Source organism: Calothrix anomala FACHB-343, from assembly GCF_014696435.1.
GTDB classification, from domain to species: domain Bacteria; phylum Cyanobacteriota; class Cyanobacteriia; order Cyanobacteriales; family Nostocaceae; genus Aulosira; species Aulosira anomala_A.
This window is the reverse complement of sequence record NZ_JACJQG010000026.1, coordinates 57672-109146: the sequence shown is the minus strand read 5'-3', so window position 1 is coordinate 109146 and position 51475 is coordinate 57672. Positions and strand designations below refer to the sequence as shown.

38 protein-coding genes (1 of these 38 running past the window's edge) are annotated in these 51475 nt (G+C 39.5%); 18 read left to right on the top strand and 20 right to left on the bottom strand.

Annotated features, from left to right (window positions below; translation table 11 throughout):
• Both H6G08_RS16730 and bioB read left to right on the top strand, forming a co-directional pair.
• On the top strand, positions 1 to 366 hold a 366-nt coding region (locus H6G08_RS16730), incomplete at its 5' end, for an RNA-guided endonuclease InsQ/TnpB family protein (protein WP_190544855.1).
• A gap of 87 nt (positions 367 to 453) precedes the next feature.
• Positions 454 to 1467: a biotin synthase BioB gene (gene bioB / locus H6G08_RS16725; RefSeq protein WP_190544851.1), complete on the top strand. Its 1014-nt coding sequence runs from the start codon at positions 454 to 456 to the stop codon at positions 1465 to 1467.
• A 394-nt stretch (positions 1468 to 1861) separates the two neighbouring features.
• On the opposite strand, the gene petL is transcribed toward bioB, so the two are convergent.
• Positions 1862 to 1957, bottom strand: coding sequence for a cytochrome b6-f complex subunit PetL (gene petL, locus H6G08_RS16720; protein ID WP_096603832.1), 96 nt, complete (start codon positions 1955 to 1957; stop codon positions 1862 to 1864).
• Positions 1958 to 2145: 188 nt separating this feature from the next.
• Here petL and aroB point away from each other — a divergent pair, with 188 nt between their 5' ends.
• Both aroB and H6G08_RS16710 read left to right on the top strand, forming a co-directional pair.
• Complete coding sequence (gene aroB / locus H6G08_RS16715; RefSeq protein ID WP_190544848.1) at positions 2146 to 3237, top strand: 3-dehydroquinate synthase; 1092 nt, start codon at positions 2146 to 2148, stop codon at positions 3235 to 3237.
• Positions 3238 to 3261: 24 nt separating this feature from the next.
• Positions 3262 to 3837 carry a Uma2 family endonuclease gene (locus H6G08_RS16710; protein ID WP_190544845.1) on the top strand — a complete coding sequence of 192 codons (576 nt, stop codon included), beginning with the start codon at positions 3262 to 3264 and terminating at the stop codon, positions 3835 to 3837.
• Between the two features lie 453 nt (positions 3838 to 4290).
• Here H6G08_RS16710 and H6G08_RS16705 read toward each other — a convergent pair whose 3' ends face one another.
• Together H6G08_RS16705 and H6G08_RS16700 are read right to left on the bottom strand one after the other, a co-directional pair.
• Positions 4291 to 5493 carry an FtsW/RodA/SpoVE family cell cycle protein gene (locus H6G08_RS16705; protein ID WP_190544842.1) on the bottom strand — a complete coding sequence of 401 codons (1203 nt, stop codon included), beginning with the start codon at positions 5491 to 5493 and terminating at the stop codon, positions 4291 to 4293.
• A 668-nt stretch (positions 5494 to 6161) separates the two neighbouring features.
• Positions 6162 to 6881, bottom strand: a complete 720-nt coding sequence (locus H6G08_RS16700) for a hypothetical protein (protein WP_313941878.1) — start codon at positions 6879 to 6881, stop codon at positions 6162 to 6164.
• A 1381-nt stretch (positions 6882 to 8262) separates the two neighbouring features.
• Between H6G08_RS16700 and H6G08_RS16695 the strand changes: the two genes are divergently transcribed.
• Positions 8263 to 9633 (top strand): serine/threonine-protein kinase, encoded by a 1371-nt coding sequence (locus tag H6G08_RS16695; RefSeq protein ID WP_190544838.1) that lies wholly within the window; start codon positions 8263 to 8265, stop codon positions 9631 to 9633.
• A gap of 237 nt (positions 9634 to 9870) precedes the next feature.
• Here the strand turns inward: H6G08_RS16695 and H6G08_RS16690 are convergent, their stop codons facing one another.
• Positions 9871 to 10782 (bottom strand): c-type heme family protein, encoded by a 912-nt coding sequence (locus H6G08_RS16690; RefSeq protein WP_190544835.1) that lies wholly within the window; start codon positions 10780 to 10782, stop codon positions 9871 to 9873.
• 181 nt (positions 10783 to 10963) lie between these two features.
• Here H6G08_RS16690 and H6G08_RS16685 point away from each other — a divergent pair, with 181 nt between their 5' ends.
• Both H6G08_RS16685 and H6G08_RS16680 read left to right on the top strand, forming a co-directional pair.
• Positions 10964 to 11824: a phosphate/phosphite/phosphonate ABC transporter substrate-binding protein gene (locus H6G08_RS16685; RefSeq protein ID WP_190544832.1), complete on the top strand. Its 861-nt coding sequence runs from the start codon at positions 10964 to 10966 to the stop codon at positions 11822 to 11824.
• Between the two features lie 117 nt (positions 11825 to 11941).
• Positions 11942 to 13147 carry a glycosyltransferase family 4 protein gene (locus H6G08_RS16680; protein ID WP_190544829.1) on the top strand — a complete coding sequence of 402 codons (1206 nt, stop codon included), beginning with the start codon at positions 11942 to 11944 and terminating at the stop codon, positions 13145 to 13147.
• A gap of 99 nt (positions 13148 to 13246) precedes the next feature.
• Here the strand turns inward: H6G08_RS16680 and H6G08_RS16675 are convergent, their stop codons facing one another.
• The 4 genes from H6G08_RS16675 to ybiA form a co-directional block, all read right to left on the bottom strand.
• The gene (locus H6G08_RS16675; RefSeq protein ID WP_190544871.1) at positions 13247 to 14005 is read right to left on the bottom strand and encodes an MBL fold metallo-hydrolase; all 759 of its coding nucleotides are present in this window, start codon (positions 14003 to 14005) and stop codon (positions 13247 to 13249) included.
• A gap of 170 nt (positions 14006 to 14175) precedes the next feature.
• On the bottom strand, positions 14176 to 14946 hold the full coding sequence (locus H6G08_RS16670; protein ID WP_190544826.1) for a hypothetical protein: 771 nt from the start codon (positions 14944 to 14946) through the stop codon (positions 14176 to 14178).
• Between the two features lie 195 nt (positions 14947 to 15141).
• Positions 15142 to 17943 carry a GAF domain-containing sensor histidine kinase gene (locus tag H6G08_RS16665; protein WP_190544823.1) on the bottom strand — a complete coding sequence of 934 codons (2802 nt, stop codon included), beginning with the start codon at positions 17941 to 17943 and terminating at the stop codon, positions 15142 to 15144.
• A 478-nt stretch (positions 17944 to 18421) separates the two neighbouring features.
• Positions 18422 to 18907 carry a riboflavin biosynthesis intermediates N-glycosidase gene (ybiA, locus tag H6G08_RS16660; RefSeq protein WP_190544820.1) on the bottom strand — a complete coding sequence of 162 codons (486 nt, stop codon included), beginning with the start codon at positions 18905 to 18907 and terminating at the stop codon, positions 18422 to 18424.
• Positions 18908 to 19006: 99 nt separating this feature from the next.
• On the opposite strand from ybiA, the gene H6G08_RS16655 reads away from it, so the two are divergent.
• Positions 19007 to 19570: an NUDIX hydrolase gene (locus H6G08_RS16655; RefSeq protein ID WP_190544818.1), complete on the top strand. Its 564-nt coding sequence runs from the start codon at positions 19007 to 19009 to the stop codon at positions 19568 to 19570.
• Between the two features lie 23 nt (positions 19571 to 19593).
• Here the strand turns inward: H6G08_RS16655 and H6G08_RS16650 are convergent, their stop codons facing one another.
• Entirely contained in the window at positions 19594 to 21378 is a 1785-nt protein-coding gene (locus tag H6G08_RS16650; protein WP_190544815.1) for a ShlB/FhaC/HecB family hemolysin secretion/activation protein, read from the bottom strand.
• Between the two features lie 845 nt (positions 21379 to 22223).
• On the opposite strand from H6G08_RS16650, the gene H6G08_RS16645 reads away from it, so the two are divergent.
• Both H6G08_RS16645 and H6G08_RS38195 read left to right on the top strand, forming a co-directional pair.
• Positions 22224 to 23699 carry an MFS transporter gene (locus H6G08_RS16645; protein ID WP_190544813.1) on the top strand — a complete coding sequence of 492 codons (1476 nt, stop codon included), beginning with the start codon at positions 22224 to 22226 and terminating at the stop codon, positions 23697 to 23699.
• A gap of 59 nt (positions 23700 to 23758) precedes the next feature.
• On the top strand, positions 23759 to 23881 hold the full coding sequence (locus tag H6G08_RS38195; protein ID WP_277877834.1) for a hypothetical protein: 123 nt from the start codon (positions 23759 to 23761) through the stop codon (positions 23879 to 23881).
• Positions 23882 to 23916: 35 nt separating this feature from the next.
• On the opposite strand, the gene H6G08_RS16640 is transcribed toward H6G08_RS38195, so the two are convergent.
• Positions 23917 to 25416: a protein kinase domain-containing protein gene (locus tag H6G08_RS16640; protein ID WP_190544811.1), complete on the bottom strand. Its 1500-nt coding sequence runs from the start codon at positions 25414 to 25416 to the stop codon at positions 23917 to 23919.
• Positions 25417 to 26401: 985 nt separating this feature from the next.
• Here H6G08_RS16640 and H6G08_RS16635 point away from each other — a divergent pair.
• From H6G08_RS16635 to H6G08_RS16620, 4 genes are all read left to right on the top strand, one after another.
• The gene (locus H6G08_RS16635; protein WP_190544808.1) at positions 26402 to 27085 is read left to right on the top strand and encodes an MORN repeat-containing protein; all 684 of its coding nucleotides are present in this window, start codon (positions 26402 to 26404) and stop codon (positions 27083 to 27085) included.
• Between the two features lie 39 nt (positions 27086 to 27124).
• On the top strand, positions 27125 to 27583 hold the full coding sequence (locus H6G08_RS16630; RefSeq protein ID WP_190544806.1) for a hypothetical protein: 459 nt from the start codon (positions 27125 to 27127) through the stop codon (positions 27581 to 27583).
• Positions 27584 to 28031: 448 nt separating this feature from the next.
• Positions 28032 to 29243, top strand: coding sequence for an RNA-guided endonuclease InsQ/TnpB family protein (locus H6G08_RS16625; RefSeq protein ID WP_190544804.1), 1212 nt, complete (start codon positions 28032 to 28034; stop codon positions 29241 to 29243).
• Positions 29244 to 29315: 72 nt separating this feature from the next.
• The gene (locus tag H6G08_RS16620) at positions 29316 to 29903 is read left to right on the top strand and encodes a L,D-transpeptidase (RefSeq protein WP_190544800.1); all 588 of its coding nucleotides are present in this window, start codon (positions 29316 to 29318) and stop codon (positions 29901 to 29903) included.
• A 10-nt stretch (positions 29904 to 29913) separates the two neighbouring features.
• Here the strand turns inward: H6G08_RS16620 and H6G08_RS16615 are convergent, their stop codons facing one another.
• A complete protein-coding gene (locus H6G08_RS16615) occupies positions 29914 to 30609 on the bottom strand; it encodes a Crp/Fnr family transcriptional regulator (protein ID WP_190544797.1) in 696 nt (231 codons plus the stop codon).
• A 274-nt stretch (positions 30610 to 30883) separates the two neighbouring features.
• Between H6G08_RS16615 and hcp the strand changes: the two genes are divergently transcribed.
• A complete protein-coding gene (gene hcp / locus H6G08_RS16610) occupies positions 30884 to 32518 on the top strand; it encodes a hydroxylamine reductase (RefSeq protein WP_190544795.1) in 1635 nt (544 codons plus the stop codon).
• A 165-nt stretch (positions 32519 to 32683) separates the two neighbouring features.
• On the opposite strand, the gene H6G08_RS16605 is transcribed toward hcp, so the two are convergent.
• From H6G08_RS16605 to H6G08_RS16570, 8 genes are all read right to left on the bottom strand, one after another.
• On the bottom strand, positions 32684 to 32905 hold the full coding sequence (locus H6G08_RS16605; protein WP_190544791.1) for a DUF4327 family protein: 222 nt from the start codon (positions 32903 to 32905) through the stop codon (positions 32684 to 32686).
• Between the two features lie 225 nt (positions 32906 to 33130).
• On the bottom strand, positions 33131 to 33346 hold the full coding sequence (locus tag H6G08_RS16600) for a hypothetical protein (RefSeq protein WP_190544788.1): 216 nt from the start codon (positions 33344 to 33346) through the stop codon (positions 33131 to 33133).
• 72 nt (positions 33347 to 33418) lie between these two features.
• Positions 33419 to 33625: a hypothetical protein gene (locus H6G08_RS16595; RefSeq protein WP_190544785.1), complete on the bottom strand. Its 207-nt coding sequence runs from the start codon at positions 33623 to 33625 to the stop codon at positions 33419 to 33421.
• Positions 33626 to 33925: 300 nt separating this feature from the next.
• Complete coding sequence (locus H6G08_RS16590) at positions 33926 to 34450, bottom strand: DUF937 domain-containing protein (RefSeq protein WP_190544782.1); 525 nt, start codon at positions 34448 to 34450, stop codon at positions 33926 to 33928.
• A 325-nt stretch (positions 34451 to 34775) separates the two neighbouring features.
• Entirely contained in the window at positions 34776 to 37394 is a 2619-nt protein-coding gene (locus H6G08_RS16585) for a CHAT domain-containing protein (protein ID WP_190544779.1), read from the bottom strand.
• Between the two features lie 241 nt (positions 37395 to 37635).
• On the bottom strand, positions 37636 to 38958 hold the full coding sequence (locus H6G08_RS16580) for a hybrid sensor histidine kinase/response regulator (protein ID WP_190544776.1): 1323 nt from the start codon (positions 38956 to 38958) through the stop codon (positions 37636 to 37638).
• Positions 38959 to 38964: 6 nt separating this feature from the next.
• Positions 38965 to 41685, bottom strand: coding sequence for a CHASE2 domain-containing protein (locus H6G08_RS16575; protein WP_190544774.1), 2721 nt, complete (start codon positions 41683 to 41685; stop codon positions 38965 to 38967).
• Between the two features lie 77 nt (positions 41686 to 41762).
• Entirely contained in the window at positions 41763 to 42494 is a 732-nt protein-coding gene (locus H6G08_RS16570; protein ID WP_190544771.1) for a DUF928 domain-containing protein, read from the bottom strand.
• A gap of 1424 nt (positions 42495 to 43918) precedes the next feature.
• Here H6G08_RS16570 and modA point away from each other — a divergent pair.
• The 3 genes from modA to H6G08_RS16555 all read left to right on the top strand — a co-directional run bounded on the left by modA (position 43919) and on the right by H6G08_RS16555 (position 50910).
• Positions 43919 to 44716, top strand: coding sequence for a molybdate ABC transporter substrate-binding protein (gene modA / locus H6G08_RS16565; RefSeq protein ID WP_190544768.1), 798 nt, complete (start codon positions 43919 to 43921; stop codon positions 44714 to 44716).
• Between the two features lie 170 nt (positions 44717 to 44886).
• Positions 44887 to 46707 carry a molybdate ABC transporter permease subunit gene (gene modB, locus H6G08_RS16560; RefSeq protein WP_190544765.1) on the top strand — a complete coding sequence of 607 codons (1821 nt, stop codon included), beginning with the start codon at positions 44887 to 44889 and terminating at the stop codon, positions 46705 to 46707.
• 414 nt (positions 46708 to 47121) lie between these two features.
• Entirely contained in the window at positions 47122 to 50910 is a 3789-nt protein-coding gene (locus H6G08_RS16555) for a PAS domain S-box protein (RefSeq protein ID WP_190544762.1), read from the top strand.
• Positions 50911 to 51113: 203 nt separating this feature from the next.
• Here H6G08_RS16555 and H6G08_RS16550 read toward each other — a convergent pair whose 3' ends face one another.
• Positions 51114 to 51475 carry the 3' portion of a serine/threonine protein kinase gene (locus H6G08_RS16550; protein WP_190544759.1) on the bottom strand. 346 nt of this gene lie beyond the right edge of the window, so the window shows 362 of its 708 coding nt (coding positions 347-708); its start codon lies off the right edge, out of view — the gene reads right to left on this strand; its stop codon occupies positions 51114 to 51116.

Sequence of the window (51475 nt, the reverse complement as noted above, 5' to 3'; positions counted from 1 at the left end):
GTTGAGGATTTGAACCTAGTCGGGTTATCTCGCTCTATGTTGGGCAAGCATTGTTTAGATGCTGGTTTTGGTCAATTTTTCCACATCCTTGAGCAAACTTGTTTTCATCGTGGTGTTTACTTCCAGAAAGTAGACAGTCGCAAAACTAGTCAAATTTGCCCTAACTGTGGTGTTGAAACAGGTAAAAAAGAATTATCAGAACGTACTCATATTTGCTCGAATTGTGGCTATACCACTGATAGAGATGTGGCGGCCGCTCAAGTAGTTCTCAATCGGGGACTTGCAGCCGTAGGGCATACGGTCAAGATGCTTGCTGAGGGTAAATTCATTGGAATCCCCGCGAAGCAAGAATCACCGCACTTATAGGGCGGTGAGTGTCAACAAATGCAGTATCTTAAGATATTCAACAAAAAGACAGCTCTTGGTAAATCCAGACTATAAGAAGGATAAGTGATGTCGGTGGGAAGAATCCGCTACGATTGGCAAGAAGCAGAAATTCAGGCGATATACAATACGCCATTGCTAGAGTTGATTTATCAAGCTGCTAGCGTACATCGCCAATTTCACAACCCAAAACAAATTCAAGTTTGTAAGCTAATCTCCATTAAAACTGGAGGTTGTCCAGAAGATTGTAACTATTGCGCCCAATCTTCCCGCTACAAAACCGAGGTAAAACCCGAAGCCCTGTTAGAAAAAGAGGCAGTAGTTAGTATAGCCGAAAAAGCCAAACAAACAGGTGTCAGCCGCATTTGCATGGGTGCAGCTTGGCGGGAAGTACGGGATAATTCTCAATTTGAGACAGTGCTAGACATGGTAAAAGATGTCACAGCAATGGGTTTAGAAGTCTGCTGTACCTTAGGAATGTTAACCGCAGATCAAGCAAAACGCTTAGAAGATGCGGGACTTTACGCCTATAACCATAACTTAGATACATCGCGGGAACATTACAGCACCATCATCACCACGAGAACATATAGCGATCGCCTAAATACTATCGAAAATGTGCGTCAAACCAATGTTACCGTATGTTCTGGCGGAATTCTCGGCTTAGGTGAAACCCCTGAAGATAGAGTATCCATGTTACATACTCTCGCAAATCTCAGTCCCCATCCCGAATCTGTACCGATTAACATTCTCTCCCAAGTTCCAGGTACACCCTTAGAAAATCAGCCAGATGTCCCCATTTGGGATGTAGTACGGATGATTGCTACAGCCAGAATCATTATGCCAGCTTCCGATGTCCGTCTCAGCGCTGGTAGGGCGAGACTTTCGCAAGTTGAACAAGCCTTATGCTTTATGGCGGGAGCAAATTCTATCTTCTCCAGCGACGACAACAAAATGTTAACTGTGACAACACCCTGTCCAGATTACGATGCTGACAAAGAAATGTTGAACTTGCTTGGCTTAGAAATGCGTCCCCCAACCAAAAGAGAAGTCAAGGTAACAACACCTGCCATTGTCGGATAATTGAAAACAAATTATGCCAAATTGTAGGGCTACGATAACTCCAGCCCTACGAGGATACTGGCGAATGGTGGGTTAGACCCCTCAATATTGATCCAAACACTTTTCTCGCTTGCCCGACATATCGCCCGCAGGCTATAAGCCTGGGGCTAAAGCTACAAAGCCTGCTTTCGCAAGCTAAAGAAATTGAGCCTGCCTTTGCAGGCTTTGTTCGATTAGCCCCACCCTTCTAGGGTGAGGGCGATATTTCGGGATAAGCGAAGGGTTTTAGCCCTAATTCGCCAGATGTATCCTACGAGTTGTGCGCTTGGTAAGTTAACGATTGGGATGTTTTTTATTTGCAAGTCCCTAACAAAACCAAGCAAATAAATTACGAATTACGAATTAGTAATTACGATTACAGAATTTTAGCAGCACGCAGACCGAACAATAGACCGCTAGCAATGCCAATAAACAAAGCTAAGAAACCGATATAAGCTACAACTGCAAACATTTACCTTTCTCCACAATACTTCACTAAATCTATTGAATCATTAGTTAGTGGTCAATGGTCAGTTGTCAGTTGTCAGTCGTTAGAAGAAACAGTTAACAGTCAACAGTCAACCGTCAACCGTCAACCGTCCCCACACTCCCCAGATTGCGGTAAAATACAGCCCACGGGCGTGTTTTTAGGGCTGGGCAATGACTTCTGTAATTAGCGTGAATTTACCACAGCAATCGTATGATATAGCGATCGCACCTGGAAGCTTAGAACAACTGGGTGAAAAAATGAGCAGTTTGAAGTTAGGTAAAAAGGTACTGCTGGTTTCTAACCCGACGATTTTTAAACATTATGGCGAAAAAGCGATCGCATCTTTACAAAATGCCGGATTTACAGTCTCTACTTGTATTCTGCCACCTGGAGAACGCTACAAAAACCTCAACTCAATTCAAAAAATTTACGATGCAGCCTTAGAAAACCGCTTGGAACGTTCCGCCACCATTGTCGCCTTGGGTGGCGGTGTCATTGGCGATATGGCTGGTTTTGCAGCCGCAACTTGGCTGCGCGGAATTCATGTCGTCCAAGTTCCCACCACATTATTAGCAATGGTAGACTCCGCAATTGGTGGGAAAACAGGCGTTAACCATCCCCAAGGTAAAAACTTAATTGGCGCATTTCATCAACCACGCCTAGTATTAATCGATCCCACAGTCTTAAAAACCCTACCTGTGCGCGAATTTCGTGCCGGTATGGCAGAAGTAATTAAATACGGCGTCATCTGGGATGCAGAATTATTTGCTCAAATGGAAGCCAGCAAACACCTCAATCAACTACGCTACATTAAACCAGAACTTATTGAAAGCATATTAATTAAATCTTGTCAAGCCAAAGCCGATGTCGTCAGTAAAGATGAAAAAGAAGCCGGATTAAGGGCGATTTTAAATTACGGTCATACCATCGGTCATGCTGTAGAAAGCTTAACCGGTTACCGTGTAGTTAATCATGGCGAAGCTGTGGGAATTGGCATGGTAGCCGCCGGACAAATTGCGGTAGAACTAGGAATGTGGCAAACAGCAGAGACAGAACGTCAAAACGCCTTAATTCAAAAAGCAGGTTTACCTACACAGTTACCATCTGGGCTAGATATTGAAGGTATTATTGACGCATTGCAACTAGATAAAAAAGTCAAAGCAGGTAAAGTCAGATTTGTGCTACCCACACAAATAGGTGTAGTCACAGTTACCGATGAAGTTCCCGCAGATATTATTCGTCAAGTTTTGCAGAAAATGTAAATAATCCCAAATTTCCCAGCCAAAATGGTCAAACTTGAAGCTAATAATAAACTGACCTTGCAAGAGTTCTTAAATCTTCCTCCAGGTGAGGGAGATATCACCTACGAACTCGTTGATGGCCAAGCAATTCCGAAAATGTCACCAAAGTTTTTTCACTCTAAGCTTACCCACGCCTTTTTGAATCTAATTGAACAATCCTGTCAGGGAAAAGGCATAGTTTGTCCAGAATGGGCTATAGTATTAACCCGTCGAGGTAAAGATTGGCTACCAACCCCAGATATTTTGTATATCTCTAATGAACGTTTACCCGCAGACTGGAACGAAGATGAAGCTTGTCCTGTTCCTCCCGATTTAGTAATTGAGATTATTTCCCCCGGACAAACTTTCGGACAAATGACGGCTAAAGCTAAAGATTATTTAGATGCTCAAGTCTTGCGGGTGTGGGTGGTAGACAGTAAAGCCAGAAGTATCACTGTGTTTTACCCAGATGCGCCACCCAAGACATTTATGGGAGATGAATTACTCACCGATTCCTTATTTGAGGCGTGGGAATTTACCGTTGAGCAATTGTTTCAAAAAGCGAAAATTCCCTTAAAGTAGTGTGGGGATGAGCTAAAAGCTGAATTAAATATACACATAGCCTAATTTGATTAAATTAGCTGATTTATCAATCGTGAACTTAATATACGATTCGTATACTTGATTTACAATTCGTATACTTGATTTTGTAGTTACAAAACTTGATTTACGATTCGTATACTTGATTTTGTAGTTACAAAACTTGATTTACAACTCGTATATTTGATTTACGAAATAGAAAACTTGATTTACGATTCGTAAATTTGATTTACAACTTGCACTCACAGCAAATACAGCAAATTGCCAAAATTGACTTTCTACTCTGGGTAGGTGATAGAATTTTCGCGATCGCTCATCATTCACAAAGCATCTCATACCAATTTTAAAAAACGTGAATGAGACAGATTGTAGGGGCACTGGCACTGCCATGCCCCGAAGCGCGTACTGTATTGCACTCAACTAAGAAGCACTATATTAAACTTTCGTTTTCTTGAACATTTGACGCCGACGCTGAAATTCCTTTTGATTTGTACGCAAAGGTACTACATCAGCCTCGCTACTCTCTCTAGCTACGCGAATCAGTAACGCCGCACCGACAAGACTAGCAATCATCGAATTACCACCATAACTAAACATAGGTAAAGGTAAGCCCGTCGTCGGTAAAGCACCTGTCGCGACGCCAATATGCAGCAAAGATTGTCCTACCATCACAATCGTCACCCCAATCGCGACCAATCGAGACACAGGATTTTTCGCCTTTAGCGCCACCATTAAACCCAAAGTGGCGAATATAGCCAACATCAACAGCAAAACCATACTCCCAACAAAGCCAAATTCTTCAGCGAACACCGCAAAAATAAAATCAGTATCCTGAATAGGCAGATAAAACAGCTTTTGTTGAGATAGTCCAAACCCCGAACCCCAAGTTTGACCAGAACCAACAGCTAGCAAACTTTGCACCAATTGATAGCCATCCCCTGTAGCATCAGCCCAAGGATTCATAAACGACATCACCCGCTTGCGCTGGTACTCCTTGATACTAATACTCAATAAAGCTAACAAAACCCCACCTACAGCTGTTCCCCCCAAATACTTGTAAGGTAACCCGGCTGCTAAAGCAATTAACCAAATAGTTGTCCCGCACAGTGCTGTAGTACTCAAATTAGGTTGCGCAATAATTCCTAAAAGTACCAGCCCAAAAATACCCAACCAAGTAAAGCGAACCCGCCAACTTAATTTTTCCCACTGACCAAATAGTCGCGCACTTTGGAGTACCAAAAACGGCTTAATCAGTTCTGAAGGCTGAATAGGAATCGGGCCGATAGCAATCCAGCGTGCTGCATCAAAAGCTTTTCTGCCTAATCCTGGTATAAGCGTACAGAAAATTAACAGGAGAAACAATATTAAAAACCAATGGCTGACCCCTAAAATTTTTTTTAAGGGGAGATGGACAATTATATTGAATAAAATTAGCGAAACCAGCACCCAAAGCAGTTGACGCTTAAAGTAATACAGCCCATCATTCTGGCGGGCAGCAGCAACAGTATAAGATGCTGAAAATAAGATAATTAAACCGACAAACAGCCAAATCAATGTTAACCAGCGCAACAGGCGCGCCTCCAAAGCCCAGCTGGAAACGGAATTATCAAAAATCGGAATCAGGCGACTTAGATTCACAATCAGTATAGGTATAAGAACTTTTAGATTTTAGATTTGATATTTTAGATTTGGGAAGGGTAAAACAGTAATTAACTTGTATAATATATACCCTGAATAAATTACCAATACCCTAAGATAGATGTTTCTGATTTTACAGTTTTTGGGAGCCTGAGGATTTTCCCTCCCAAGCAAAGCATAGAAGCTAGATGAAATTAGGGTTTTAGGGAACTCCAAAAAATAAATTATGCCAAATTGTAGGGGCGGGGTTACCCATTGGTGTCAACTTAACGCAAAACCAGTCTACCGCAAGGAACTGAAGTTCCTTGCTAATAACCAAAGTCATCTCAAGATGACTAAATATTCTCAAAATCTTGAGTCTACTTCAGTAGACTTGGGCTATTAGCCTGAGAATTCATTCTCAGGCGGGTGACAAAGCTAACAGTGAGGCTATTTTTAGCTTAAGTTGACACCAATGGATTACCCCGCCCCTACAAGTTGCAGGTTTGGTAAGTTAATGATTGGAATATTCTTTATTTGGAAGTCCCTAACGCTAACTTGACATCTGGGAAGGATGGGACTTTACAAAAAAAAGTCCGCTTCTGCGGACTAGTTGAAACCCTATTGTATTGAGTTCGTATGAATTCAGGCTTAACCTGAAACCTGATTGAAGGATTTAGTTATTGGTTTTAAGGCTGACTCTGCAACTTTTTCATTTCATGCTGCACATCTAAGGCAATCTGCAATGCTTCATTGAGTATACGGCCATGTTCAGTAGCCTGTTCGGTAACCTGCATTGCTGTTAAAGTTGCCAAATTATCAGCAAAGAAATCACTATGATTAATAATAAAGTTTTTATTTTCTCGCAAAATTTTCTCAGTTTTGAGCGCCCTGACTAAATCATTTCGCGTCAGTCGCAGTGCTGCTAACACTCTCTCTCGTTCGCGAATGCTGACATCTGAATTACCAGCATCTTCTATTTGATCGTTAATATCGATAGCTTTAATAATTGCATTATATCTATCGACATCGTTTAATAAAATTTGCAAAGAATGTGTCATGTTTGCTTTTAGCTGTTTACTACGTTTTCTCCACATTACGTATAAACCTATTTGGGTAACTCCCCCCAGCCATAAGCCCAAAACCATCAATACTAACCAAGATGGAACTGTCAGCCACAAATCGAATAATTTGACGATGAAATCAAAAGCTATATAACAGCCAACTAATATAGAAAAGCTGATAAAAACTACTGTAGCGCCTTCAGTTCCTTTAATCTTTTCTAGAACTTGCTTTACAAATTGCCCTACCGGAACAATAATATTTATGAGTTCATCCTTAACAGGCAGATTAGTCAAATTTTGTAGTTCTTTGGCAGTAATCTCCAATCCTTGTAAATCATCTCGCACAGTTTTATCCACCTTGCCAGAATAGTTATTTAGTACAATATAGCAAGCTAATTTTTATAATGTTAAGTCAGAAGTTTTATTGATAAATAATCGGTAAAATAAATATTTACATTTAGCAAATAATAGTTTTTGTACAATCAGATACTCTTTTAAACAGACAACTGACTCTAGGTTAGCAACTTACATACAAACCTCTTGTACATATCATTAGTAGCTAGGTAATAAATATATGAGTTGTTCAAGTTACATTTAATCAGATTAATTTGTTTTTTCTTGGCTTACACTTGACGCTAGCGAAAATATCTAGTACGTTACGGCGGCAATTAACCTACTATGTAACATGGATAAAAAGCTTGAGTTATAAGTATTATTTCTTTTTACTTTTTACCTTTTACTTTTTACTTGTTCTACTAGGATGTTCTTCTAGGACAAAGTTTAGCTGAACAATTAGCTCCTTATCGACAGAGAAATGGTTATGCTTTACTATTGTATCTAGCAGACTGTCTAGGAGCAATGCTTACTTCCAACGACAAAGAACTGCTAGTGAATGTTTTTATTTGTTGACAATTCCTGGCTATGAAGCTGATTCGGCCAGTTCAGTCATTAAATCTGTAGATGCTCTTGGGTGGTATTTCCCAAGAGTAGTAACTGTCATCACAAGTTCCCGCTTTCCGGAAAAAGCTTTTTCCCATATCAGCATAAAAGAATTGCATAAATTCTGGATAACTGCTGTATATATAGTAGGAGTGCATCAGACTGATTAAATTAACTGACAATTTAACAAGTCAATTCGCCCTCAAACTAGCCAAGAATAATTTTTGAGCAAAATAAAATTGAGGGCAAAATGTTCGATTTATTTTTGATATTCTGTAAACTTGCATACTGACTATATGCTTCCCATCCCACAGGAAAAATGTTCAGTAGATATTTTGCTACCTTGTCTACTGTTTCTCTGAAGAGTTTCCTTATGCTATGAGTATTGTGTAAAATTAATAAAGATTACTATATTTAGTTTAATTACCAAAATTTACTTATAGAATAAGACTCATGAAATTAGCTATATATTTACAAATATAGAGGTAGGAATAAACTTACAATTATTGAGATGAAGATAATCGATGTAGTATGTAAGCGCTTATTGCACACTGTTTTTATAACATGGATACTCATCATGAATAAAATTAAAAATAGGCTAGTACTGCTACCGAGTAAGTCAAAAGCCTGATATTCTTGGCTTTTCCTTCATGGAAAATGGTATTTTTATTTCTGCTGTGCTGTACGATTTGGCAAGTGCAATTGATTGAATGATTCTTTGTCAAGATCAGTTACCCACAGGGGTATATATGTCAAGATTAAGATGAGGACTTAGACGAGTCATCATATGTTAGGAACTTTACTCGACGGGCGTTATCAAGTCCTCCAAGTCCTGGGAGGAGGGGGATTTGGGCAAACTTACATTGCACAAGACACACACCGGCCAGGTGCGCCCAGGTGTGTTGTTAAGCATTTAAAGCCTTGTACTCACAATCCAGAATTCCTGACAACAGCAAGACGTTTATTTAATAGTGAAGCAGAAACACTAGAAAAGTTAGGTCACCACGATCAGATTCCTCGGCTGTTAGCTTATTTTGAACAAGACCAGGAATTTTTTTTGGTGCAAGAGTTTATTCAAGGACATTCTCTGAAAACAGAATTTTTTCCAGGTCAACGCTGGACTGAAGAACAAGTTGTGCAGTTGCTACAACAAATTTTGGGAATTTTGGAGTTTGTCCACAGTCACAAAGTTATTCATCGAGATGTTAAGCCGGATAATATAATTAGGCGACCTCAAGATTGCAAATTAGTGCTAATTGACTTTGGCGCAGTTAAACAAATCCAAACCCAATTACTCACAGTTGCTGGGCATGGAGATACTACTATTGCCATAGGTACCCCTGGGTATATGGCTACAGAACAGGGACAAGGGAAACCTCGCCCTAATAGTGATATTTATTCTTTGGGTATTATTGCGATTCAGGCTTTAACAGGCTTACATCCTAAGCAACTGCAAGAAGATCCGAATACAGGCGAAATTCTTTGGCAGCACCACGCTCAAGTTAGTCCTTGGTTAGCCCCTATCATCTCAAAAATGGTGCTGTACCATTTTAAGGAGCGCTACCAGACTGCAACCGAGGTTTTACAAGTATTACAGCAGGTGATTAGCGATACTGAGGTTGATTATCAACTGACGCAACCGCCGTTATCTTTGATGCAGATTCCCCAGTCTGGAAATTCCCAACAGAATACAGTCAGACAGGAAGTAACTTCGATTTTAAATCCGGAGCAGCAGAAGTATCTGGAAAGTATACTTTTGCAGTATGTTGGCCCTTTAGCACCGACGTTAATTAGGCAGATTGCGGCATCAGCATCGAGTTATCAAGAAGTTGTAGACACTTTGTCAGTACATCTGGGAGAAAAACAAAAAAATGAGTTTAAGCAGAAGTCAATGATGTTTCTGCGGGAATCGACGACAAATTCTCAACCTAAGTCTAATACTGTACCCAGTCAGGCGGTTCCCGCAATTAGCGATCGCTTTGTGCGACAATGCGAACAGGAGTTAGTTCGCTTAATTGGCCCCATCGCTACTTTCTTAGTTCAAAAAGTAATTAAATCTGCGCCTCAAATTACAGAAGAGGAACTGGTGAATACTTTGAAATCACAAATTCCTGACCCCAAAAAGGCAGCAGAATTTCAGCAACGCCTACTTCCTTAAAAATCTTATTAGTCATTTGTCATTAGTCATTTGTCATTTGTCATTGGTAAGGGTTTCAAGTCTATTTACTTACAGCAGTTTTCACCTATTTGAACCACATCTGTCGTAGGGGCACGGCAACAGTAAAATTATTGTATGTACCAAAAGATTGTCGGTGCCGTGCCCCTACAGCGTGGTCTATTTACAGGAAGATGCTGTAACATTATTTTTGAATTTTGAATTTTGAATTTTGAATTGTTATTGACTTTGCTGATTTAGCATATCTATAGCTATTTGTAAACTATATTTCATCCGATTAAACGCAGAAGATAAACCACCAATTTCATCATCAGAATCTTCATCAAAGTTAGCAGTCATGTCTCCGGTACTTACTTTTTGAGCGGTTTTTTCAATTTTTCTAATCCGCTCAATTACTGTTTTCTTGATTAAGAAGTTAATTAAAATCACGACGATCGCAAAAATCACAATCAACAGCCCCATGATCCACAGCCAAGTTTGTTGGGCGCTATTAAAAACCTGCTCTGAAGGTACTGAGATGATTTGAGCCGCTACAATTTCATTGAGTTTCCAACCGAAACCATTATTGGAACCATAGGTGGTTAACTGACTTTTAGGAGCCTGATCTGGGGTAGAATGACAACGCAGACAACTTTGTTGGGTGATAGCTAAGGGACGGGCAATATAAAAGACTGTGCCTTCTGGAAAGTTACGAAAATCTGCAATTTCTTTGAGATTGGGGTTTTTGCGGAATCGCTCGACAACTTGCGCTTCAAAACTATCAGCTTTATCCCTTAAATTAGTCGGATTCAGTGTTGCTTCTTTATACAGAAAGTTTTTATATTCTTCATTTTTCCGTAAATTTTCAAATACTTCTGTAGCTGAAAAAGCTGGGACTGTTTCGGGAATAAATACTGGCTCGGTTTCTAGCCTGGGTGCAAGTAAGGGATTTATGCGGTCTTGTGTATATTGTCTGACTGAGTTCATGGTTTTACTCAAAATCAGAGCTTTGGTAGCAACTTCATTTTGCGCTCTGCGTTGGAGTAAACTTGATAAGGCTGTACCACTGATGACAATGCTAATGATAAAAACTACGATTAACAGTAAGTTAAATTTAGTACCAATATTAAAATTTTTGAATTTTATAAACATAATTATTATCTCTATACAAAACTTTACATATATTGCAGAAATATAATCTTATATTACTTATAGCTAGTTTATAACAGATACTACAAAAGTAAACAAATATTAATTAAATTATTGTTGATTATTAGGCTGCATAACTTCTTAATCTCAAAGCTATTATAGTTTTTGCTCGCATAAATTACTCATGTCTTGGAAATTATCTCGTCGTGTTTTTCTTTTCCAAATGCTGTTTTTGGCGATGCATGGGTGTAAATCAAAATCGCCGTTTGAAGGTGCATTAACCATTGGGAGCATCAGCTATGGTGGTGGAGAAGAAATAATTACCCAGTACGCGAAATTCAATCGCCACTTAGCAGAAAAAACGAAATCACATATTAAGTTAGAGCCTGCTTTTAACGAAAATAAAGCAGCTGAACGCTTAGAAGCACGGGCGTGGGATTTGGTATTTGCACCACCGGGTTTAGCTGCAATTGCGATCGCGCGTTATCAATACGTACCCATTTTTCCTTTAGTCGGTGTAAGTAATTTGCGATCGGTGTTTGTCGTGCGTAAAGATAGCCCCATCGCGGAATTAAAACAGCTACAAAATCAAATAGTAGCCTTAGGTCAAGTTGGGTCAGCAACCGGATATTATTTTCCCCTGTTCAACTTGTATGGGATGACACTCAGTGAAATAATTTTTGCACCCACACCGCAAACAGTAATGGAATGGGTAGCTGTAGGTAAAGCCGCAGCTGGTGCTGTTTCTATTGCTGAGTATAATCTTTACAGCTCTCAGTTACAAAAAACTCAGTTTCGCATTTTGCATACCGATGTACATTATGTCCCATCAGGCGTAGTGTTGATCGGCCCTAATGTGGAACGAAATCGTCAAGAGTACATCCGCAAAGTTATGAATGAGTTTCCTTCGTCTTTAGCGCAAGAAGTTGGGTATGTACCCAACGGAACAATACCCGATTACCAATACATGATTTCTGTAGTTGAGCGAGTCAAATTAATTACACCGCAACTGCAAAATAAACCCGTGCGATTGTTTGTGGGTTAGTCATTGGTCATTTGTTAGAGACGCGATTAATCGCGTCTGTACAATAGTCATTGGTCAATCTTTCTCCTTGTCTTCCTTCTAGCCCCTAGTCCCTAGTCCCTAACCCCTAAATCCTCTATGCGAATTTTATTTCTTCATAACAACTTTCCGGCTCAATATCGTCATGTAGCTTTAACTTTGGCGCAAGATCCCAAGAATGTGGTGGTATTTGGCACAAAAAATCGCGAAGTTAATTTAGCTGGGATTAATAAGGTGCTTTTTGCACCAAATCGCGATCCTCATCCTTCCACTCATCATTATGTTCGCCCATTAGAAGGTGCAGTATTACACGGTCAAGCTGTATATAAAATGGCGGAACAAATGAAAGCACAAGGCTTTGTACCGGATGTAATCTGCGGTCATTCTGGCTGGGGCCCGACTTTGTTTGTTAAGGATGCATTTCCTAATACACCGCTAATTTGTTATTTTGAATGGTTTTATCATGCGGTGGGTACAGATGCAGATTTCGACCCAGCAGAACCATTAACTGTTGATGATGTTGCCCGTATCCGGGTAAAAAATGCACCGATATTAATTGATTTATATACTTGCGATCGCGGTTTGTCACCAACCAATTGGCAAAAATCTCAGTTCCCGAAAGAATTTCATGATAAAATTTCTGTCCTCCACGATGGAGTTGATACGGAATTCTTTAAACCGAATCCCGGAGCTAAACTGGTATTACCAAATCTAGACCTTTCTGGTGTGGATGAAATTGTCACTTATGTGGCGCGGGGAATGGAACCCTATCGCGGATTTCCTCAGTTTATCGAGTCTCTAGCTTATGTTCAAGAACGCAGACCTAATTGTCATGCTGTGATTGTTGGGTCAGATCGAGTTTGCTATGGTAAATCTTTACCAGATGGTAAGACTTTTAAAGAGTTGATGCTCAACAAAGTTCCCTTAGATTTATCACGGGTTCACTTTACTGGCAGTTTACCTTATGTACAATATCTTAAAGTTATTCAAGCATCTTCTGTACATGTTTATTTAACTAGACCTTTTGTACTTTCCTGGTCGATGATTGAAGCTATGTCTACAGGATGCTTAGTTTTAGGTTCTGATACTGCGCCTGTCACTGAGATTATCCGCGATGGTGAAAATGGTTTATTGGTAGATTTCTTTTCACCGCAGAAAATAGCCGATCGCATTGATGAAGTCTTAGATCATCCCACTAAAATGGCGGAATTGCGTGCTAATGCGAGGAAAACAGCCCTAGAGCGTTACGATTTAGCTAGTTTACTCCCGCAACATATTCAATTAATTAAAGATGTGGTTACGTAGCGAGGATTAAAATCCTCACTACGTAATTAATTGATCAATGACAAATGACAAATGACAAATGACAAACTTCACCAGTTATCTTTAATTGCGCCGACCTATTTACAATTTTAATTGAATGCGATCGCCTGGTACTGGTTCAATTACTTTGGTGCTGAGATTATTTTGCGCTAATGATGCCCGAAATTCCTCAACAGTACCTACAGTTGTCAGAAATTTGTCGATCAATCCTTCAAAGGTAACATCGCCACCTGCGGCTGTGGGTAGCATAACTTGCGGTTTTAACCACTTGGCGACTTCTAAGGCTTTATTTGTTCCCTTAATAATCGAACCTACTAAGGGTAGGTTCAAGTCAATCAGGGGTGTAATTACCACATCTACAGGTGCAGCTTGCTGAATTTGCGGGTCATGGGTGCCATGAGGATCGTAGTATAAGCTTAAACCACTCTGCAAATCTTTGAGGAGATAACCATTTTCTCTGGCGTTAGGGCCTGCAAACAAACCATTAGTGGCTTTAATTTCTAAATTATCTTGAAATGTGAAAGTTTCACCAGGATTTAAGGCTGTCACAGAGGTATAACCTAAATTCTGCACTACTTTTGCGGCACTTAAAGAGGCTACCACCGGAATTTGGCGATTAAGTTGTTTGAGTGTTGGTGGGTGCGCATGATCTTCTAAACCCTGAGACAGCAGAATCAAGTCAATGTTTTCTGGTATGGGGCGTTCTTTGAGTTTAGTACCTTTAAATAGCCAATCCAAATTAATGAAGGTTAACGTATCCACTAGCCAAGGGTCTAGTAAGATTCGTTTACCTGCGATTTCAATCAGCCAACTATTGCTGTCTAACCAAGTTAAATGCATAGCACAATCAACCCCTTCGGGGAATTCAAAATTCAAAATTCAAAATTCAAAATTCAAAATTACAATCCTCTTAACTTAGGTATGAGAATTGTATTTTTTTATCTTTGGTGGAGATAACACCTGATTTATATTATGAATTTATTTGCAATTCTTAACAAAAAATAATTTAATTAAAAAAACAGCTTAAATCTTGCAAGCTGGGCGGGAATTGCAACGCTGAGAATTTTATTGAGTTCTTTGCTGTTTTGGAATTGAAGAATTTGCTGCTTAGGTAAATCAAAGGGAAATTCGCCTTCTAAGTCTGGACGTTGCATTTGCGCTAGTAAAATTTGTTCCGATCGCTTACTTTGGATTGCATAGCCGATTTCAATACAGACATTGGGACTGGGAACCAATTGTGTAGTTTCTTTACCGGGGGTACTCGCGATCGCAGTTGTGTCTGCAATAAATAATAAACTCTTGCGGATTTTGCGCAAAATACCCGCCGAAAGCCTTAAGGGGCCAGTTCCCGGACGATATGATTCTACTAAAGTTAGGGGAAGACGCGATCGCTTGTTTAAGGTTTCTAAAGTTTTTTGCAGCCCTTCTCGCAAAGCTTCGCTCGCTGCGGCATACTCAGTTTGATAGCATAAAAAAATAGTTGGCTCTAATTGAGCTAACAGCGCTTGCTTAGTAAAATAAATTTCATGACTAATCAAGTCAATATTGGCGACGCAATAGCCACCACTACCTTCAACATAAAATTCAATAGTCTCCCCTTCGAGATAGCGGCTAAACCAAGTTGATTGTTTGACTTCATCGCTATCTTCCAAAAAATCTGCTCTCAATCCCGATCGCAACAGACTTTTCTTACTCAGGCGAATATCTGGCGGACGTTTTTCCAATTCCGGAATTGGCTCATAATCTTGTATATACCATGCTCTGAGCGCAATAATTGACATAAGGCGCTATTTCAACTATCTTGTGCTATTTAACTTTGTACAAGCTTATACCAATTTTGCTCAGAGTGGTCAGTTGTCAGTGGTTAGTTGTCAGTTGTCAGTTGTCAGTTGTTAGCGAACCAATGACAATTGTACAGACGCGATTCATCGCGTCTCTGACAAATGACCGTTGACCATTGACCATTGACCATTGACTCAGGCATTTGTGAACTTATGAAAACTAGTTTTACCTTTCCATCTCTTAGAGTTTAACAGTGATGAATTAAACGATAAATTATTAACTTTGCATTGTGGGTTGAGAGGTAATTCTATCCAAAACTCTGTACCTTGATCAACCTCTGAGATACATTCAATAATGCCACCATGCTTTTCCACGATAATTTGATAGCTAATAGCCAGACCTAATCCTGTACCCTTACCCACAGGTTTAGTTGTGAAAAAAGGGTCAAAAATTCTTTGTTTGATTTCTTCTGTCATTCCCGGGCCGTTATCAGCAATCCGAATTAATACAAAGGAATTATCTGCTGAGACTCTGGTGGAAATACATATAGAAGGCTGAAAAAATGTTTCTTTATCTGCTTTCAATTGTAAAGCATCAATAGCGTTGCTGATAACATTCATGAATACTTGATTCAATTGTCCGGCATAACATTTGATCGAGGGTAAGTCACCATAATCTTTAAGTATCTGGACTCCAGGGAAATCGACTGTAGATTTTAGGCGATGTTGTAATATTAGTAAAGTGTTGTCAACGCCTTCGTGCAAGTCAACAGGCTTATATTCTGCCTCATCTAAACGGGAGAAATTGCGTAAAGATAGGACAATAGAACAGATGCGATCGGCTCCTATTTGCATAGAGGAGATGATTTTTGGTAAGTCTTGGGCGACAAAGTCCACATCGATTGCTGTTTCTAAATCACTAATTTCCCGATCGCGTTGGGGATAGCGGGATTGGTAGAGTTGTAATAGTTGTAATAGTTGTTGGGTATAGTCTTGAGCGTAAGCCAAATTACCGTAAATAAAGTTAACAGGATTATTAATTTCATGGGCAATACCTGCAACTAACTGTCCCAAACTAGACATTTTTTCAGTTTGAATCAATTGTGTTTGGGTATGTTTGAGTTCTGTTAAAGTTTGTTCTAATTGTTGGGCTTTAGCCTTGGCTTGAGTTTCCGCAGCTTGACTTTGTTTATATAGTTGTGCTTGTTGAATTGCGATCGCTGCTTGATCTGCTAACTGTAACATTAACTCGATTTCTGTATCTTGCCAATCTCGCGGCGCATCACATTGATGAGCTATAAGTAATCCCCATAGTTGCATACCCATTTTAATGGGGATAATTAAGTTAGCTTGCACTTGCATACTCTGCAAGAATTCTTGATGACAACCACTCAAATTCGCTGTATAGACATTGTGAATAGCGCGCACTCTTCCTTGCAGATACAAGCGAGTATATTCATCAGGAAAGCATTCTTCGGGGGCTTTAATTCCTAAAACTGAGGGATATTTGCCATTGCTTTGTTCTACAATTACCTGACTGTTAGATTCCGGTAATATTTGGAAAATTAACACCCGATCGCAATTGAGCAAAGGGCGGACTTCTCGAACAATAGTTTGTAAGATGGTTTCTAAGTCTAAGGTACTGCCGATTTGCTGGGTGATTTGGGCGATCGCTTTGGTAATCATTAATGATTTTTCCAGTTCAGCAGTTTTTTCCTGTACCCGTTGTTCTAGATTGGTATTGAGTGCTTGTACCTGTTGGTACATCTCCTGCTGCTGAAGCGCCATTGAGAAGTGATAGCCTAAAGCCTGTCCTAAGAAAATATCTTCAGGTTTCCATTCTAATGCTTGGCCTTTTCTCTCTTCTCGCCATATATCAAAGGAAAGCTGGGGTAGTTGTTGGCGCTGATTTTGCTCGCAGCGTCCAGCCCACAAAATTTCTGTATCAAATTCAGCCCGAAAAATAGTGAAAACACCGATGAATTTCTGGCGATTATGTAAAGGAATCAGCAATATTCCGCGAATTTTCGTAGCTTTAAAAGCTAGGGCTAAAACTCGCAAAGACGCTTCTTGATAAAGATCGGTAATTGCTAAAACTTGACCGGGTTTACAATCACCCATCCAATTTTGCCAAACGGGATGCTGTTCGAGAGCAATATTTTCTGCTTCATAGGGTAATTTCGGCTGTTCGCCCCAAAGATAAAGTTCTCGACTATGCTCAATATATAATCTGCCACCTGTACCAGCTAAAGCTGCAATAGTAGTTTCTAGGGCGGTTTGTAATTGAATAGTTGGTAATTGATGTAACAGAATGCTAACTTGGTTGAGAATCGTTTGTTGTTGTTGCTGGAGACGGGTTTGACTGAGAAGATTGCTTTGAGCGATCGCAATTTCTACCTGATCTGTAACTTGTTGTAATAATTTCAGTTCCCAAGGCGCAATAGTTCTCGACTCGCTGTGGTGCGATACTAACAATCCCCATAATTGAGACTTGGCTGATTGCTGCTTGAGATCCCGATGTAAAATTGGTATTACCAAGGAAGACTGGACGCCCATTGCCGTTAAGTATTGAAGATGACAGGGGTCTACTTTTCGATAATAGATATTTTCTGTAGCTGTTGATTCGTTAATCTGTGGCGAATATAGTGGCGATAGCCCAATTTTACCATTGGCTACATCCACAATTGACCTTTGCTGCAAGGTGACAAACATCTCTCTGGCATACTCGGGAATATCATTTGCAGGAAAGTGCAACCCTAATAGAGATGGTAGTCGCTGTTCGTGAATCGATTCTGCAATCACTTCACCACTCTCATCGCGATCAAACCGATAAACCATCACTCGGTCTGTCCCCAGAAATGAACGCACTTCCGCAACGGTAGCTGCTAAAATTTCTTCAAGTTCGAGCGATCGCCGAATGCGATCGGTCATTCGATGCAGTAAACTCTGTGGATCGAAGGATTGCTCCCAGGCATTTGGTTGATTGGTAAAAGCCATTAGTTGTCTACACTAAAGTAATTTATCTTTCCCTGAACCACGTTGTTCGCTGAAGAGAATTTCTCCTCAATCCAGACATTTCCGCTATTTCGGGGTATTTTGATCCCCCATAGTTAGCGGTATGGTTAATCTGATTGTTTTCCTATAAAGGGAAGGTGTATAGAAAAGATTTAGCGAACTCGCGTTTACCTGTGTTTCCTCGGAAAAATTCAGAGTTTTACAGGCTAAATTATTAAGAAAAAGTTAATTATTAAACACCTAATTCTATAACTAACAATTAGCAGATGTATAGGGTATTTTTATGCAAATTACAAAATTTGCATAAAATTTCTAGGCTTGTATCAATATTGACGCATATATAAACGTTTTGTTGAAAATAAATCAACAAATAATCCAGAAGTTATCTAGTTAAAAACTTTTTAATTAGGGGAATTTAGTGATTCCCCCTCTAAGTCGCTCAGTCAGCGTATGAATGTAATTAATACTGCAAATGCTTTTCGGCAATTGCAGTTACAGAAAATCGCTTGCGAATTTCTTCACGTACACTCATGAGAACTTTACCAAGATGGTTTTCACCAGTTTTATTAATACCGCAACCCCAAAAATAATCATTAGGAGAATTTTCTACTAAAAGTTCCTCACCTGTGCCTAAGAGAATGTCGCGAATTTCAGTATGGGTGAGAAACTTTTTCAGAACTGCTTCTCGCATCACTTGAGTTTTTACTTGATGCCAATCAGCGCGCATTTGGCGGCTACTACAACGTCCTAAAGCAGCTGCTTCTTCTGGAGTTGTGGCTTGGTGGATTAGAGGTATAATTGCTGCATCTTTGCTGCCAACAAACTTTTGTGCTTGATAATAATGCTCAACCGTTGACCAATAAGTACCCTGGATTTTAATTCCGTGGGGAGAAAAGTTAGAAAAACAGCCATAAGGCTGCCAAACCTTGTAAAAGTAAATAGTCATCTGAAAATTGCTCTTCAATATCAACTTAAACTTTAGCCCGACAACTAATAAATTTTTAACTTTCCGTTAGCAGATTTGTATGTTTTAAAGTCTCAAGTTATGCAACAATTCTCAACAGAAAACTGGAAAATCCGCGATCGCTTTGTGGAAATGCGCTCAAGTTGGTTAACTGTAATTGGCGAACATCTAGAAGACAATCGCGGTCAAATATTAGAATACTGGCGCGTGGAGAAAGCCGATTCTGTGGTCATTCTCCCCATTCAAGCCCATCAGATAATTCTCCCACCGCCAAGCTATCGACCGGGATTGAGTCAACTCACCTGGGACTTTCCTGGCGGGCGCTTACCCCCAGGACAAAGCCCCGATGCGGTAGTTCCAGCTATTCTGCAACGAGAATTAGGAATTGCAACGACAACAATTAGCCGACTCATACCTTTGAATGTTCAAGGTTGGGCGGTGAATAGTTCTTTTTCTAACCAGAAACTGTACGGCTTTGTCGCCGAACTGGAACCTATACCAATAGTTGCTGCTGAGTATGTTGGTGCAACTTATCCCAGAAATACCACAGGTATACATGATTTACTCCAGAATCTTACCTGTTTACAATGTCGTGCTGTACTGCTGGAGTGGTGGTATCAGGAAGTGTTGACTGTTGACTGTTGACTGTTGACTATTGACCGTTAACATTAAAAAGGATTGTAAATCAAAGAGAAATACAGCCCGTTTTCTTGCCAGGTGTTATCTCTGGATTCTACAGATACTAAAGGAATACCCCAATCAAGACGGGCAGTAAAGCGATCGCCTTGTGTCCAACGCAAGCCTAAACCCACAGATGCTAAGGTATTGGGGTCTGGGTTATCCCGATTAGAACTATTCCAAGCTACACCAAAGTCAACAAAGGGGATAATCTGCAATACACTATTCATCTTCGGTAAGCGCAGAATCGGTACTTGCACTTCAGCAGAAGCGAATGCACCATTATCTGTTAATAAGTAATCTTGACGATAGCCGCGTACTGTATCAATCCCACCTAAACCGAGTTGTTCTAAAGGTAGCAAAGCTCTAGAAGCTAGTTGCGTATTTGCGCGGAGAATTAATAATGTTTCCGGCGCTAATAGCCTTGCCCACTGGGCTTGACCTTGCCAAGAGAAAAACTGACTATCGGGGGCTTCTTGATTTATAGTTGGATTTAATACATCTATACCTAAATTAAATTGCGATCGCAAAGCGATGACTTCGCGGCTATTACGACTTGTCCATTCTTGGAAAAATCGCAGTGCAGAGATGCGGGTTTTACCTTCAGCATCAGCACCTAATGAGGGGAAAGGTAAGCGATCGCCTTCAATATAACTAGCTTCGCTTTCTCTCCGCGAAGCTGTCAACCCTACAGCAAATTCTTGGGTAGGAGTTTGAACAATCGGTTGACGATAGGTAATTTCGTAATAACGGGAAGAGGATTCAATATCAAGAATATTAAAGGGTTCTTCAATAACATTGCTGGATGTGGTACCAAAGTTAAAAGAAAGGGTACCGTTACGAGCGTTAAGGGGTATGCTATAGCCGACATCAAAGGCATTGCTACCATCGGTATTCGTATAAGCAAAGTTAAAACCATCTCCGAAGCCGAGCAAGTTAGCTTGATTGATTTGTAAGCGCCGACGGAAACTACCTACACTAGGCGATCGCCCATTATCTAAGACGATTTGCGAACTAAAGGTTTTGGCTTCCCTCACTTCTACTTGTAACACGCTGACACCGGGACGAGAACCGGCGGATAGTTCTGCTGAGAGGTTTTGAATTAAGGGATTCAGTTGCAGTAGTTGCAATGCTTCGAGTAATTTTTCGCGATTTAACGGTGCGCCGGTAGCGATCGCTAATCGACTGCGGACATAATTAGGATTGAGACGGCGAGTTCCAGTTATCTGAATTTCTTCTAACTTACCTTCCACAATCTGAATTTTCACCACACCAGACTTAATAGTTTGGGGGGGAATGTACGCACCGGAGGTAATATAACCCTTCTTGACATATAAATCAGTAATTTTCGACCGCGCTTGAAATATCTCTGCTAGAGATATCGGCCTTTTAGTAAATTCCGCGATCGCTGCGGCTAACTCTTCCTGAGAGAAAACTGTACTCCCCACAATTTCAAACTTATCTACAACAATCGTTTCTGGTAGCTTGTCGGGAAACGGTTGCTCTGGTGTAGGGTTAGGACTAGGCGCGGGAAGTAACTCTTCTGGTGGGGGTAATGGCTGGGGTGGGTTAGGTGTGGGAGATGGGGAAGGTATGGGTGGTTGCACATCTTGTGGCGGTGGCAACTGTTGGGAGAGAATAGAAGTATTATTTGGCACTTGTACGGTATTAATCGTCTGGGCCTGTGCTGACCGAGAATTCATGCTGCCAAGCAACACTAATATACTCAGTTGTAACCATAATAATGCTCGCTGGGGAGAAAATTGATTGCTCATATTTATTGTGACAGTTCAAGGGACATGAAAATTTATCGGTCAGCAAGTTGACATTACAGGAGAGTAGTTTGTGTCATATTTATTGATCTAACTCCCAGCTAAATGAAAAATTTCACCTAGAGTTTAAACTGATACCTGAAGTTTCACTATTATCTGGTATGTTCCTGGAATTTGCCAAGCACATCAAATACCCCTTCCCAACCGCCAATTAGACAAAATCAATATCTAGTAATCCTATAGCAATATTGCACAAGTTAGGAAATCTATCCTAGATAGAGGAAATATACACTCTTGTCGCAGTTGAGAGATTTGCTCACAGATAATTGACAATTTATATTCTTGATTTCTGCCAATTGAGATATTTCTATGCCTTACCAATATCGGAGATTTTATCTATTAAACTATTTACCTATATTTGAAAATCACCAAATAATTATATATTTCAACAACACGAATAACTCAAATTTACATAACAGCTAAATTATTAGCTTTTTCACTTTTAAAGATAAATATTAATTAGCTTTCAAAAAGTAATTGAGTGGTATTAAATATTTTACCTGTCCTCTTATTTTTCTCTCTTATCTCAATAAATTAATGTAATAAATTACACACAAATAACACGAGATTTCATCCTTTAACTTGCTGTAATGTAGCTTTGTTGACTCTTCATCTTTAAGGAAAAACCCCCTCTTGGGGAGTATTTTGTCAAGAGTCTTTCGGTATAATATTTTATTTGAATTTTTGTGTCGTTAGATTGAAAATCTATCATGCTTTTGGCTGTTACTGTGTGTTAATCGCCAGCTTATTGTCAGTTTATTACCACCAATAAAGTCAGATTTTCGCTAGTGAAGACTCTATCTCCCTCTGCTGAAGAACTACTCAACAGCTCATCTCCTCTAGAAGTAGAACTCATTAAGCCCACTCCAGCATCAGCACTCATACCTTGGACAGATTCTCCACCGAAAATCTCTAAGCAAGCTACTCGAACTAGTCTCAAAGCTTCGACTCTGGATGGAGTATTTGCAGCTATTTTTTCTAATATTACCGGCGGTGTATTGCTGGTTAACTTCTTACTCCAGTTAGGTGCTAACCCAGTGGAAATTGGCTTGCTCTCTTCCATTCCCCTACTGGCGAACTTCTTACAACCATTCGGAGCCTACCTAGCCGATCGCACTACCAGCCGCCATTGGTATACAATGATGATTTTTGGCCCCTCTAGACTGCTGTGGTTGGTTTTAGTTGGAGGTATTGCTTGGTTCTGCTGTTCGGATATGGAATCCCATCAGTTAGTTATTGGGACTTTAGCAATTATCCTCGTCACCAATATCTTGGGAGCCTTAGGCGGTTGCGCCTGGTTTAGCTGGATGGCTGCTTTAGTTCCCCCTGCTTTACGCGGACGTTATTTTGGTTTGCGCAATAGTGCAGGTAGTTTGACGAATTTGTTATCTGTACCAATTCTCGGATATATTGTCTCGGCTTACCCTGGTGGTGATATTCAAGCTTACGCCATACTGTTATTTTTTGGCGTCATCATCGGCTTAATTAGTTTGGCTTGTCAATTTTGGATGGTGGATGTCAATCCCCAAGTTTACCGCGCTGGTAAAACTGCGTCTCTCACTGCAGAAAATTCCCAAGATTCTCAACCGCAGCTATTTACTATCTTTAAAGATCGGAATTTCTTAAAATTTCTCCTGTATGTGGGGTTGTGGACATTCGCCGTTAACCTCAGCTCGCCGTTTTTTAATCTTTATCTGTTGAAAAACTTAGATTTAGCCTTGACTACAGTCACTCTTTATGCAAGTTTACTGGCTGGGGCTAATTTAGTGATGTTAGTAATTTGGGGTAAGTTAGCCGATCGCGTCGGCAATCGTCCCATATTATTATTGGTTGGTAGTTTAATTGCTGTCACGCCCTTATTGTGGCTAGGCTTGGGTAGTGACTTAATTTCTGTCTGGTTATGGCTACCCTTAATACACCTAATTTGGGGTGGTTTTGGTGCAGCCCTCGACTTATGTAACAGTAATATTCAGATGGAGATGGCTCCATTAGATAGTCCTTCGCAATATTTTGCGATCGCAGCTGCGGTTACTGGTGTTTGTGGTGGTTTAGGTGCAACAACTGGCGGTTTTTTAGCCCAACTAGATATTATTGGTGGTTTACCTGGATTATTTGCCCTTTCCGCCGCTTTACGCTTAATAGCGCTTTTCCCCTTATTCTTTGTCCGCGAACCCCGCAGTAAATCCCTGACTTATGTTATCGAAAAAGTTCTGTCTTTTAAGCCAAAAGCAAAGTTAGTCTCTACAGAGAAAATGGCAGTTTAATTGAGATTTTCGCCAAAAATATCAATAATTTAACAATTCAAAATTCGCGCATTAAAAATATGACTTACGCACACTCTACGAATTCTTGGCGTTCTTGGCGTCTTGGTGAGTCCACTTGCCGTTTTGGCGGTTCCCGTCACGATGGCAAAGTGGCGAACCCGAAGGGCGGTTCAATAAATTAAGCTTTTTGGCAACTTTTGCGTAAGTCCTAAAAAATTTACTTCTGGCTAGCAACGGGTGATGAAGACTGCTTATTACATAAAACATTGCTTCCTTCCAACTGATTTTTCTGCCATTTACCATCATGTTCTGTATTATCTGCTGTTATATGTAATACTCCTTCTCCTTGGCATTGATTATTAGCAAAGTTTCCTCTATATTCATTACCATTCTTCCATTTCAATCTCCCTAGCCCTTGATATTGATCGTTTTGAAATTGACCTAAATAATAACTGAGATCGGAAGATTCTGGATAGGATAATCTTCCACAACCATTACGTTGATTATTTTTAAAGTCTCCATAGTATTGAAAACCACCCTGCTTAAATACCATCAACCCTCTACCATTAGCGTTTTTTGTAGTTGGATCTATCTGTCCGTAATATTTATATCTCTCAGTTTCCCAAGCTGGTTTACCTGTAGCTGGAGGTAGTGAGGATAATTCTCGCTCGCCATCACAAGGTAACTCCACGAATTTTTTTGTCGTTACTGGTGTGGGGTTAGGAGTTTCTGGATTGTTTACAGGAGATGGTGATTGAGCTAAATATTTAGGTACAAAGTACAAAGACGCGATTAATGCCATTAAACCTACCCCCCCTGCTAGGATTAATTTTGGATTAATTAGCGATCGCTTGGTTTGTGACTGTACTTTTGCTGATGGTATTGGTCGTGATTGAGTCAGTGCTTGTAAAGCTTCTGTGGCTGTGGGGTAACGTTGGCTAAAGTGAGAACGTACCATAGTTGTTAACACTTCAGCCAACCTATCGCTGACATTTGCATGATCCCGCCAAATGATTTCACCAGTTACAGGATCTTCCGGTAAATTTTGCGGTGCTATCCCTGTGATTGCTTGGATTCCTAGCATTCCTACTGCATACACATCGCTAGACAGCTTTGGTTTACCATTAGCTTGTTCGTTTGGCATATAGCCATTTGTACCAATCAAGATGGTCGATGTCACTATACCTTGAGTATTCGTCTCTAAGCCTTTAATTTCTTTGACTGCGCCAAAATCAATTAGCACAATCGTTCCATCTTGACGACGCATGATATTTTTGGGTTTAATATCCCGATGAATAATATTTTGTTGATGAACAACTACTAAAATTTCTAAAACATCTGTGAGTAGTTTTTTGACTTGTGCTTCTTTCCAAGGCTGACCTAAGATTATTTCTTTGCTTAAGTCATGCCCATCAATAAATTCTTGTACTAAATAAAATTCGCCGTTCTCTTCAAAATGGGCAAATAGTCTGGGAATGCGATCGCTCATCTGACCTAAACGATATAAAGCTCCAGCTTCCCGATCGAATAAATTTTTAGCAATTTTTAAAAGTTCTTCATTTTGGTTTTGTGGTTTTAGATGCTTAACCACACATTTCGGCTTCGGATCTGTCGGTATATCCAAATCCTCTGCTAAATATGTTTCACCAAATCCACCACTATCCAAGGGTTGAATAACTTTGTAACGGCTGCGGAGTATGATGCTACGATAGTCCATCGGATTTACTTAACCTTCAAATTAGGAATATAAGATGTAATTTATAGGCGTTGAAACTCAACTAAATACAATAGTAAATTTATTTCTTGGCATCTAAAATTCTTACATGCTAGAACCAAATGTTGTAGCAGCAAAAGCGATATTCAGCCATAAACAAGGAACTAGTAATTCTATATATCTTATATTTTATGCTATTATATTTTTTTAAAAAAACCATCTCAAAACTTAAAATATTTAATTATCTTGGGTAATTTATAGGAAATTAACTGGTTGTATAATTGTCTTCCTGGCATAAAGTAGTGTTTGGTATTCATTGTTACTCCTAATTTATTATTTCTCTGAAAAAATAGTAAATTTTTGTAAAAATTATCTTGTCAATATAGATTATGATGATTTTTTTCCATAAAAATTTAAATCTTTGAGGGCAAGTTTGTGCCAAACACAGCCATTATTATGACAGTGAGTTTATATTTTCTTAGACTTAAGTACTACCAGAAATTAATATCTCCTGCTAATATATACTTAAGTGCTGTTCAGATGAGCTATGTGTGTTATTTTGCGTAATTAAATTCTAGCAAATCTAGTAACAATAGAAACTAGTATTGGCTGTATTTAAATAAGCATCAAAACACTAATTAGCTGTTTGTGTAATTTTTATTATCAAAGCCAAAGAAAAAATTATGTAACATAAAATACTTACATAATTTTTGGCTAGATGAATAAATTTTGTTTTTTAAAAATCATGACGATGCACTCGGTAAAATCATGCTACCTCTAATAATTAACCTATATAGGCAAAATGCCCTGAGGCTGTTTTGCCTGACTTTGTGCGACAAAATCCCCAGTAATAATCTTAGCTGGAATGGAAAATTTGTCGCTCAATTGCTGTAGTTTAACAAAATTAACTCGCTCAACATACAAATCAATTTTTTCTCCAAAATTTGCTCAAATCTTCCGGTAGTTTAGTTTAAAAAAATAGGGTTTTATGAATAAAAAATTGATAATTTCGGCTACTTGTTTACTTGTGTTGACAACTTTAGGTATTTTTCCAGTACAGAAAATATTAGGTCAACAAGTATCGCCTGACTCATCAAAACCCAGCACTTTACCAGATTCCCCAACAACCCCATCATCACCATCATCTACACCAACTACTACACCAGTTCCGGAAACAACACCAAATAATGTACCAAATTCTGGCAAATTCTCCCAACTTCCTTGCGATAGCGAGTCAGAGTTATCCTCACCACCTTCAGCTACAGGTAAACCAACCTGGGAAACTAAAGTCTATAAATATTACGGACAGATAGATGCAAGAACAAAACAAGCCAATGGCAGAGGGTTGATGGTATTTAAAGAAAATGGGTTTCAGTATTATGGAGACTTTAAAAATAATAAACGTCATGGTTGTGGAAGATTATCTTATCCAGTCGAAAGTAATATTAACTATTATGTAGGAGAATTTAAGAACGATCAATTGCAAGGACTGGGGGCTTTAAAATTAAGAAACGGAAATGAATATAGAGGAAACTTCACTAACAGTAAATGTCAAGGAGAAGGAGTCTATATATTTGCCGATAAGACTGAGCAAGATGGACGCTGGAATGCGGATAAATTAGAAGGAATTGATAATTTTTCATGTAAATCATTCAACCGCGATTACCGTTAGTCTACATATAATTTAACAAGGCAAAGGTTTTTGGAAAAAATGAAAATTCTACTTTCTGCTACAGCTCTATTTGTGTTCGCAAGTTTGAGTTTAATTCCATCCCAACGATTATTAGCTCAAGAAGCACTTCCTGTAGCAGGCCCAGCAATAGCATCTAACAACAATGATGATCAATTACCCTCTGCTGGGCCGGCAATAGTTGCAAGAGCCTCAGGAGAGAGACAATCATCATCACGCGCATCAAGACGTTCAAAGGTAATTAGTAGAGCAGAACCTAGAAGGGTATCAAGACGTTCAATAGCAGATAATACAGAAGCACCCAGAAGAATATCAAGGCGTTCAACGGCGGTTAATCGGACAGAATCTAAACCAAGAGTAAGAACTGTAAATTACACAACCCAAGGACAAACTCCTACAAGAAGGAGGATTAGAAAAACTACTGCACCAACGCCTAAAATACAGGCAGTTCCTGGTAATTTCCCCATCAGAAGATGGTAAAACTAGCGAAAGTTAAGATTTAAGAATTTAGAAATTCAAATTCTTCTGAATTCTTAAATCTTATCAGGCTACTGGCATCATCGAGGCAGGCATCTTACCTGCCCCACAAGAGACTGATAAAATTGAATTTGCAAATTCAATATATATTATCTGATTGCATTATTTTATTAGAAAATTAATTAATAGGTTAAGCACTATTAATACTTGTTAAATATATTTGAAAATATTATAATTTACACTTGGCGATCGCCTAAATTATCTGAATTACTAAATCCAGATATAGCACAGTTGAGAAGAGTCTATCTTGAGGATCTTTTTTGAATTAGTTGATTTATTTACCAAGAAAATGGGTCTAAAGCCCCGTCCACTTCGGGTGTAGCTCTCAGTGCGCCGCTTCCAGGACGGCTTGAATTGTGTTATCATATTTGCGTAAGAGTTTTCCACGCAAATGATTGTTTTAGAATTTAAAGCCAAGGGGAAAACAACTCAATACACTGCTATTGATGAGGCGATTAGATCTGCTCAATTTGTCCGCAACAAAGCTATCCGTTTTTGGATGGATAACCGAGGTGTAGGACAAAAAGACTTATATCGTCTGAGCAAGTCATTGAGAGGTGAATTCCCATTTGTAAAAGCTTTGAATTCTAGCGCTTGCCAAGCCTCTATTGAACGAGCTTATAGTTCTATTGCTCGTTTCTACGACAACTGCAAAAAGTCTGTTGTGGGTAAAAAGGCATATCCAAAGTTTAAGAAGAATTCTCGCTCAGTGGAATACAAAACGTCTGGGTGGTCACTTTCACAAGACCGGAAACAAATAACCTTCACCGACAAAAAAGGGATTGGCAAGCTCAAACTTAAAGGAACGTGGGATTTAAACTTCTACCAATTAGAACAGATAAAACGAGTTAGGTTAGTTCGTCGTGCAGACGGGTACTATGTTCAATTTTTGGTGAGTGTAGATAACAAAGTAGAAACACAACCAACTGGTAAAACTATCGGTTTGGACGTTGGACTAAAAGAGTTCTACACAGACAGTAATGGACACAGTGAACCTAATCCAAGGTTTTATCGCACAACAGAGAAACGCCTCAAGTTTCGACAAAGGCGCGTTTCTAGAAAAAAAAGGGCTTCTGCCAACCGTAAGAAAGCTATTAATAAATTAGGGCGAGTACACCTCAAAATAAGTAGGCAACGTGAAGAACACGCTAAGAGAATAGCGCGTTGCGTCATCCAATCTCACGATTTGGTCGCCTATGAAGATTTGAGGATTAAAAATTTAGTTAGAAATCACTGTCTCGCCAAATCTATTAATGATGCTGGTTGGTATCAATTCAGGAAATGGTTAGAGTATTTTGGGGTGAAGTTTGGCAGAATAACTGTTGCGGTTAACCCTGCCTACACTTCTGGTGAATGCTCTAGTTGTGGTGCAGTTGTCAAAAAATCTCTATCAACAAGAACCCATGTTTGCGAATGTGGCTTTGTCATGGATAGGGATTGGAATGCTGCCATCAATATTCTGAAATTAGCCTTGAGTACCGTAGGGCATACGGGAACTTGGATCTTAGATCCCAACGCTTCAGGAGATTCGACCTCTACTCATGCAGGAGTAATCCTGTCTGAGCAAGTTGGGTCTATGATTGAAGAATCTTCGCCCTTATAGGGCGGAGAGTGTCAATATATTCATAAATTAATAATTTAAACTCAAATAGCTTTGCTAGAAGCTGAGTAATTTATGGAAAACAAGATAATTGAAAAAAACCTCAATATTAGTATTAGTTTAGGTATTGCTGTCAGTGCAATTACAATGTTTTTCTGGCTGCAATCAGAACCTACTGCTAAAGTGGAATTGAAGCAAGGTGTAATTTCCCAAAAAACAACAGAGAAACCAGCAATTCCTATCATAAAGCCAACTATTCCCGCAACCGCACCAAAAAATATTCATTTAGTCCTAAAACTGAGAATGCGGCAGCTATATGTATATTCAGGAGACAATTTACAAGCTAGTTATCCTGTTGCAATTGGGAAACCAGGGTTAGAAACACCAGTAGGAAAATTCAAAGTAATTGAAATGCTAAAAAACCCAGATTGGACACATCCTCAAACTGGGAAATTAGTTCTTCCAGGCCCAAATAATCCCTTGGGGGAACGCTGGATTGCTTTTTGGAATAGTGGTAGAGAATACATCGGATTTCACGGAACGCCCGATAGAGCATCTGTTGGTAAAGCAGTTTCTCATGGTTGCGTTCGCATGTATAACGAGCATGTCCGCGAACTGTATGAGCTTGTCAAAATGGGTACTCCTGTTGTAGTAGAAAATTGATACTTCCCGGTTATTTATTTTTTCCTACATTCATCAAGCGATCGCGATCGCACAATTTAATACTGGTACCATTGATTTCAATCATCCCATCTTGACTGAGTTTATAAAAGGCACGGGAGAGGGTTTCGGGAATTGTGCCTAAAAGCGCCGCTAGTTGTCCTTTAGCTAAATCTAGCTCGAACACATCAGCATTACCCCGGCGACTGCTCAAATTTAACAAGTAGTTGGCTAAACGTTCCGGTACTTCCTTAAAAGACAGGGTATCAACCAAAAAAGTTAATTTGCGCAAATGGCGGGCAAAAGTTCCTAAAATAGCGATCGCTAAAGTTGGGTGTTGTTGTAAAACCATCAAAAATGCTGCACGAGGAATAAATACCACCTCAGAATTTTCAATCGCCCCAGCTGAAGCCGGAAATTGTCCCCCATCAAAAGCCGGTACCTCTGCAAAATGATCTCCCGCAGCAAAGATATGCAGAATTTGTTCTTTACCTGCATTAGCCAGCTTAAAAACCTTAATTCTCCCAGATTTGACAATAAAAAACCCGCTCCCCGGATCTCCCTCTAAAAATATCGTCGCTCCTTTTTTATAAGTCTGGAGAATCGAAATATTCGCTAATGCTTGTAATTGCTCATCTAATACACCCTGAAAAATCGGCGTACTCTGTAAAAACTGTTTAACTTCTAAAACACGTTCGGTTAAAGTCATTACTTGTCAATAGTCAATAGTCAATAGTCAATAGTCAATAGTCATTGGTCATTTGTCATTTGTCATTTGTCATTTGTAGATATTATCCCCCTTCTCTTGTCTCCCTTGTCTCCCTTGTCCTCCTTGTCTCCTTTGTCCCCCTGCCCCATGCCCCATGCCCCATGCCCCATGCCCTATATTGTTACCAAACTTTATATCTCCTTTTGACTTAGATCAAGGATTTACTTTTGGCTTCTTCATAACCTAGAAGCATGAAGATTTGAGAGAGAAGATTATGTTCTGCAATCAATGTGAACAAACAACTCGTGGCGATGTCTGTCATCAGTGGGGAGCTTGTGGTAAAAGTCCAGAAGTTGACGCTTTACAAGATTTATTAGTCCATTGTTTGCGGGGACTATCGCAAGTGGCGTTACAAGCAAAGTCTCTAGGAATCGCAACTCGCGAAACTGATGAGTTTACCTGTGAGATGCTATTTTCTACCCTCACAAACGTTAACTTTTCTGTAGATGATTTTATCAACTTTGTAAATCGAGCGATCGCTTTACGTGAAAGCCTCAAGTTACAAATTAAAGCTACAGGTAATGCTGTGGTTGAGTCTGCAATGGCTAATTTTCAACCTGATAGCGATACTAAACAACAAATTCAGCAAGGAAAAGACTTAGAATTTGCATTTATCGGTCAATCTGCTAAAAATATAGATATTTTCTCCCTTAAACTCACCGTATTGTATGGACTTAAAGGTTTGGCTGCCTATGCTTTCCATGCTTGTGAACTCGATCAACATGATGAAGGTTTGTATACCTTCTGTCATGAAGTTCTCGCTAATTTAGATGCTCAAGACAAGACTCTAGAAGAGTGGCTGGCTTTGGCGCTGAAAGTTGGAGAAATCAACCTGAAAGCAATGGAACTCTTGGATGCGGGCAATACAACCACCTTTGGTCATCCTACACCCACCGTTGTCCCCCTTGGCTCTACCGTTGGTAAGGCAATTCTGGTTTCTGGACATGATTTACTCGCGTTGAAGGCTGTCCTTGAGCAAACCGTCGGTACTGGTATCAAGGTTTATACCCACGGCGAACTGCTACCCGCACATGGCTATCCTAAACTCAAACAAACTTATCCGCATTTACACGGACATTACGGTACAGCATGGCAAAATCAAACCCATGAGTTTGATCATTTCCCTGGCGCAATTGTCATGACAACTAACTGCCTCATGCCTCCCCATCAATCTTATCAAGATAAAGTATTTACCTTGGGGCCTGTGGGTTATCCTGGATTGCAACATACCAGTATTCGCGATATTTCCAGCATTATCGCCAAGGCTGAGTCGATGCCAGGATTTGAATCAGAGTGCGATCGCGGTACAGTAACTACAGGCTTTGCGCGCAATGCCGTGTTAGGTGTTGCTGATGCTGTAGTTAACGCTGTCAAAGATGGTAGTATTCGTCACTTCTTCCTTGTTGGTGGTTGCGATGGCGCTAAACCCGGACGTAATTACTATAGTGAATTAGTCGAAAAGCTTCCCGATGATTGTGTCGTTTTAACGTTAGGCTGTGGTAAGTTCCGCTTCTTTGACAAAGATTTAGGCAATATTGGCGGTATTCCGCGCCTCCTTGATGTGGGACAATGTAACGATGCTTACTCAGCAATTCAAATTGCTGTCGCCTTAGCTCAAGCCTTTGATGTTACCGTCAATCAACTGCCACTTTCACTAGTACTATCTTGGTACGAACAAAAAGCGATCGCAGTTCTCCTCAGCCTACTTTATTTAGGTATCCAAAATATTCGCATCGGCCCCACACTTCCAGCTTTCTTAACACCTAATGTAGTCAAGATCCTCTCCGAAAAATTCCAACTCAAACTCATCACTTCAGCAGAGCAAGATTTAGCGGCTTGTCTTAGTTAAATATGGGGCATGGGGCATGGGGCATTGGTCAAGAGTCAAGAGTCAAGAGTCAATAGTCAATGGTCAAGAGTCAATAATCATTTATTTTCCTCCTTGTCCCCCTTGTCCTCCTTGTCCCCCTTCCCTTGTCCCCCTTGCTCCCTGCTCCCTGCCCCTCTGCCTCGATCAATCTTCGCTCCATGTTTCATTTGCTAACAAATCAATAATCGGATCTCTTAACAAAAATTCATTTTTTTCCAATTCTAACTCTACACAAACCCAATCACGACCAGGAATAAACTTACATAAGGCATAGATTGGTTCATTCCGTTTAACAGATCCTTTCCTTACCAGATAACGAGCTTCTTCCCTCAGAACATCGAGGTCGTATTTAACAGCAGTTTTCATAAAAATCACTCCAAAATTACTATTTGTAACACATTAGTCTAGTGCATTAATTGTTGCTGACTTGCTAGTAAGTCTATCGGCAATTAAACTTAATTATATGATGAAAAGTCCTATTGCCGGAAGTGGACTTTATACTTGAGGATTTACGCTTTTTAAAAATAGACTCTACACCACAGCATAAATCAACCAACCTGAGAAATATATTAAATCGTTGCAACAATCTAATTACGAATTATGTCTAACCCTATTAGTTGGATCTGTGTACTTAGAAATTCGCCATGCAGTTTGTAAACCCATCTTTCCAGATTTGGTAAAAATCCAACAACCACGTTGGAATGAATCTTTACCGACTGCGCACTTAGGTTTAACTCCAATTAACTTTTCTATTTCTTCACTTGTCAGCAACCAATTAGCGGATTGGGCACGTTCTAAGACATCCATGTACCATAATGGATTAGGTAATTGCCATCTCGAATTCCAGATTTTTTCTAAGTTACTTAAAGATTGCGATATTTATTGCAATACTTCAGTCAGATGATAAACAGCAGTATTATTTGCACCTTTTATTGCCATTTGACGGGCAACTTGCTTTAATATATTGATAAAAAGAGAATCAATCAAATCTTGATTGGCAGCTAAAACTTTACCTTCTTGACCGTTAGCACAGTTTAAAATTGCTTGAATTAAATTAAGATATGCACAGAGGCGTTGTTCGTTCATTATTTATTTTTATGGCGGCAAAATATCAGCGATCGCGTCACGTTAATGTAATCAGTAGATCTGTGCAATTTAAAGTAGCTGGTAAGGGCTTTCATTAGTCATTCTCAGCGCAGCAATTTTATTTATATTTCTTAATATAAATTAACGCAATTACCGACTGACTTATTCAGCAACAAATTGATAGCGGTTTCGATCCAGCTATAGTGGGAAATTAGCAAAAAAATGAAATTTGTTGACTGTTAACTGTTAACTGTTAACAGTCAACAGTCAACAGTCAACAGTCAACCTCTGTGAGGGTAATTATTGCCCAAAATGACGACTAGCTAATCGCATCGCATCAGCAATATCAACATCACCATCATTATCGGCATCCAAAAACGAATTCAGCACCGAATTTCCTCCAGATTGAGGACTTTGTGCATTTGCACCAGATTGTAAAAAATTCAGCACCACAGGCACTACTTGCGGTAATATTTGTTGAATCATCCCCGCATCTAAACCAGTGCGTTGGGCGACAATTTCAGCGATTTGTTGTTGCATACCAGGAGCAAATACCGAGTTAACAGCTTGAGGATTAGGAGAAGTTCCCGCAAATTCATTCACTAGAGATTGTACTGCTTCATTACCTTGTGTAGCTTGCTTTTCTTGCAAAGCCGATCGCACTTGACTACCCACTACTGATAACACCGTTTGCATTGTCGCCGGATCTGCACCAGTGCTATTACTCAGCCGATCCACCGTGCTAATAATACTACCCAATTGCCCCAAACTCCCTTGCTGATTGGGATTTGTTACAGCACCAAGAATTTGATCGAAAAGTCCCATAAATTCTTGCTCCTAATACCGGATTCCTATATATGAATATATTTTCATGGAATTAATCGCTAATCATCTCTTAGGGTTGATATTTTTGTATATAACAACATTTTGTTATAAATATTACAAATTTAATTGGATTTGATTATCTATTAATCTATCTTTAGCCAGAAGTTTATTAATTTTATTTATACTAGAATTCTTTTAGCATCATAAACAAATGCTTTAGTGGGAATACTCACTTACACTTAATACTAGCTCCTTCAGAGGGTGCAAATAATTGCACCCTTATTTATTATGCTTGGCCTGTGAGTTGTGAGTTGTCAGGTAATTTTTACAACCAATTACCAATTAACACAAACGCTGACCAATAAAAGGGATGTTGAAAATCAGGATCTTGTAAAAAACTGAGTTGAGTTTGTCGCAACGCTTCTGCTTTCGTAATTCCTGGTTTCTTCAAGTTTTTATAAAACTCAACCATAAATTTAGCAGTAGATTCATCTTTGACAGCCCATAAAGTAGCTAGGGTACTACGTGCGCCAGAACGAACTGCAACACCTGCTAAACCTAATACCGCCCGATTATCTCCTTTGGCTGTTTGGCAAGCACTTAAAACCATTAATTCTATGGGTGTAGAATCAGATTCATTTCTAGTTTTGAGAAATTCACTCAGTTCTTTAACATTAATCTTGCTATCCCAGGAGAGGATAAAAGTATCATCTGATTTACTACTAAATTGACCGTGGGTCGCTAAATGCAATACTGAAAAAGGATTTGATTTAATTGCGGTTTGCAGATTAGTATCAGTAAATTCTTGATTCAATAGTAATTGTACAGGTAATGCAGAAGAAATTTCTCTAACTTCGGCTTTAACTGCTGGTAAAGCTTTAAAACCTTGACGAGCTTCACTTAATGCGGCTGTAATCACTTTGAGATTTTGCGGTTTTAGCGATCGCGTTGGTAATAACTGCATTCCTGGCGATAGTGCTAAACTATACTTTTCTAGTAAATATTGTTTGCCATCATATAAAGTCGCCATTGGCAGATTGCGCAACGATCCATCTAAAACAAAGGCTAAAGTCTTCACTCCACTATTAGCTAATTGCGATTCTGCAGGACGAATTAACCAATCATATATTTGTTGCGACACATTTAACCGATCCTCATCGCCAAAAGCTGGATTGAGAGATTGTCTCATTTGCTTAATCGTTGCTTCAATTTCCCCTGATGACAAGGTAGTTCTGTAGCTAGAAAGCGGTTTACCGGGAATTGAGAGAATGACTTCGATGCGATCGCTTAAAATGATTGGGTAGATGACAGCAGCTTGTTTATCAATTTGGTCAATTTGTTCTGGTTTACCATTTAAACAAGCCTCTTGAAAGAAATTATCTAATTCTGCCAGTTGTAGCGCTTCAATCGTATCTCTAGCTTGCTTTAAGTTCTTCTGGCTGGGGTTGGATTGGAGTAATAAATCAACAAACTCCCGATACACTGGTTCCACACTTTCTTGAAAAGAGAATTGGATATCGCGATTAATCGCTACCAAATCATTACGTAACGACTTGAGGGTTTTGACAGAAAAATCATAAGCGGCAATCGCCCCTTGAGTATCCCCCTGTTGTTTAAGAATTCTCCCTGCTTGCCAAGAAGCTTGATAAGCTATATCTGCACCATTAATTTCTTGGGCGATTTGTAATGCTTGTTGAGTCAGTTTTAACGCATCAGCCCATTGTTGCTTTTCATAATATAATTTACCTAACTCGTTTAAAGCATAAGCTTTAGCCCGTGAATCCCTCAACATTGTGGCTTGTTGTACAGCCTGGGCTAAGGTAACAGCTGCTTGTTGGTATAAGCCAGATGCTTTCTCTTCTAGTTTCGCCAACTTAGACAGACTGCTAGCAAAGTTAACTGCTGCATAAATCGACATCCGACTTGCAGGGAGGGTTGCTAATTGGCTGTGAATCTGCGGTACTAATGTATTAGCTGGTTCGATTTGCGATCGCTCTAAATACAAGCTAAGTTGGTTTAACTGGGCTTCGATGCGTACTTGGGGATGATTAGCTTTAACTATCGCCTGTTGATAATAATCTATCGCCGCTTGTGGTTGCTGTAATTCCCTCGCCCCATTTCCCAAACTCAAAAGAATCTCGCCGATATTTTCTGTTGACTGCAGGCGATCGCTAATCAGCAAACTTTGCTGTAAAATCTCTTGGGACTTTTCTACATTTCCTAACAGTTGCAACCCAATACCTAAACTTTGCAACCCTTTCGCTTTCATCGCCGAATCTGACTGATTTTGCAATTTTTGATGCACATTCAATAAAAGTTGCTGTCCCCGGCGATATAATCCTAAAACTTGCAGTGCTTGGGCTTGATTAATTTGGCTCCCAATTTTTCCCGCTTCATCACCAATTAGCCCATAATTTCGTTCTGCATCTTGCCAAGCCTGTAAAGCATCTTCCGCTTTTCCCCGCAACAATTGCAAATTCCCCAAAGTGTTCTGCGCCACTGCTAAAACCGTCGTATTTTCTTTTGTTTTTTTCTGCGACTTCAGCAAATTTAAACTTTGATTAATTGCTTGTTCTGCCTTAGGCCAATCTCCCAAATTTTGTGCTGCTAATGACAGATAACTTAGCGTCCAAGCTTGATTAATTATATCACCTTGCCGTTCAAAACCCGCAGCCGCTACTTCCCAAACCTTGACAGCTTCGGCAAACTTTCCCCCTGCAAATAGACTTCTACCTTGATGTAGTAAAGATTGCGGTGCTGAGGCGGAAATTTCAGCTAGTTTTGCACCTTGTCTACAATCAGGAAAAGAACAAGCCACATTTTGAGCGATTGTAAAACGAGTAGCCGCAGTAGCAGGAAACCCAATCGTTAATATCAATAATGTTAATGAACTGAAGTAAAGTTTATCTTGAGGAAATTGACTTTTTTTTTTGAATTTGGGCATTATTTTATTCCTTTCTACAGTAATTTTCATATTGCCAAGTGCCGACAAATAATTTGCGCACAAGTTTCTTAACTCTTAACACCACTAAATCTGACAACGAATGATAAACATTGTCAGCAGGGCGATGTTATTAATTTGCCCAAAATCTCCCCCTATCTCTCATTAGAGGGGAAAAATTTTGCTCTGATTTTTCTCTTGGCAATTTTACTGTAGAATTATTCCCGCACTCATCTGTCCTCAATTATGTCACAGGCAGTTCAATGATAAATTCTGTACCTTGTCCTAATGCAGAATTGAAGTAAATTTTTCCTTGATGTTTATCTTCGATAATCTGCTTACTAATAGATAAGCCTAAACCAGTTCCTTTACCTACTGGTTTAGTAGTAAAGTATTGTTGAAATATTTGCTGGCTATTCTCTGGTGAGATTCCATTACCATTATCTTTCACAGTAATTTTTATCAGGTTACTTTCTGGTTGAAAAATAGTAGTAATCCTGATTTCTGGGATCATATTTCTGTTATTTGTTGGCGAGTTTGGCTCCTCATCAAAAGCTTCAATAGCATTAGCGATGAGATTCATAAATACTTGATTAATCTGTCCCGGATAACAGTCTACAAATGGTAATTCTCCATAATTTTTGATAATGACAATTTCTGGTCTTTGCTTATTAGATTTTAAGCGATGCTTCAAAATTAGCAAAGTACTATCGATACCATCATGAATATCAAAACTCATTTTATGAGTTGTATCTGTACGTGCAAAAATCCGCAGACTCTCGCTAATTTCTGTAATCCGTTCTAGCCCTAAATTTACCGATGCGATCGCTTTGGGGATATCTTGCAGGATTTGTTCTAATTCGATAAGTTTGGCATTTTTAATAATTTTCTCATCAGCTTGAGGATAGATTTCCTGATAAAGCCGTAAATGGGTAATTAAGCTCTGGGTATAATTATTAATAAAATCTACGTTTCCCGTAATAAAACCTAGAGGATTATTAATTTCGTGAGCCACACCAGCCACTAATTGACCTAAAGTTGATAATTTTTCTTGTTGTACTAATTGTAATTGAGATTGTTTTAAATCTTCTAGTGCTTGGGATAATTCTTGCGTTCGTTCCCCTACACGCTGTTCTAATTGCTGATTTTGCTCTGCCAGTTTTTTGGTTAAAAATCTGATTTTCAAATGGACTTGAATTCTCGCGAGAACTTCTTCTATTTGAAAAGGCTTAGTAATATAATCTACACCGCCAATTAACAGCCCTTGCACTTTATCAAATTTATCAGAAAGGGCAGTTAAGAAAATGACTGGTATATCTTGAGTTAAATGATTTTTTTTGAGAAGCTGACAGGTTTTAAAACCATCTATTCCTGGCATCATCACATCTAATAAAATTAAATCTGGTTTAGCATATTCAGCTTGCTCAATCGCGCTTTCTCCATCAGTAGCGACTAATATTTCCCAACCAGACTCAGCAATCGCATTCGATAGCATTTTTAAATTTGTTTGATTATCATCGACAATTAAAATAGTTGAATCATAAATACTATTTGGGGGGTTGCTCATATTATCCTACTTGATAGATTTAAGTAATTCCCGAATCTTTTTCACTTGAAAGTTCTCAGCCATCTGCCGAATTTCGCCGACAAAGGGTAAGTATTTATCATCTAATTTAGCAATTTCATCGAGTAATATCTGCATACCTGCTATATTGCCTCTCATAGCCATATCCCATAGCTTATCTAACTCTGATTTTTCCGGATAAATTATCGGTTGAGAATTTTGTGTTGGTAATTGTGCATGAATATTATTTTGTGCTAGGGCGCTAGATTCTTGGTAAATCCATTCTAGCTGTAAGTATTTTTGTAAACTTTGCAGTAAATTATCAATTTGTAGTGGTTTTGGTAAAAATTCGTTGCCTCCAGCCTCTAAACTTTGAGTCTGGTAGTTTTCAAATACACTGGCAGATGAAACAATAATTGGTAAATCTTTAAATTGTTCTATACCTCTCAAGGCTTTGATCATTTCCACGCCATCTAAAATAGGCATTTTTAAGTCTGTGATAATTAAATTTGGCTGAATTGCTTGAGTTTGCGTTAACCCTTCTTCGCCGTTAGTCGCCTCAAAACATTGAAAGCCAAGGGATGTTAGCAAATTAATGACAAAGGAACGATTTTCGAGATGATCGTCAACAATTAAGATTTTCGGATTTTGGTTTTTGACAGCAATAATTTTGGGTTCAGATAAAACAGATTTTGTCTCAATAATTTTACTGATATTCTCTAAATCTAAATCCAGCCAGAATCTACTGCCAATTCCGATATTACTGTCTACTTGAATGGCACTATCCATTAATTGGGCAATTTTGCAACTAATAGCTAAACCTAAACCAGTACCTTCTGTTTGTTTGTTTTTTTCACCTACTTGTTCAAATGGTAAGAAAATCTTGTCTAACTCTTCTGGCGTCATTCCTATACCAGTATCTTCAATTTGGAATCTGATTTTGGTAAATTGCTTGTCGTCAATTTTCTCAGTGGCTAAAATATCGACTTTGAAAGTAACTGCGCCATTATCGGTAAATTTGATGGCATTTCCCAGCAAGTTAATTAATATTTGTCTTAACCGTTTTTCATCAGTGCGAATTACTCGCGGAAGCTGCGGATGTGCTTCGTAAATAAAAGCAATACCTTTTTGCACGGCGCGAATCCGACAGATTTCTACAACCCCGGTTAAAAAAAACTTAAAATCAAAATCTGTATGATGTAATTCTAATTTCCGCGCTTCAATTTTTGATAAATCTAAAATATCGTTGATCAGTGTCAATAGATGAGAACCGCATTGATGGATAATTTTGATCCCATCTAGTTCGGTTGGCGCTAAACTTTGAGAACGCTCTAAGATTTGCGCATATCCTAAAATCCCATTTAAAGGCGTGCGTAATTCATGACTCATATTTGCCAAAAATTCACTTTTGGCTTGATTAGCGACATCAGCAGCGACTTTAGCAACTTCTAATTCTTTGGTGCGATCGCTCACTTTTTGTTCTAATGTCTGAGAATATTCTTGGAGTTGTTCATTTGCTTGTTTCAGTTGCACTTGTTTATAAAAATTAGTCGTGACAATTGCAGAGATAATCAATGCTAGTACAGGTGTAACTGAAGGTATCCACCAACCTACTAAAAAAGCCAGATAGCTAGTACTGAGAATAACACAAGTTGCAAATGTAATTCCTAAGATGGGTAATCCCCCTAGCCTTTGCTGACCAATAGATTTAAATTGTAGCAATTGCCAAGTCGCACCAGTACTCACAAAAGACCAGCAAAAAACCCATAGCCATTCTGTTGAAGAAGACCAAACTCGGATTAAAGTACGCCCATCTAGTGCAGCACTTAAAATCTGACTAATTAAATTGGCATGAATTATTACCCCTGCCATCCGTTCACCATCTGCTTGAAAATTACTGATATAACCAACGTTAAAAAAGTCATTGATGCTTTTGGCTGTCGTGCCAATTAAGACGATGCGATCGCGGATCAGTTCTGGCGCGACCTTAGCATTAAGTAAATCTCGCAGTGTAACTGTATCAAATTGTTCTGGAAAACCTCGATAATTCAAAATAATTTGATAGCCGCCAAAATCTGCACCACGATAACTAAATTCGTTACCCTTCAGGGGTGTAAATACAGCCTTACCTAACTGCAAATTATTCCCTTCTTCATCCAATGCTTTTAAAGAAATACCTTTAGGTTCCAAATACATCAAGCTTAAGCGCGTTGCTAAACCCAAATAAATTTCGCCATTTTCATCACCAGCAGACAACAAACCGCGCCGCACTTTTCCATCAGCATCTAAAACTAAATCCGCGAGAGCAACTTGATTTAGTTTAGTTAAAGTGGAGGGTGGGGCGACTCTATCGCCGACTAACTTTTTTACCCCAATCAAATTGGGTGTAGACTGCATCAGTTTAACTAGTTCTTGATTTCCGGGTTCTACGGCTAAATCTCGGTAAATATCCATACCAATAGCCGCCGGTTGCTGTGCTTTGAGCTTGGCGATCGCTTTTGCTAAGGTATTATCAGAAATCGGCCATTTACCCAACTCCGTAATGTCTTTTTCCTCAATTGTCACCACTAAAACCCGCTTTTCTTTGGGTTCTAAGGGACGTAAAGCAAAAAATTGCTCTAGAGTAGCCCATTCTAATAATTGAAAGAATCCAGCCATCTCCGCAGCAATAATGCAGATGGTAACGATGGGAGAAGCCATCAACATGCAACGCCATTGGGCTGACAGCATTAGCTGTATAATTAGAGACTTAAGTTTTTTCTGGATAAATGCACCCCAATACATAGCTGTTAAATTAGATCCCTCGATTAATTAATCAGAGGTGCATTAGCGATCGCACTCAGGTTGACTGACTTCAAAAGTCCTTCCCAAGCCTCATTTAGCGCTGGATTATTTGGTTGCGATCGTCTTAATTGCGCCAGGTTAGAGAGTGAATCGTACCAAATCCCAGTCTCGGCTAATCGAGAAATTAAATCTAAGGAAACAGGTTTATTTAGCTGCGTTGTCAAACTACTGTTAGCTTCCACACGACGAATCCAGCCACTTACCCAAGGACTATCAGGTTCTAACTCTTCGGTGCAAATTATCACTAAAGACCATTTATAGTTTTTACCTGTCTTGAGTGCAGGAACTGAAGCCGGAATTTTAACTTGCATTACCCCTGGTTTATTGGGTAACGATAAATTTGTCCGGTAACTATATTTACTATCTTCTGTTTGTAAAGTAAATAATGCTGTTTTGGCAGTAGTTGTGGGAATATAGACAAATATAGTCGGACGTTCTGCCACTGTATAACCAATATTAGTTGTTGGTATCAATGGAGTGACCGATGTACTAGTAGTTGCTTGTGTCGCAAAGCCACACAAGTTACCGTCTCTAGAGGCTCCTCCAGATGATCTTTTAGGCGCTTGCGCTCCTGGTGGTTTAAAAGTTACACCTGCTATAGTTGGCGCTACTGAAAGAGCTAGAAAAGAACTGGAAATTAAAAGTGCTATTCCTAATAATGGGTATCGAAACAGTGATTTGTTGTTTTTCTGCATAAACTAATTTATCTGTCTTAGAGTTTTTGACAAGGTAACTAATTGTCAAGCTTGTCAACAGAACTATCCACGAAATATTAATACTCTATGGTTTTTATTTTTTAATAGCCAACAGTGCAATTACGGAAATATTTTATAATTAAAAACAGCAAAATTATTGATTTTTAAATTTTCAGATTATTTTCTATAAAATCAGCTATCAATCAGCTTTATATATAACATACAATCTATGACCTACAATGAATGCAGCAAATATATTCTATGAATTATTCATTGAATATATTCTCTATTTTCTAAATTTTATATTTAAAAAAATATGTTTGTTTTGCAAAATTTCATGAAGGTATTGATGCCAAAGCAAAGACTATTTAAAATTAGATATTTTGGTGATTTTCTGTTAAAATATGGATAATTACAAGTATATCTCTAAAAACCGAGGAAAATATGAGGATAGTAAGAATTATCTAAAAATATTAATTTTACCCAGTCTAATCGTCAAATAGTGGTTTTGCTGATTTCCCCAAAAAAACCTACACAGCAAGGAAAAATGCTTTCTTGATTGCTGTGTTCTTAGAGGATGTCTGAGAAGTATTAAATATTGCGCTTGATCCCCCCTAGCCCCCCTTAAAAAGGGGGGAACCAGAGTTAAAGTCCCCCTTTTTAAGGGGAGCCACTGCGTTGCGGGGGTTCCCCCCGTTGTAGCAAGTGGCGTGGATTTAGGGGGATCTACAGGTCTTCAATACAACACTAAAAAGTTTTCAGACATCCTCTTATTGATAGTTGCACAGTTAACTCAATTTACTTGCTGCTAGTGTTTGATTGAGAATTAATGAAAAATTGATTTTTACTATATTTCACATCTGTAATTTACCTGAATCTGGTAAATTTTTGCTTACATAATTATAATTTATATTTCAGTATTTTCCACAGGATATCTTCATAAATTCTCTATATCATCATAATTAGGAACTTGCAAATAAAAAACATCGCGATCGTTAACTTACCAAGCCTGCAACTCGTAGGGGCGAGGTGACCCATTTGTGTCAACTTAAGCTCAAAACCTTTCTCTATCTCGTTTCCAGCCGGAGGCTGGAAATGCGTATTGTGAGGCTCCGCCTCGTCTTCTGATAAATTGAGGCAGCAGCCCACAGATCATCGCTCCCATGCTCTGCGTGGGAGCCTGTTAGGATAAGGGTTTCGCGTTAAGTTGACACCAATAGGGGTTACCCCGCCCCTACAATTGGGGATAATATATTTTTTGGAGTTCCCTAAGAGTCAACCGTCAACAGTCAACCGTCAACGCTATTTTCCAAGTCAGGATTTCTTGATTATTCAGTATTTCGGGATTTTTACCAACTTTTACATCGCCTAAGTTGGTAAAGTATGAATTAGTTAATCAAAACATCTTGAGATACTTACTGTACATGCATACTAAACGTATCTTGGCTTTTGTGGGTTGGATGCTGACTGCGTTGGTACTTTTGATTGCTTGTAATCAAACAAGTACGCCTAACCCAACAGCCTCAGCAGCGAGTTTAACAATATCAGCAGCAGCTAGCTTAAAAGATGCGCTCCAAGAAATCAAGCCGCTTTATGCTAAACAGCAGCCACAGGTGAAACTCACCTATAATTTTGGTTCTTCGGGTGCTTTACAACAACAAATTGAACAAGGTGCATCTGTGGATGTTTTCATTTCAGCAGCAAATAAGCAGATGGATGCGTTAACGCAAAAAGGTTTGTTAGTTGATAGTACCCGCAAAGATTTGTTGAAAAATGAATTAGTGTTAATTGTGCCCCAACAGGCTCAGAATATCAAAGATTTTTTAGATTTAGCTAATCCCAGTGTCAAAAAAATTGCTTTAGGCGAACCTAAAAGCGTACCAGCAGGACAATATGCTTTACAAGTTCTGACTGCTTTAAAAATTGCCGATCAAATTAAACCCAAGGTTGTTTACGCTAAGGATGTGCGTCAAGCTCTCAATTATGTAGAGTCTGGTAATACTGATGCTGGGATAGTATATCTTTCGGATGCTAAAACTTCTCAAAAAGTGAAAGTTGTGGTTACTGCACCGGAAACTAGTCATTCTCCAATTGTTTATCCGATAGCTGTGCTGAAAAGCAGTAAATATGTTGATGCTGCGGAGAATTTTGTGCAATTTTTATCGGGGAATGCAGTTAAAGATGTATTTGAGAAACAGGGATTTAAGGTAATTGGTCAATAGTCAATAGTCATTTGTCATTTGTCATTTGTCATTTGTCAGTAGGGGCAGGTTCACCGATATCCTCATTTATTAACAAAGATCCAAATAAACCCGCTCCTACAGTTGTTATTGGTCATTTATCAATAGTCATGGTTGGAAGTTGATTGAATTTTGAATTTTGAATTGTTATTATGCCTCAAGATTTATCGCCGCTTTGGATATCATTGAAAACATCGTTATTAGCGACGTTTATTACTTTTTTTATTGGGATTGCTACTGCCTATTGGATGTTGGAATATCGCGGTAAGGCGAAATCATTAATTGAGGGTGTGTTGATTGCACCGTTGATTTTACCGCCTACAGTAGTGGGCTTTTTATTACTGCTGTTTTTTGGGAAAAATGGCCCTGTTGGGCAGTTGATGAATAAATTTGATTTTACTATTGTCTTTACTTGGTATGGGGCTGCGATCGCGGCTACTGTGGTTTCTTTTCCGTTAATGTATAAAACTGCACTAGGAGCTTTTGAACAGATTGATAAAAATCTGCTGCGGGTGGCGAAAACTCTTGGTGCTGGGGAAAGTAAGATATTTTGGCGAATTAGTTTACCTTTAGCTTTACCGGGAATTATTGCGGCGACAACTCTGGCTTTTGCGCGGGCTTTGGGGGAATTTGGCGCAACTTTAATGTTAGCTGGGAATATTCCCGGACAAACTCAGACGATACCAATGGCGATTTATTTTGCTGTGGAAGCCGGCGCAATGAATGAAGCCTGGTTTTGGGCGATCGCAATTATGGTAATTTCTCTATCGGCTATTATTATTGCTAATGTATGGCAGGAAGGTAAGCGGATTGGGGGACGAGGGGGAGTAGGGAGACAAGGAAGACAAGGGAGACATGGGGGACATGGGAGTGAAGTTTCTTGGATATCTGCTTCATCTTCGCCTGTGGGGTTATTTATAGATATTGAAAAACAATTATCGAGTTTTCATCTGCAAGTTACCTTTAATACCGATAATCTTCCCTTGGGATTATTGGGGGGATCTGGGGCGGGTAAAAGTATGATTCTGCGCTGTATTGCGGGGATAGAAACACCTACTAGGGGGCGGATAGTTTTAAATGGGAGAGTATTGTATGATTCGGAACAAGGAATTAATTTACCTAGTCGCGATCGCCGGATTGGTTTTTTAGTACAGAATTATGCGCTGTTTCCCCACTTGACTGTGGCGGAAAATATCGCTTTTGGCTTACCCCAAGGATTATCTCACAGCAGTATTCGGGTACAATTAGAACAGCAATTAATCGCCATGCAATTACAAGGATTAGGCGATCGCTATCCGCACCAACTGTCTGGGGGACAGCAACAACGGGTAGCTTTGGCTAGGGCTTTGGCGAGTAAACCAGAAGCGTTACTGTTAGATGAGCCTTTTTCGGCTCTCGATACATATTTGCGCAGTCAGTTAGAACAGCAAATGATGGAAACCCTTGCAGATTACCAAGGCGTTACTTTGTTTGTCACCCATAATATGGAAGAAGCTTACCGCATTTGTCCGAATTTGCTAGTTTTGGAACATGGTAATGCAATACAACATGATTCCAAACATGAGATTTTCGAGCATCCTGTCTCTGCAACTGTGGCGCAAATTACTGGCTGTAAAAATATATCGCGGGGGCGACTTTTACAAGCTTCACAAGTAGAAGCGAGTGATTGGGGTTGTAATTTGCAAGTTTTACCAGCAAATCCCAGAGATTTAGCTTATATTGGGATTCGTGCCCATCAGATAGCCTTTACCAACAATCCCCAACAAGAAAATACATTTCCCTGCTGGTTGGTAAGAACTAGTGAAACACCTCATCGCATGAGTTTGTTTTTAAAGTTGCATTCTCCAGCTACTAGTCCCCATGACTATCATCTCCAAGCAGAGGTTTTTAAGGAAAAATGGCTAACGATGAAAGATCAACCATTTCCTTGGTATGTGTATTTAGATCCTTTGCGGTTAATGCTGATGGATTGAGACAATATGAGAGTGCTATAGTTCTGAATGTCTAGGCGATCGAGTAATAGCGATCGCTCCTAAAAATCTCTACTCTAGGTGCATCTCTATTGGAGATTTGGATTTATTTTACGTAAATTCATTTATTTGTCAAGTAAAATACACAACTGTATCACTGCGAACGCTTAAAATAAATACAATTGGCTTTTGTATATTTTAATGCTATAAGTTAGTCAATTATTTATCACTACAGGCTCTAATTGAGTCGTGACTTTTGACACAAGTAGAAGGCTGAACATTTCCGGCAATTTTTCCCATTACAGATAGTATTTGGAAGAAATATTATCCGCTAGCCCCTTATGGAAACATCCACAAGGGAAGGAAAAATATTGTTCTTTAACCCCTTATTTCCAGCCTCTGTTGTTAAGTTATTTTATGACTCAATCTTCCTGTCTAACTATTTTGCTCATTGACGATCGCACTGCAAAATGGATGAATTTTCGTCAATATTTGCAACAGGATAGTATATATACGTATAAAATTTTGCAGTTTGAGACAGGGAAACAAGCAATTGTTTGGTGTCAACAAGAGAGCGCAGATGTAATTTTACTGAATTTTTTATTACCTGATGGTAATGGGCTGGAGTTGTTGGGGAAATTAAGGGAGAGTTGCAGCAATACACAAACAGCAATCATCCTGCTAACAGAACATGAAGATATAGAGATTGCTGTTCGGGCGATGAAAAACGGGGCGCAAGATTGCTTAATCAAAAATCAGTTGACACCAGCAACTTTACATGCAGCGATTCATGATGCGCTCAAACACAGACATCGCATTTGGCAGTTAGAACAAAGTCGCGAACAAAAACAATTAATTGCCGCGATCGCTTTACGAATTCGTCAGGCACTCAAGCTGAAAGATATTTTAGCAGTCACCACCGAAGAAGTACGGCAATTTTTACAAGTAGACCGGGTAATAGTCTATCAATTTAACTCAGATATGAGTGGAATTGTGGTGTCGGAGTCAGTTCTACCAGGCTGGAAGATAAGTTTAGCCAGACAGATTCAGGATACCTGCTTTCAAGGGGGGACGGGCGTTGAATATCGTCAAGGCAAAACTAGGGCAATCGATAATATTTATGAAGCTGGCTTCACAGATTGTCATTTACAGCTACTAGAGGAATTTGAAGTCAAAGCCAATTTAGTAGTACCAATTGTGGTGAGAAATCGCCTATGGGGATTATTAATTGCGCACCAATGTCATGCGCCTAGACAATGGGATGCATTGGAATTGGAATTGTTGGATCAACTAGCGGTACAAATAGCGATCGCGATTCAACAAGCTAGTGCTTATGAAATAGCACAAACCCAGATGGAGGAGCGCAAACGCACTGAGAAAACCCTCAGAGAAAGTGTAGAGCGATTTCGCAGCACCTTTGAGCAAGCAGCAGTGGGCATCAGTCATATACTATTAAGCGGGCAATTCTTGCGCGTTAACCGACGATTTTGTGAGATTACCGGATACCGCCAGTCGGAATTGATGAACTTAACTTTCCAAGAAATTACTCATCCAGATGATTTAGCAGCAGATTTACAACAATTACAAATGCTGCTGGCAGGCACAATTAATACCTATTCAATGGATAAACGCTATATCCGCAAGGATAGGTCGGTTATCTGGATTAAACTGACTGTTTCTTTAGCGCATGATAGTTTGCATCATCCACAATACATGATTAGTGTGATTGAGGACATTAGCCAGCGTAAACAGGCAGAAATTGCCCTGCAGGCAAGTGAAGCCAGGTTTCAGGCATTCATGAATCATAGTCTTACAGCCTCGTGGATTACTGATGCAGAAGGTAGGCTCGTTTATCTCAGCCAAACTTATCTTGATAACATTCAACTTCCAGCTAAAACCGTAGAAGATGTAATTGGTAAGACAGTCTTTGATTTGTATCCGGTAGAAATTGCTCAACAGTTTTTAGATAATATTCGTCTGGTGGCGCAAACCCAAGAAGTTCTGGAAACTGTAGAAAAAGCTCCGAGAAAAGATGGCACATTAGGGGATTTTTTAGTTTACAAATTCCCTTTGCCGCAAACATCAGGACAATACTTAATTGGTGGTGTGGCTGTTGATATTACCGAACGAATTCTGGCAGAGCAAGCATTGCTACAACTAAATCAGGAACTAGAAGAGAGAGTGAAACGCCGCACCGCAGCGTTGCAAGCTAGCGAAGAACGTTGGCATTTAGTATTGCAAGGGACTAATGATGGTATCTGGGATTGGGATATCAAAAATAATGAGGTATTTTTATCAACTCGCTGGAAACAAATGCGGGGCTATAGCGATGCGGAAATTAGCAACAACTTAGAAGAATGGTCAAGTCGCATTCATCCCGACGATTACGAGATGGTGATGCAATCATTGAATGACCATTTTGCCCAAAAAACACCGTTTTTTCAAGCAGAATACCGAGTACAGCAAAAAGATGGCTCATATATCTGGATTTTAGACCGGGGTCAGGCTTTGTGGGATGAAACAGGTAAGGTCATCCGCATGAGTGGTTCAGAAACCGATATTACCGAACGCAAACAAACCCAAGAAAAATTACAAAATCTTTCCGATCGCTTGAACTTGGCACTCGCAGCCGGAGCAATTGGCACTTGGGACTGGGATTTGGTTCACGAAGCAGAATGGGATGACCGGATGTATGAACTGTATGGGATGCAACGCTCAGAAATTCCCGCTACATATGAGGATTGGCGGAAGGCGGTTTATCCAGATGATCTTGTTGACGCTGAAGCTGCTCTTCAGGCTGCTATTAGGGGAGAAAAAGAATTTAATACAGAATTTCGTGCGGTGCATCCAGACGGCAGCATTCACTTTATTAGAGCAATAGCTCTAGTTCAACGCAATGAGCAGGGCCAACCCCAACGAATGGTAGGGATTAACTATGATATTACTGAACGCAAACGCGCGGAAGCACAACTTTATCAAATAAATCAGGAACTTACCCAAGCTAATCTTGAACTAGCCCGTGCGACTCGCCTCAAAGATGAATTTTTGGCGAATATGAGCCATGAATTGCGTACACCACTGAATGCGATTTTGGGGATGTCTGAAGCATTTAATGAAGCTATATTTGGTGAGATTAATCAACGGCAAGCAAAAGCGATCGCGACTATCGAACGGAGTGGTAGACATTTACTAGAACTGATCAATGAGATCCTTGATTTAGCTAAAATTGAATCGGGTAAACTGGAACTGCAACTGAGTGACAGCCCAGTTAAAAGTCTGTGTCATAGCAGTTTGTTGTTTGTTCAACAGCTGGCGTTAAATAAAAATCTTCGCCTGATGACTGATATTGCCGAGTCTTTGGGTAGTATGCAAGCGGACGATCGCCGTTTGCGTCAAGTACTAATTAACTTACTCAGCAACGCGATTAAGTTTACCCCTGCAGGGGGTGTGGTGACGCTCAAGGTATGGCTAGAAGTAGCAGAGGGAGAAAATTCACCATCTTCTGTTCCGCATGTGAATTTTACTGTGAGTGACACTGGTATTGGTATCGCCTCTGAAGATATTCACAAATTATTTCAGCCTTTCATCCAGTTGGATAGCAACCTCAACCGCCAGTACAATGGCACTGGTTTAGGTTTGGCATTAGTACAGCGCATTATTACTTTACATGGTGGTACAGTCTCAGTTACCAGTCAGGTAGGAGAAGGGAGTTGTTTTACTGTGCGCATTCCCTACATTAGCAGCGATCGCAATTCTCCAACTGTGCCGGAAGTACAATCTCCTAACTCTGGGATATCCTCAGCGATCGCTGTTATGCCAAACACCTCTGCTTTGATTTTATTGGTAGAAGACAATCAAGCCAATATCACTACAATGGCTAACTATTTGCAACATCGCGGATATCGTTTAGCGATCGCCAACGATGGAAAACAAGCCATTGAGCAGATTTATAGTCAACATCCCGACATAATTTTAATGGATATTCAAATGCCAGAAATGGACGGAATAGAAGCCATCCAGCGCATTCGGGAGGATGTCCAATTTAATCATATTCCCATTATTGCTTTAACGGCGCTAGCCATGCCAGGCGATCGCGAAACTTGTCTAGCAGCTGGCGCTAATGAATATTTAACTAAGCCAGTTAGACTGCAACACCTTATAGCCACAATTCAACAACTTTTAATCAAATCGCAATCTAAAACTTAACATTGAAACCTTCACCAGGGCGGGGAAACCCCGCCCCTACCAGAATTTTAATTACGTATTAGAATGTAAATTGGTGTCATTTACATAAAATAAGCTGACGTTAACTCAGTAATTATACTCAACTCTATAATTGACATAAATAGCCTGAAACCCTTACCAATGACAAATGACAAATGACAAATGACAAATGACAAATGACCAACTCAAGAATGTTTCTTTTTGTGATGTCTTCGAGAAATTTTCGCAAAAATGCCATCGCCTGCTTGCTTTAATTTAGAGAAGAAGCGATAAGTTTTGCGGACAACATTTAGCAAAAAGTAGGGAATCTTGATCCGCAATGGTGCCAGAATTGGGCGATATAACCAATAGTATCCTCGTTTGAGGTTATCCCATTTGCCACATTTGTCTTCATGGAGAAAGTCGGAAATATCAACGACTAATCCCTTACCTTCATACATCATTACATTTCGCCCATGCACATCATGGGGATATAGTCCCCGTTTACGTGCATAATCTAAAGCTTGGTCGATATCTTCAATTACTTGCTTGGGTATACGCAGACCAC

Bases quoted from the DNA above. Each gene is read 5' to 3' on its own strand.
- bioB (WP_190544851.1), top strand. From the start codon at position 454: ATGTCGGTGGGAAGAATCCGCTACGATTGGCAAGAAGCAGAAATTCAG.
- petL (WP_096603832.1), bottom strand. From the start codon at position 1,957: ATGTTTGCAGTTGTAGCTTATATCGGTTTCTTAGCTTTGTTTATTGGC.
- aroB (WP_190544848.1), top strand. From the start codon at position 2,146: ATGACTTCTGTAATTAGCGTGAATTTACCACAGCAATCGTATGATATA.
- H6G08_RS16710 (WP_190544845.1), top strand. From the start codon at position 3,262: ATGGTCAAACTTGAAGCTAATAATAAACTGACCTTGCAAGAGTTCTTA.
- H6G08_RS16695 (WP_190544838.1), top strand. From the start codon at position 8,263: ATGTTAGGAACTTTACTCGACGGGCGTTATCAAGTCCTCCAAGTCCTG.
- H6G08_RS16690 (WP_190544835.1), bottom strand. From the start codon at position 10,782: ATGTTTATAAAATTCAAAAATTTTAATATTGGTACTAAATTTAACTTA.
- H6G08_RS16685 (WP_190544832.1), top strand. From the start codon at position 10,964: ATGTCTTGGAAATTATCTCGTCGTGTTTTTCTTTTCCAAATGCTGTTT.
- H6G08_RS16680 (WP_190544829.1), top strand. From the start codon at position 11,942: ATGCGAATTTTATTTCTTCATAACAACTTTCCGGCTCAATATCGTCAT.
- H6G08_RS16675 (WP_190544871.1), bottom strand. From the start codon at position 14,005: ATGCATTTAACTTGGTTAGACAGCAATAGTTGGCTGATTGAAATCGCA.
- H6G08_RS16670 (WP_190544826.1), bottom strand. From the start codon at position 14,946: ATGTCAATTATTGCGCTCAGAGCATGGTATATACAAGATTATGAGCCA.
- H6G08_RS16665 (WP_190544823.1), bottom strand. From the start codon at position 17,943: ATGGCTTTTACCAATCAACCAAATGCCTGGGAGCAATCCTTCGATCCA.
- ybiA (WP_190544820.1), bottom strand. From the start codon at position 18,907: ATGACTATTTACTTTTACAAGGTTTGGCAGCCTTATGGCTGTTTTTCT.
- H6G08_RS16655 (WP_190544818.1), top strand. From the start codon at position 19,007: ATGCAACAATTCTCAACAGAAAACTGGAAAATCCGCGATCGCTTTGTG.
- H6G08_RS16650 (WP_190544815.1), bottom strand. From the start codon at position 21,378: ATGAGCAATCAATTTTCTCCCCAGCGAGCATTATTATGGTTACAACTG.
- H6G08_RS38195 (WP_277877834.1), top strand. From the start codon at position 23,759: ATGACTTACGCACACTCTACGAATTCTTGGCGTTCTTGGCGTCTTGGT.
- H6G08_RS16640 (WP_190544811.1), bottom strand. From the start codon at position 25,416: ATGGACTATCGTAGCATCATACTCCGCAGCCGTTACAAAGTTATTCAA.
- H6G08_RS16635 (WP_190544808.1), top strand. From the start codon at position 26,402: ATGAATAAAAAATTGATAATTTCGGCTACTTGTTTACTTGTGTTGACA.
- H6G08_RS16630 (WP_190544806.1), top strand. From the start codon at position 27,125: ATGAAAATTCTACTTTCTGCTACAGCTCTATTTGTGTTCGCAAGTTTG.
- H6G08_RS16625 (WP_190544804.1), top strand. From the start codon at position 28,032: ATGATTGTTTTAGAATTTAAAGCCAAGGGGAAAACAACTCAATACACT.
- H6G08_RS16620 (WP_190544800.1), top strand. From the start codon at position 29,316: ATGGAAAACAAGATAATTGAAAAAAACCTCAATATTAGTATTAGTTTA.
- H6G08_RS16615 (WP_190544797.1), bottom strand. From the start codon at position 30,609: ATGACTTTAACCGAACGTGTTTTAGAAGTTAAACAGTTTTTACAGAGT.
- hcp (WP_190544795.1), top strand. From the start codon at position 30,884: ATGTTCTGCAATCAATGTGAACAAACAACTCGTGGCGATGTCTGTCAT.
- H6G08_RS16605 (WP_190544791.1), bottom strand. From the start codon at position 32,905: ATGAAAACTGCTGTTAAATACGACCTCGATGTTCTGAGGGAAGAAGCT.
- H6G08_RS16600 (WP_190544788.1), bottom strand. From the start codon at position 33,346: ATGGATGTCTTAGAACGTGCCCAATCCGCTAATTGGTTGCTGACAAGT.
- H6G08_RS16595 (WP_190544785.1), bottom strand. From the start codon at position 33,625: ATGAACGAACAACGCCTCTGTGCATATCTTAATTTAATTCAAGCAATT.
- H6G08_RS16590 (WP_190544782.1), bottom strand. From the start codon at position 34,450: ATGGGACTTTTCGATCAAATTCTTGGTGCTGTAACAAATCCCAATCAG.
- H6G08_RS16585 (WP_190544779.1), bottom strand. From the start codon at position 37,394: ATGCCCAAATTCAAAAAAAAAAGTCAATTTCCTCAAGATAAACTTTAC.
- H6G08_RS16580 (WP_190544776.1), bottom strand. From the start codon at position 38,958: ATGAGCAACCCCCCAAATAGTATTTATGATTCAACTATTTTAATTGTC.
- H6G08_RS16575 (WP_190544774.1), bottom strand. From the start codon at position 41,685: ATGCTGTCAGCCCAATGGCGTTGCATGTTGATGGCTTCTCCCATCGTT.
- H6G08_RS16570 (WP_190544771.1), bottom strand. From the start codon at position 42,494: ATGCAGAAAAACAACAAATCACTGTTTCGATACCCATTATTAGGAATA.
- modA (WP_190544768.1), top strand. From the start codon at position 43,919: ATGCATACTAAACGTATCTTGGCTTTTGTGGGTTGGATGCTGACTGCG.
- modB (WP_190544765.1), top strand. From the start codon at position 44,887: ATGCCTCAAGATTTATCGCCGCTTTGGATATCATTGAAAACATCGTTA.
- H6G08_RS16555 (WP_190544762.1), top strand. From the start codon at position 47,122: ATGACTCAATCTTCCTGTCTAACTATTTTGCTCATTGACGATCGCACT.